48 protein-coding genes and 1 other RNA gene (2 of these 49 only partly in view) are annotated in these 57,671 nt (G+C 64.8%); 18 read left to right on the plus strand and 31 right to left on the minus strand.

Annotated elements, in window-relative coordinates:
* The 13 genes from gmd to ACCQ04_RS17215 all read right to left on the minus strand — a co-directional run.
* Positions 1-231 carry the 5' end (the start) of a GDP-mannose 4,6-dehydratase gene (gene gmd, locus ACCQ04_RS17155; protein WP_012439287.1) on the minus strand. It extends 804 nt beyond the left edge of the window, so only the first 231 of its 1,035 coding nucleotides appear in the window; it begins with the start codon at positions 229-231; its stop codon lies off the left edge, out of view.
* A 77-nt stretch (positions 232-308) separates the two neighbouring features.
* Complete coding sequence (locus ACCQ04_RS17160) at positions 309-944, minus strand: glycosyltransferase (protein ID WP_372358573.1); 636 nt, start codon at positions 942-944, stop codon at positions 309-311.
* On the minus strand, positions 944-2,692 hold the full coding sequence (locus ACCQ04_RS17165) for a glycosyltransferase (RefSeq protein WP_226427580.1): 1,749 nt from the start codon (positions 2,690-2,692) through the stop codon (positions 944-946). The genes ACCQ04_RS17160 and ACCQ04_RS17165 overlap by 1 nt, the downstream gene beginning before the upstream one ends.
* A 20-nt stretch (positions 2,693-2,712) precedes the next feature.
* Positions 2,713-3,774: a glycosyltransferase family 4 protein gene (locus ACCQ04_RS17170; RefSeq protein ID WP_226427472.1), complete on the minus strand. Its 1,062-nt coding sequence runs from the start codon at positions 3,772-3,774 to the stop codon at positions 2,713-2,715.
* Positions 3,775-3,823: 49 nt separating this feature from the next.
* Positions 3,824-6,112 (minus strand): methyltransferase domain-containing protein, encoded by a 2,289-nt coding sequence (locus ACCQ04_RS17175; RefSeq protein ID WP_226427473.1) that lies wholly within the window; start codon positions 6,110-6,112, stop codon positions 3,824-3,826.
* 39 nt (positions 6,113-6,151) lie between these two features.
* Complete coding sequence (locus tag ACCQ04_RS17180) at positions 6,152-7,438, minus strand: ABC transporter ATP-binding protein (RefSeq protein ID WP_226427474.1); 1,287 nt, start codon at positions 7,436-7,438, stop codon at positions 6,152-6,154.
* On the minus strand, positions 7,435-8,220 hold the full coding sequence (locus ACCQ04_RS17185) for an ABC transporter permease (protein ID WP_226427475.1): 786 nt from the start codon (positions 8,218-8,220) through the stop codon (positions 7,435-7,437). The genes ACCQ04_RS17180 and ACCQ04_RS17185 overlap by 4 nt, the downstream gene beginning before the upstream one ends.
* Positions 8,221-8,311: 91 nt before the next feature.
* Positions 8,312-9,691, minus strand: coding sequence for a glycosyltransferase family 4 protein (locus ACCQ04_RS17190; RefSeq protein WP_184458172.1), 1,380 nt, complete (start codon positions 9,689-9,691; stop codon positions 8,312-8,314).
* Entirely contained in the window at positions 9,688-10,887 is a 1,200-nt protein-coding gene (locus ACCQ04_RS17195) for a cystathionine gamma-synthase (RefSeq protein ID WP_184379319.1), read from the minus strand. The genes ACCQ04_RS17190 and ACCQ04_RS17195 overlap by 4 nt, the downstream gene beginning before the upstream one ends.
* 89 nt (positions 10,888-10,976) lie before the next feature.
* Complete coding sequence (locus tag ACCQ04_RS17200) at positions 10,977-12,347, minus strand: pyridoxal-phosphate dependent enzyme (RefSeq protein ID WP_046344410.1); 1,371 nt, start codon at positions 12,345-12,347, stop codon at positions 10,977-10,979.
* Between the two features lie 286 nt (positions 12,348-12,633).
* Positions 12,634-12,852 (minus strand): HP1242/YdcH family protein, encoded by a 219-nt coding sequence (locus tag ACCQ04_RS17205; protein ID WP_002814034.1) that lies wholly within the window; start codon positions 12,850-12,852, stop codon positions 12,634-12,636.
* Positions 12,853-13,197: 345 nt separating this feature from the next.
* Entirely contained in the window at positions 13,198-14,088 is an 891-nt protein-coding gene (locus ACCQ04_RS17210; RefSeq protein ID WP_184379321.1) for a coiled-coil domain-containing protein, read from the minus strand.
* Positions 14,085-14,468, minus strand: a complete 384-nt coding sequence (locus tag ACCQ04_RS17215; protein ID WP_039525328.1) for a DUF4398 domain-containing protein — start codon at positions 14,466-14,468, stop codon at positions 14,085-14,087. The genes ACCQ04_RS17210 and ACCQ04_RS17215 overlap by 4 nt, the downstream gene beginning before the upstream one ends.
* 98 nt (positions 14,469-14,566) lie before the next feature.
* On the opposite strand from ACCQ04_RS17215, the gene ACCQ04_RS17220 reads away from it, so the two are divergent.
* Positions 14,567-15,700, plus strand: a complete 1,134-nt coding sequence (locus tag ACCQ04_RS17220) for a PilT/PilU family type 4a pilus ATPase (RefSeq protein ID WP_016900968.1) — start codon at positions 14,567-14,569, stop codon at positions 15,698-15,700.
* Positions 15,701-15,983: 283 nt separating this feature from the next.
* Here the strand turns inward: ACCQ04_RS17220 and maiA are convergent, their stop codons facing one another.
* Positions 15,984-16,649 carry a maleylacetoacetate isomerase gene (gene maiA / locus ACCQ04_RS17225; protein WP_226427476.1) on the minus strand — a complete coding sequence of 222 codons (666 nt, stop codon included), beginning with the start codon at positions 16,647-16,649 and terminating at the stop codon, positions 15,984-15,986.
* 43 nt (positions 16,650-16,692) lie between these two features.
* Positions 16,693-17,751: a fumarylacetoacetate hydrolase family protein gene (locus ACCQ04_RS17230; protein WP_026064014.1), complete on the minus strand. Its 1,059-nt coding sequence runs from the start codon at positions 17,749-17,751 to the stop codon at positions 16,693-16,695.
* A 308-nt stretch (positions 17,752-18,059) separates the two neighbouring features.
* Here ACCQ04_RS17230 and ACCQ04_RS17235 point away from each other — a divergent pair, with 308 nt between their 5' ends.
* Positions 18,060-19,448 (plus strand): DEAD/DEAH box helicase, encoded by a 1,389-nt coding sequence (locus ACCQ04_RS17235; protein ID WP_046344419.1) that lies wholly within the window; start codon positions 18,060-18,062, stop codon positions 19,446-19,448.
* 155 nt (positions 19,449-19,603) lie between these two features.
* Here the strand turns inward: ACCQ04_RS17235 and ACCQ04_RS17240 are convergent, their stop codons facing one another.
* Complete coding sequence (locus ACCQ04_RS17240; RefSeq protein WP_372358575.1) at positions 19,604-21,889, minus strand: transferrin receptor-like dimerization domain-containing protein; 2,286 nt, start codon at positions 21,887-21,889, stop codon at positions 19,604-19,606.
* Between the two features lie 108 nt (positions 21,890-21,997).
* Positions 21,998-24,625 (minus strand): TonB-dependent receptor, encoded by a 2,628-nt coding sequence (locus ACCQ04_RS17245; RefSeq protein WP_226427478.1) that lies wholly within the window; start codon positions 24,623-24,625, stop codon positions 21,998-22,000.
* A 280-nt stretch (positions 24,626-24,905) separates the two neighbouring features.
* Between ACCQ04_RS17245 and queD the strand changes: the two genes are divergently transcribed.
* Both queD and ACCQ04_RS17255 read left to right on the plus strand, forming a co-directional pair.
* Positions 24,906-25,259, plus strand: coding sequence for a 6-carboxytetrahydropterin synthase QueD (queD, locus tag ACCQ04_RS17250; protein WP_039529685.1), 354 nt, complete (start codon positions 24,906-24,908; stop codon positions 25,257-25,259).
* 192 nt (positions 25,260-25,451) lie between these two features.
* Positions 25,452-25,814 (plus strand): phasin family protein, encoded by a 363-nt coding sequence (locus ACCQ04_RS17255; RefSeq protein ID WP_039518815.1) that lies wholly within the window; start codon positions 25,452-25,454, stop codon positions 25,812-25,814.
* Between the two features lie 252 nt (positions 25,815-26,066).
* Here ACCQ04_RS17255 and bioD read toward each other — a convergent pair whose 3' ends face one another.
* Positions 26,067-26,741: a dethiobiotin synthase gene (gene bioD, locus ACCQ04_RS17260; protein ID WP_226427479.1), complete on the minus strand. Its 675-nt coding sequence runs from the start codon at positions 26,739-26,741 to the stop codon at positions 26,067-26,069.
* A gap of 116 nt (positions 26,742-26,857) precedes the next feature.
* Here bioD and msrC point away from each other — a divergent pair, with 116 nt between their 5' ends.
* Together msrC and ACCQ04_RS17270 are read left to right on the plus strand one after the other, a co-directional pair.
* Positions 26,858-27,340 carry a free L-methionine (R)-S-oxide reductase MsrC gene (msrC, locus tag ACCQ04_RS17265; RefSeq protein WP_104593589.1) on the plus strand — a complete coding sequence of 161 codons (483 nt, stop codon included), beginning with the start codon at positions 26,858-26,860 and terminating at the stop codon, positions 27,338-27,340.
* Positions 27,337-27,729 carry a TfoX/Sxy family protein gene (locus ACCQ04_RS17270; protein WP_226427480.1) on the plus strand — a complete coding sequence of 131 codons (393 nt, stop codon included), beginning with the start codon at positions 27,337-27,339 and terminating at the stop codon, positions 27,727-27,729. The genes msrC and ACCQ04_RS17270 overlap by 4 nt, the downstream gene beginning before the upstream one ends.
* Before the next feature lie 107 nt (positions 27,730-27,836).
* Here the strand turns inward: ACCQ04_RS17270 and ACCQ04_RS17275 are convergent, their stop codons facing one another.
* The 4 genes from ACCQ04_RS17275 to dinB form a co-directional block, all read right to left on the minus strand.
* Entirely contained in the window at positions 27,837-28,748 is a 912-nt protein-coding gene (locus tag ACCQ04_RS17275) for an alpha/beta hydrolase (RefSeq protein WP_226427581.1), read from the minus strand.
* A gap of 95 nt (positions 28,749-28,843) precedes the next feature.
* Positions 28,844-31,060, minus strand: a complete 2,217-nt coding sequence (locus ACCQ04_RS17280; protein WP_506191518.1) for a TonB-dependent siderophore receptor — start codon at positions 31,058-31,060, stop codon at positions 28,844-28,846.
* 434 nt (positions 31,061-31,494) lie between these two features.
* Positions 31,495-32,145 carry a phosphoglycolate phosphatase gene (locus tag ACCQ04_RS17285; protein WP_226427482.1) on the minus strand — a complete coding sequence of 217 codons (651 nt, stop codon included), beginning with the start codon at positions 32,143-32,145 and terminating at the stop codon, positions 31,495-31,497.
* Positions 32,146-32,318: 173 nt separating this feature from the next.
* The gene (dinB, locus tag ACCQ04_RS17290; RefSeq protein WP_226427483.1) at positions 32,319-33,398 is read right to left on the minus strand and encodes a DNA polymerase IV; all 1,080 of its coding nucleotides are present in this window, start codon (positions 33,396-33,398) and stop codon (positions 32,319-32,321) included.
* Positions 33,399-33,739: 341 nt separating this feature from the next.
* On the opposite strand from dinB, the gene fabA reads away from it, so the two are divergent.
* Together fabA and fabB are read left to right on the plus strand one after the other, a co-directional pair.
* Positions 33,740-34,255: a 3-hydroxyacyl-[acyl-carrier-protein] dehydratase FabA gene (gene fabA, locus ACCQ04_RS17295; RefSeq protein ID WP_104595039.1), complete on the plus strand. Its 516-nt coding sequence runs from the start codon at positions 33,740-33,742 to the stop codon at positions 34,253-34,255.
* Complete coding sequence (gene fabB, locus ACCQ04_RS17300) at positions 34,255-35,463, plus strand: beta-ketoacyl-ACP synthase I (RefSeq protein WP_104567951.1); 1,209 nt, start codon at positions 34,255-34,257, stop codon at positions 35,461-35,463. Before fabA ends, fabB begins: the two co-directional genes overlap by 1 nt.
* Positions 35,464-35,681: 218 nt before the next feature.
* Here the strand turns inward: fabB and ACCQ04_RS17305 are convergent, their stop codons facing one another.
* The 3 genes from ACCQ04_RS17305 to ACCQ04_RS17315 form a co-directional block, all read right to left on the minus strand.
* Entirely contained in the window at positions 35,682-36,365 is a 684-nt protein-coding gene (locus ACCQ04_RS17305) for an SH3 domain-containing protein (RefSeq protein ID WP_226427484.1), read from the minus strand.
* A 140-nt stretch (positions 36,366-36,505) separates the two neighbouring features.
* Complete coding sequence (locus ACCQ04_RS17310) at positions 36,506-38,530, minus strand: M3 family metallopeptidase (protein WP_226427485.1); 2,025 nt, start codon at positions 38,528-38,530, stop codon at positions 36,506-36,508.
* A gap of 98 nt (positions 38,531-38,628) precedes the next feature.
* Positions 38,629-39,732, minus strand: coding sequence for a PLP-dependent cysteine synthase family protein (locus tag ACCQ04_RS17315; protein WP_054592364.1), 1,104 nt, complete (start codon positions 39,730-39,732; stop codon positions 38,629-38,631).
* Between the two features lie 133 nt (positions 39,733-39,865).
* Between ACCQ04_RS17315 and ACCQ04_RS17320 the strand changes: the two genes are divergently transcribed.
* The 4 genes from ACCQ04_RS17320 to gloA all read left to right on the plus strand — a co-directional run bounded on the left by ACCQ04_RS17320 (position 39,866) and on the right by gloA (position 44,237).
* Complete coding sequence (locus ACCQ04_RS17320) at positions 39,866-40,267, plus strand: CopL family metal-binding regulatory protein (RefSeq protein WP_226427486.1); 402 nt, start codon at positions 39,866-39,868, stop codon at positions 40,265-40,267.
* An 82-nt stretch (positions 40,268-40,349) separates the two neighbouring features.
* Positions 40,350-42,185, plus strand: coding sequence for a copper resistance system multicopper oxidase (locus tag ACCQ04_RS17325; protein WP_345778031.1), 1,836 nt, complete (start codon positions 40,350-40,352; stop codon positions 42,183-42,185).
* A complete protein-coding gene (locus ACCQ04_RS17330) occupies positions 42,182-43,495 on the plus strand; it encodes a copper resistance protein B (protein ID WP_345778028.1) in 1,314 nt (437 codons plus the stop codon). Before ACCQ04_RS17325 ends, ACCQ04_RS17330 begins: the two co-directional genes overlap by 4 nt.
* A gap of 217 nt (positions 43,496-43,712) precedes the next feature.
* Positions 43,713-44,237: a lactoylglutathione lyase gene (gene gloA / locus ACCQ04_RS17335; RefSeq protein ID WP_024938391.1), complete on the plus strand. Its 525-nt coding sequence runs from the start codon at positions 43,713-43,715 to the stop codon at positions 44,235-44,237.
* 131 nt (positions 44,238-44,368) lie between these two features.
* On the opposite strand, the gene ACCQ04_RS17340 is transcribed toward gloA, so the two are convergent.
* The 4 genes from ACCQ04_RS17340 to glmS form a co-directional block, all read right to left on the minus strand.
* A non-coding RNA gene (locus ACCQ04_RS17340) (sX9 sRNA) lies at positions 44,369-44,445 on the minus strand.
* Between the two features lie 100 nt (positions 44,446-44,545).
* Positions 44,546-45,694 carry a hypothetical protein gene (locus tag ACCQ04_RS17345; protein WP_226427488.1) on the minus strand — a complete coding sequence of 383 codons (1,149 nt, stop codon included), beginning with the start codon at positions 45,692-45,694 and terminating at the stop codon, positions 44,546-44,548.
* Between the two features lie 228 nt (positions 45,695-45,922).
* A complete protein-coding gene (locus tag ACCQ04_RS17350) occupies positions 45,923-46,396 on the minus strand; it encodes a hypothetical protein (protein WP_024938393.1) in 474 nt (157 codons plus the stop codon).
* A gap of 333 nt (positions 46,397-46,729) precedes the next feature.
* Complete coding sequence (gene glmS / locus ACCQ04_RS17355; protein WP_226427489.1) at positions 46,730-48,559, minus strand: glutamine--fructose-6-phosphate transaminase (isomerizing); 1,830 nt, start codon at positions 48,557-48,559, stop codon at positions 46,730-46,732.
* Between the two features lie 204 nt (positions 48,560-48,763).
* Here glmS and ACCQ04_RS17360 point away from each other — a divergent pair, with 204 nt between their 5' ends.
* From ACCQ04_RS17360 to ACCQ04_RS17385, 6 genes are all read left to right on the plus strand, one after another.
* A complete protein-coding gene (locus ACCQ04_RS17360) occupies positions 48,764-50,035 on the plus strand; it encodes an efflux RND transporter periplasmic adaptor subunit (RefSeq protein WP_039814569.1) in 1,272 nt (423 codons plus the stop codon).
* Positions 50,036-50,136: 101 nt separating this feature from the next.
* Complete coding sequence (locus ACCQ04_RS17365; protein ID WP_047127363.1) at positions 50,137-50,856, plus strand: ABC transporter ATP-binding protein; 720 nt, start codon at positions 50,137-50,139, stop codon at positions 50,854-50,856.
* Positions 50,857-50,867: 11 nt separating this feature from the next.
* Complete coding sequence (locus ACCQ04_RS17370; RefSeq protein WP_184379344.1) at positions 50,868-52,160, plus strand: ABC transporter permease; 1,293 nt, start codon at positions 50,868-50,870, stop codon at positions 52,158-52,160.
* Between the two features lie 62 nt (positions 52,161-52,222).
* Complete coding sequence (locus ACCQ04_RS17375; protein WP_226427490.1) at positions 52,223-53,431, plus strand: ABC transporter permease; 1,209 nt, start codon at positions 52,223-52,225, stop codon at positions 53,429-53,431.
* 417 nt (positions 53,432-53,848) lie between these two features.
* The gene (locus tag ACCQ04_RS17380) at positions 53,849-55,192 is read left to right on the plus strand and encodes a sigma-54-dependent transcriptional regulator (RefSeq protein ID WP_053045896.1); all 1,344 of its coding nucleotides are present in this window, start codon (positions 53,849-53,851) and stop codon (positions 55,190-55,192) included.
* Positions 55,193-55,200: 8 nt separating this feature from the next.
* Positions 55,201-56,553: a sensor histidine kinase gene (locus ACCQ04_RS17385; RefSeq protein ID WP_046344461.1), complete on the plus strand. Its 1,353-nt coding sequence runs from the start codon at positions 55,201-55,203 to the stop codon at positions 56,551-56,553.
* Here the strand turns inward: ACCQ04_RS17385 and ACCQ04_RS17390 are convergent.
* Both ACCQ04_RS17390 and glmU read right to left on the minus strand, forming a co-directional pair.
* On the minus strand, positions 56,550-57,521 hold the full coding sequence (locus ACCQ04_RS17390; protein ID WP_226427491.1) for a NosD domain-containing protein: 972 nt from the start codon (positions 57,519-57,521) through the stop codon (positions 56,550-56,552). The two genes, ACCQ04_RS17385 and ACCQ04_RS17390, sit on opposite strands and share 4 nt — an antisense overlap.
* Positions 57,522-57,630: 109 nt before the next feature.
* Positions 57,631-57,671: the final stretch of a bifunctional UDP-N-acetylglucosamine diphosphorylase/glucosamine-1-phosphate N-acetyltransferase GlmU gene (gene glmU / locus ACCQ04_RS17395; protein WP_226427492.1), read on the minus strand. Its footprint extends 1,324 nt past the window's final position; only the last 41 of its 1,365 coding nucleotides appear in the window; the start codon falls outside the window, past its right edge — the gene reads right to left on this strand; the stop codon is at positions 57,631-57,633.

Raw genomic sequence — 57,671 nt, forward strand, 5'->3', positions numbered from 1 at the left:
GGTGGCGCCCGTGCTTTCAAGCATACGGATACTCGAACCAAGGTCGGTCAGGTCGTACTCGATCAGGTGCAAATTAGGGTGATTTGCAATTCCCACCTCTTCGATACGCCAGAAATTGACCGAACTGGTACGGCGGTATGTGCCGAACACACGGTAGCCTTTATCCAACAACAGCTGGGCCAGGTAGGCACCGTCTTGGCCGGAAATGCCGGTAATCAACGCAGTTTTCATCATCCCTCTCTTGGTTACTTATAAATTCCGGAATCAAGCCGAGATTGAACGCGGCTCGTTCCGATGATCATTGAGTCTCAGCGCGTGGCCAAAGGCTTTCCGCCCGCACCACAAACTGTTTCCTTGCCCTGGTCCTGGCACGAAGTCAGGGGGCCATAATCGAGCGAATCCACCTTGAAGTCGCTGTACCACGCCACCGATTCCTGGACGAGGCCGAATCGCAGCGTTTTCCCAATCACCGCCTGGCTGGGCACATCTGCGATCACTTCAGCGGAGCCACCCGCCGGAATGCCCTCGGCAGGAAGCGGAGCGCGCAGGAAGTCCCGGTTCGAGACATTGCCGGAATCATCCACCAGGGAGATGGCAAGATTGACCGGCAGTGTGCCCTTTGAGTTGATGGCGACCTTGCCCGAATTGGTGACAGACACTGCAACCCGTACCAGTTCGCCGTTATTGGCCAGTACCGGCTCCGAGGCAATGGCGTAGCGTGCGCCAACCTGCTCTTGCGTCAACGGAGTCGACATGCCGCCTGCTTCGGTGGTCTGGGCAGCCTGCTGGGGTTCGGCCTTCACTGGCTGTTCTGCCTCGGGAGCCTTTGAGCAGCCGGTGAACGCAATCACCGTCGCCAGGACGGCAACGGAGCCGAAGGAAACAGGAGATTTCTTACTGTTTTTCATGGATAAGGACCTGTGGTGGATGAGCACGCCGCTCATTATTGAGCGGCTTCTACTCGAATGAGAAGTCGGGCCGGTGAAAACCCACGGCTTTTGAACCAGCAGACCGACTCCTGGACTAGATCAATCTCCAGGTAGTAGTCACCAGCGACTGCCGGAGCGCGCACTGTGAGATCGTGAACTGCAGAAGACATCGGCGCGACCGCATCGTGAATAAAATGGCGAGGTTGTTCGGCTACCGCCGTCGGTGTTTCGACATGAACCCAGAAGTGTCCGAGATAAATGCCGAACGGCCGCAATGCGTGACCGAGCGGACTGAACCAAGAGTATTCGCTGTTGTTGGTCAATTCGACACGCAAGGAGATTATGCTGGACGGCTCGGCAACCAGCACCTCCTGCTCAGCAACGACAGCCTGCCCCTGAAAGGCCTCTTCCGGCAACGGCTCACTGTAGGGATAGGGTCCCACTGTTGCCCCCACCACACGCGCATGCGAATCCAGCTCCTGATCCTTCAATGCTGCCAGGGCTGGGTTCGCCCAACGATCCCCGCGCAGGCTGCTCAGCACGTCGATTCGATGCAGCTCCTCGGCAAGCGGAGAATCGATGTCGACCTTCAGGCTTGCGACCGCATCAGCCACACAGTCCTTGAAATCGGAAACAACCCGATGGCGTCTCAACAGCCGCGCATATCCTTCCGCGGCTGCATAAGGATCAAGTGCCAGCCGTCTTGATGCATCGGAACACTCTTCAGCCCAGGCGGCATAGGTTGCAGGGGCGAGCGTCAACTGACGCAGCAACGCTGCCAGAGCGTCCGGGCATTCTGCATCCGGCGCGACTTTTTTTACCGAAGCGGGCAGCTCTGCATACCAACCGTGATCCGATACGATGACGGGGAGACCCGCCTGCATCGCTTTGCATACGACAGCCGAAGCCTCGCCCATCGTTGGCTGGCGCAAGGCAATCATCAGATCCGCACGCTCGAATACCTTACTGAACTGATCGTCGTCGAGATGGCCATGATTGATCAGCTGCACGTTACGCAGGTCTGCAATACTCTCCAGCTGGTCGAGTACGACTGCTTCTACCTGACCAGCGATTTCCAACGTAATCAGCCCATTCAGTTCGGAGTCGATCGCCGACAGCGCCTGCACAATCCAATCGAAGCGACGATTCGTATGCCCACCGCCCAGCAGCGCGATGGTGCGCAGATTGTCACGAATGCGATGCTGAGCGACCGCCGGGTACAACTGCGGCACCACCGTCACGGGGAGCCAGGGAAAATCCTTGACGATTTGATCGGCTGCATATCGTGAGTGCACTACTACCTCAGTGGCCAGTTTGGTGGCCACTTGATGCAGCGGAAAACGCACCACATCTTCCCGATTCCAGACAGGCGATCCGCTACGAAGCGCCAGTTTGGCGGTTCTGACGTCGGTGCTGGATAACCACTTTTCCAGCAGACTGAAATAGTCGCCGTTGAGAAGGCGGCCTTCATCATTCAGAACCCCAGCAGCCATATGATGCAACACAAGATCATGCAGATGCACGATTCCCGGCGCTGCTGCCATCAATGGAAGCATCCATCCATGGAACACTGGATGGTTACCCATCTGGTAAACGATCGCGTCCGCTCCAAGCAGTCTATGGACGGTGTTGTTCATCCCGAGGTGAACAAGATCGGCATGGGCAATCGCATCGACCTGCAGCCCTTGATCTCGCAGCAGGTTTGACAGACCTGCCGTGTATTCTGCAATGCCTGAGCGCTCCGGAGGATGCGGCCCGACCATCGCGATGCGAAACGGCGTACTCAAAGCCGACTCTCCACCAGATTGCTTATCACGCGATCCCAGGTAATGGAGGTACTCATGTGCTGACCAGCCTCAGCCAGTGCACGAAGTTGTGCCGGTTCTTTCGCATAACAATCGAGCAGGCTCTCAGCGATCGCCTCTGGCGTAGGACTTGTAACCCAACCGCTGCCGGTGGATTCGACGATCCTGCCCACTTCACCGCTATCGTCAACTGTAATGACCGGCTTGTAGGCAGCGAAGCTTTCCAACGTCGCAAATCCGTAATCCTCATCCACCGGCGAGTAGAAGACCGCACGACAGTTGGCAATCAGCTCAAGCAGCTTCTCGTCTTCCACGAAGCCCGCAAGCTCGACGCGATCCGTCAGGCCCAGCTCGCGGATCAGCGGTGCCAGAGAGTGGGCATACTCGCTGGCGCCGGTTCCGGCGATGACCACCTTGGCATGGGGGACATGCTTCGCGGCCCGGATCAGCAGATCGGGACGCTTCATCAATTCAAGACGACCGATACACAGCACGTAGTCGCCATAGTCTCCCGAGGTGATGAATGGCGCCAGCTTCGACGGCGGATAGAGAACCTCAGAGCCCAGACCGCTGTACTGCTGCAGACGGTCGGTAACCGTCTGAGAAATGGTATATCGAGGCTCGATCTCCGCCAGCAACTCCCGGTCGGACGCCCGCAGGGCATCACGCACCGCCGAATCTTTCGCGGTCAGGTGGGGCTGATCGAAGCGCGTACGTTCCAGGTCGTAAAGCACTCGATGCTGATGCACGAGCCAAAGCGCCTTATTGGCATGCGAGGCGGCATAGGTCGGATACTTGGTGCAGATGCACAGGTCGATTTTCTGACCATTGCTTTCGTTCAAATTCAACAACCTCCATGCGAGCATGGAAGACAGAATTTCTGTTTCTGGATACCACTTGTAGGGCAACTGCACCAGCTCTGCGACGACCTGGCGCTGCTTGCCCCACAGATTGATTTGCTTGACAAGCTCTTCGTTAAGCAGCTCCGCGCCGCCTCTGACAAACGGCACTTGCGCGCCAAGCACAATAACTCTCTTCACCTACATTCCCCTTCATGATGTCCTTGCCGGTACCTGGCAATCCCTGTCCTTATTTCTTCGACTTCCTGATCCGGCTACCCAACTGATCCAGCGCTGCCAGCTGCTTGTCGATTGCCACATCGGCGGGCGTTGCCACCTCATCCTCCGCAAGCACAGGCTCTGTGCGCTCCAGCCGCTGCGGTGCATGAACCACAAAAGGTCCGCCACGCTTGGTTACCTTCATGGTGACCCATCTCAAAGGTGCTGTCACACGCCATGAGCGGCTCGTATGAAGCTCTCCGATCTGGCCCTCCAGCATATCCACTGCCAACTCAAGTTCACGAATGCGGCTACGTGCGTCCTCGAGGGCCTGCAAGCGATGGGACAGCTCCAGTTGCAGCTCTTTCACCCTGCGTGCGTCCGCTGCGCTGGTGGTCTCCGACCTATTGACGCGCTGAACCAGGGAAACAATTTTCGCCTGAAGTTCGTCGATGGTTGACTGCTGCTGCGTGTTGACGCGCTCCATCTCCGACATGCTGACCTGCATGCCATCGCGCTCCTCGACCAGTCGACTGAGGTCAGCGGCAAGCAGTTCCGACAGTTCACGAACCCGTTGACGCTCTTCCAGTTCGGACTCGAGCATCGAAATCTGCGAGACGAGCCTTGCGTTCTCGGCCTCCCGATCCGCCATGCCATTGTTGAGCTGTTTCTCCCTGTCCTCGGCTTCGGCAGTGCGCTTTTCCAGATCTTTTGCCCACTCCTGAAGTTCGCTACTCACCTTTTCCAGATCGCGGTAGCGGTTATCGGCCGTCTCTGCTTCCAGCTGAAGGGTTGCAAGCTTGTCCTGGGCCTGCTGAGCCCCTACCTGCAGGCGCTCAATCAAGGATGCGCGTGCCGCAAGCTCAACACGGTCATGCTCGTTCTGGGTATAGAGGGCGCCAAGGCGTGTGTTGTAGCTCAGCAACGCCTGTTGCATGTGGCTGTAAAGCGATGTCCACTCAGGCGCATGCAATGCAACCGGTTCAGAACGCGCCAAGCACTCTTGCAACTCTGCAAACGTCCAGCGTGCCTGGTCTCCCCCAAATGCCTGGATGAAAGCATTGCGATAACGAGGAGGAAGCGTCATGAAGTCCAAAGCCGGTTCCCGACCGGGACTGGCCGGAACAATGCGACGTTGCAGGATTTCCTTGACCGTAATCAGGAAGGACAACAATAAGTCGCCCAGCCAGGAGCAATCGGTGGCTTCGGCAGAAATGGCGCCGTAGTCGATCAGAATGGCCTTGCCTTCCTGCGAAATCAGAACATTCCAGCAACGCACGTCATTGTGATAAAGACCCACGCGCTCGAGCATTACCAATTGCTCAAGCAATTCGGAGACTACTTTGTCCGGATCATAGGGCGAGCCGTCGTCGATCAACTCCGAAAGCAGGCGTCCGCCGGCCATTTCCCTGACGAGGAACAAATCCGATGCATCGTCCAAGGCCGCAATCAGCCGTGGTACGGGATACGATGCAGGAGGATTTCTGAGAAACTCGACCTCGTTATTGAATTCCTGCCAATTGATTTCGGCGCGCCCACCGATGCCCATCGTCATCTTCTTGACGAACACCTTGTCGCCGAAATAATAGCGTCTGCTGTACTGATGCGTTCCACGTCCATAGGCATGCGCCTCGCCCGACCAGGAACTGAACCTGCCGACGGCCTCACCCACGTACCAGAACTTGCTGCTGGCGAAGTACAGCGGCCTGGAAATCGAAGACAGATGGGTTGCCTGCCTCGACAACAACCTGGTGAAGGCATAATCGGCCAACAACTCCGCCGGGTCGTGCGGCAGGGAGGGCCCCCAGTACAGCGGCTCCTCACGCAATGCCAGCTCGAAGATCCCGGCGTCCGTGACCTCGGAGAGCTTGCGACATAATCCAGCCACTCGCGCAATTCCCTGGGAATGCACCAGATGATGGAAGACACTCAGCCCCAGGACCAGATCGTACTGGTCTGGATCAAGCCGCGCGATGACGTCTTCCACTGTGCCGTGCTCGAAAGACGCAGCGAACATCCGGTGCTCCTGGGCCAACGCCTGGCACACATCGACATTGAGATCCAGAAAATCCACACCGTGGACCTGATGCCCCTCGGCCGCAAGGCTCAATGAAAAGAATCCCTGGGCGCAGCCGAGATCCAACACCCGCAGTGGGCGGCCAAGTTCTCCCTGGAGCCTTTGTGCACATTCGCGAATCAGCACAAACCTGTCTTCGCAGCCGCGCGAACTTCCCTCCGAAAGCTCGGGATGTCCGAAAATTGGCTGATATTTCTCAGGCAGAGCGGCCACCCGCGCGCCAATATGCATTGTCTCAGTCATGACTAATGTTCTCTGATGTGATGGTAGATCCTGACGCCGTCATGACAACGCTTCTACGATTTCGAAATCGGCCTTGAGGTCCATCATCCCCCAGAATTGCATCCCCCTTGCGACGTTCAGCACGATGGCGTCGTAACGACGATCCAGCGGCGTCAATTCCACAAGCGGGTCACCACTGGAAATGCCGAGCGAGACCAGATAGTTCGCTTCATTGAGGTCGAGAGGCATGCTGAACTTGCAGACGATTACCTGTCCCGCTTTTACCGAAATCCCGGCCCGCCCTTCGCTGGAAAGGAAGGAGTTGGTGCCGTAGAGGAATAGACCCTCGAGGGTTTTAATCAAAAACCCGGGCACCACACTGTCATAATCCTGATCGAAAGCGATCTTGACGTAAAATACCGTCCTGGTACCGCTCTCTACGCGAGCAGGAAATTCCTCCCCGCCGCTGACAACGACATAATCGAGAATTCGCGCACCGCCCTGCCCCCAACGGTGTTCGCCGGCATTGTAGTAAGGGCGCGTATGAAAGATATCCTCATCGCCAGCGTGCATCTGGCCTGGCGCATCATCGGCCTGTGCTTGAAGCGATGCAGGCTTCTTGCCGAACAACTCGTCCAGATAAAGGTTGGAGACCTCACGCGAGGGCCCATCGGCATGAACGCTACCGTCCTTGATCAAAATGGCACGATCGCAGTGTTTGACAACATCTCCGACCGCGTGACTGACGAGGATGAGCGTCATGCCCTCGTCCTTGTAAGACTGGATGCGCTTGAAGCACTTCGCCTGAAAATACGCATCGCCCACCGACAATGCTTCGTCGACGATCAGTACATCGGGCCGGAATGCCGTGGCCACCGCAAACGCGACGCGCACCTGCATACCGCTTGAGTAGGTGCGTACCGGCTCATCGAAGTACTCTCCGATCTCGGCAAACTCCTGTATCTCGGGCAACACCTTGTCGATTTGCTCCAATGTGTAACCCATGAGCCCGGCAGAATGTCTGGCATTCTCCCGGCCACTCAGGTCCGGATTGAAACCCATGCCGAGCTCAAGAATCGCGGCGATACGGCCGTGCCGGATGATGCGTCCCTCGGTAGGTTGCGACGTACCGGTGATCAGCTTGAGCAATGTGCTCTTTCCGGCGCCGTTGCGCCCCATGATCCCGATCGACTCACCCGGAGCGACTGAGAACCCGACATTCCGCAGAACCCAGTGCTCCTCTCGCGGCTTGACCTTCAACCCGAACCAGCTGGCAGCGCGTAGCCACTCGCTGCCCCAGACACGGTAGGACTTCCCAAGCCCCTCAACCATCAACACAGGGCTCATAGGGCATCCACCATTTCGGCACTCGCGCGGCGAAAAACAACCAACGACAGGACACACAGGACGAGGGTGGCCAGCATGAGCGGGACAAGCTCGATCCACGCCGGGGAACGTCCGTAAAGAAGTACTCCCTGATATGCACTGACAAGCGGGAACAGCGGATTGAGCTTGAAGAGTTCCTGGGTCTGCGCGGGAAGGATATCGATGGTGTAAACGATAGGCGTCACCCAGAACATTGCCTGCAGAACGACCGGTACAACCTGCCCGATGTCACGCACGAAGACATTGAAGACGCCGAGCAGCAATCCAATCGAAATCGCGAAAGCCAACGTCAGCAGCATCAGCAGCGGCAGCCAAGCTGCCTGCGGGCCCAAGGTGTGCCCCAGGATAGCGAACACAATGATGATTGCCAGGAACAGCAACAGATTGTTCACCATGACGGTGCCGCCGGCAATGAGTGGGAGACATATCCGCGGGAAGGCCTGCTTCTTCATCAGATTGCCGTTATCCACGAACAATGAAACACATTTGCCAATGCATTCGGCAAACAGGGTCCAGCAAAGCGTTCCGGCCATCAGATACAGTGCGTAAGCAAACTTGTTATTGACGCCTGGCAGCTTCGCGGCCAGCACCTCGGAAAGAATCGTCGCAAAGATCAGCACCTGCATGAGCGGGTGGATGATCATCCACAATGCGCCGAGTTTGCTGCGCAGGAAGCGCAGACGCAGGTCATTCCTGATCGACGACAGGATGAAGTATCGGAAGGCCCATACGGACCGGATCATGTCCAACGTTACTACCTCTGAAAGTGTTCACTACTTTGGTGAAGCGGGCAACCAAATCGCTACATCACAGGATCGACAAAAACAGTCACCGTCAGTGCGTTGACGCGACCACCTTCGCAGCCCTTGCCAGCAGGTGTCCCGCTACGCTTCGGGGAGCAAGCCTTATGCAGATATCGGCCCTGGCTGCTTCGCCCAGCCGCCGCGCCTGTAACGGGTCGTCCGCAAGCCGACGCATCGCAGCTGCGGCAGATGCGATGCTGGGCTCTGCCCAGCGCGCGCCATCCGACTCCGGATATCGCCCCGCAACCGGCACCAGGTCGTAGTCTACGAGGCAGGAGTTGCTGTCCGTCATGAACTCCATGTTGCCCGACCAGCCCGTCGCAATGACCGGCTTGCCAAGTGACATGCACTCGGCAAGCCCCAACCCGAAGCCTTCGGCCCGATGCAGCGACACATACACGTCACAGCATCGCTGCAGCGCCCGCACGTGCATCCTGTCGATCACCTCGTCCCGCAGCAGGATCCGCTTGTCTGCCGCGACCAGGCCCAGGAGTTCTGCCATTTGTTCGGGATACATATGCCCATTGCTTGACTTCACGACCAAACGCACGTCGTCACGGCCGTCCGGAAACGCATGCCTGAATGCATTGACCACGGCCTGGGGATTTTTCCTGGCCACGAAGGAGTGGAAATCAAAAGTGAAAAGAAAGACGAAGGTTTCCGGATCCAGCCCGAAGTCCTGTCTTTGCAAGCCGCTATCAGGCTGGTCAGAAAGCGGCAGCGGAAGTCGCATGATCGGTTTGTCGGTCACGTTGCGGAACGCATCCTCGATGAATCGTGAGGCCACCATGATCTCGTCCACCAGCGCAATGGCACTCAGCCAACTTGGCGGAATCACTTCAAGTTCCCAGAACCAGCACGCAATGACGTAATGCCCGTCCATACGGGCCCGGCCGATCTTCTCTAAGGCGGCTTCGAGGTAGTCGGGGTTAACGAAGACGACGGTGACCTGGTGCGGCATGCGCTGGTCGATGAGACCATCCAGACTCCGGTCGTCCCAGGAGTGTGGAAGCCCCATATCCAGGTCATACAACGACACGGGAACGCGAGCGCTGATCAGCGCACGCGCATACATCCTTGCGCTCTCAGCCAGCCCGAATTCGCCACGGAGATAGCCGGCAATGTTGATCCCCACCGATGGAATCCGGGTGACGGAGAAATCAGCGTCCATCGGCAAGGAAGTGTCGGCGCCTTTCGCGCGCAGCTCCCAGGCGGCGGTGCGCTGAAACCGCGTTTGAACCAAAGAGCGGGCGGACAGCGTGGAAGAAACGCGGTCGCGCCAACTCTGCGGGAAAACGCGATAGATACGCTGCAACCAGGACTGTTGGCGTACCCACGACTGCAGTCGAAGGCCGGCCAGCCCGCTCCGCCAATACGCGAAGATGCCCTGACGTTGCGGCGACGCGGTCATGGAGAACTGGATGCCTCGAGCGCCTGCGCCAGATCCCCCCGCAAATCCCCCACATCCTCAACCCCCACGCTCAAACGCACCAGCGCATCGCTGATGCCAAGCTGCTCGCGGCGGGCCACCGGGATGGAGGCATGCGTCATGACGGCGGGATGGTTGACCAGGCTTTCGACGCCGCCGAGCGATTCGGCCAGGGTGAACAGTTCGGTCTTCTCGCAAAAACGTTTGGCCGCCTCGAAGCCGCCCTTGAGCACGATCGAGACGATGCCGCCGAAGCCGGACATCTGGCGCTGGGCCAGTGCGTGCTGCGGGTGCGAGGCCAGGCCGGGGTAGATCACCTTTTCGATCGCGGGGTGGGTTTCCAGCCATTGCGCCAGCGCCAGCGCGTTCTCGCAATGCGCGCGCATGCGCAGCGGCAGGGTCTTGAGGCCGCGCAGTGCGAGGAAGCTGTCGAACGGCCCTTGCACGCCGCCGATGGAGTTCTGCAGGAAGGCCAGTTGCTCGGCCAGTTCGGCGTTGTCGCCGACCACCGCGATGCCGCCGACCATGTCCGAGTGGCCGTTGAGGTACTTGGTGGCCGAGTGCACCACGATGTCGGCGCCCAGGCCGAGCGGGCGTTGCAGCATCGGCGAGGCGAAGGTGTTGTCGACCACGATCAGCAGCCCGTGCTTGCGCGCGATCGCAGCGATGGCGGCGATATCGACCAGCTTGAGCATCGGGTTGGTCGGGGTTTCGATCCACACCATCTTGGTGTCGGGACGGATCGCGGCTTCGAAGGCGGCCGCATCGGTCAGGTCGACGAAGCTGAAATCCAGGCCGGCGGTGCGGCGACGCACCCGCTCGAACAGGCGGAAAGTGCCGCCATACAGGTCGTCCATCGCCACCACGTGGCTGCCGGCGTCCAGCAGCTCCATCACCGTGGAGGTGGCGGCCATGCCTGAGGCGAACGCGAACGCACGCGTGCCGCCTTCCAGCGACGCGACGCAGCGCTCATAGGCAAAGCGCGTGGGGTTGTGGGTACGCGAATACTCGAAGCCCTGATGCTCGCCCGGGCTGGACTGCGCATAGGTGGACGTCGCGTAGATCGGCGGCATCACCGCCCCGGTGCTGGGGTCCGGCGACTGCCCTCCATGGATCGCCAGCGTGGCGAGCGAGAGTTCGCGCTCGCCATCGTGGCTGGGTGTGGTGCGATTGGACATGGAGGTTCCCGGAAAAAGTGGCGGATTGTAGCAAGCAGGTCTGAATGGCCGGTGCCGCGCGTCCCATCCGGGCGCGCGGCCAGCTGCGATCACTGCACGCGGCGGCGCAGGTAGTTGAGCAGGTCGATGCGGGTGATCAGGCCCAGGAACTGGTTGCCGTCCATGACGATGGCGACCTGGCCGCGGTCGAACACCGGCAGCAGCGCCTCGATCGGCGAGGCGACATCCAGGCGATCGAGCTTGCTGACCATGGCAGTGGAGATCGGGTCGCGGAAGCGTGCCTCGTCGCCGTACACATGCAGCAGCACGTCGCTCTCGTCGACGATGCCGACCAACTCCCCGTCATCGATGACCGGCAGCTGCGAGACGTCGTACAGCTTCATGCGCTGGTAGGCAGTGGTCAGCAGGTCCTTCGGTCCGACCACCACGGTGTCGCGCTTGTTGTACGGGCGCAGGATCAGGTCGCGCAGGTCGCCGTGCTGCGGGCGCTCCAGGAAGCCGTTGTCCAGCATCCAGTAGTCGTTGTACATCTTGGACAGGTACTTGTTGCCGGTATCGCAGACGAACACCAGCACGCGCTTGGGCGTGGTCTGCTCGCGGCAATACTTCAGCGCGGCGGCCAGCAAGGTACCGGTGGACGAGCCGCCGAGGATGCCCTCCTTGGCCAGCAGCTCGCGCGCGGTGTGGAAGCTTTCCGCGTCGGTGATCGAATAGGCCTTCTTGACCCGCGAAAAATCGGAGATGTCCGGCAGGAAGTCCTCGCCGATGCCTTCGACCAGCCAGCTGCCGGACTTCTCGCTGACCGTGCCCTCTTCGATGTACTGGGTCAGGATCGAGCCGACCGGGTCGGCCAGCACTAGCTCGGTGTGCGGCGAGGCGGTGGCGAAGGCGCGCGACAGGCCGGTCATGGTACCGGAGCTGCCGCAGCCGAACACGATCGCATCCAGATCGTTGTCCATCTGCGCCAGGATCTCCGGGCCGGTGCCGAATTCGTGCGCGGCCGGGTTATCCGGGTTGCCGAACTGGTTGATGAAGTAGGCGCCCGGGGTCTCGGTGGCGATCTTGGCGGCCAGGTCCTGGTAGTACTCCGGGTGGCCCTTGGCCACGTCCGACCGGGTCAGCACCACCTGGGCGCCCATGGCCTTGAGGTTGAAGATCTTCTCGCGGCTCATCTTGTCCGGCACCACCAGGATCAACCGGTAGCCCTTCTGCTGGGCGACCAGTGCCAGACCCAGGCCGGTGTTGCCGGCGGTGCCTTCGACCAGGGTCGCGCCCGGGGTGAGGTCGCCACGCTGTTCGGCCGCCTCGATCATCGACAGGCCGATGCGGTCCTTGATCGATCCGCCGGGGTTGGCCGCCTCCAGCTTGAGGAACAGCTCGCAGACGCCGGTGTCCAGGTGCTGTGCCTTGACGATCGGCGTGTTGCCGATCAGTTCGAGTACGGAGGAATGGATCGCCATCGGAATATCGTCACTGCGTCGCGCGGGGCTTGGCCGCCCATTATCCGACGAACGGCTGGGGAATGCTCATTCAGACTGGAACCGATCGCGCCGGCCCGTGAACGGGCGGGCTCAGCCAGCGCTGCGCCGCTACCACCGGCATGAGTGCGCGGCCGCCAGGCGGGCATCGCGCCCTGCCGCCAGGCGCGTGACACGGGTTGCGCAAATAAAGACGCGGACGGTGGCAAGCCGACGAGGAGGCCGCCACCGCCCGCGGCGGTGAACTTGTTCTAGCGGTGGGGAAGGATCAGTGGGTGAGCTGGTCGTACATCCGGGTGAGCTTTTCTTTCGCCTGCAACTTCTCGCGCTTCATCTGGCCCAAGGTCACGTCGTCGATGGGGAGCACCCCGAGTTCGGCATCCATGCATTTCTTGTTCAAGAGCTTGTGGCGTTGGTACAGCTGCTTGAACTCGGGATCGGACTTGACCAATGCGTCGATTTCGGTCTGCGGTTGCCCTTCGAACATGGCGTTACCTCCTTCACTTGAAACACTTAAAACAAGAACGCCCCGGCCGCGGGCGGCACGGGGCGCTGCTTGGGGATGGAAGACTCGCGGATCACAATGGCAAGCGCACTGGCGGAACCAAAAAGCTGTCCACCGAATTGCGTTGATGCGTGCCCTTGCGTCACTGGCCCGGCCCTCCGTACTTCCAGGCAGCGGAGTGCTGCCCGGGAGTACGACCCTACGCCGGTCGCGGAGGGGGTTCAAGGCCAGAACGGCTGCTTTTGCCGTTCCCTGCCTCAATCAGTGACCGCGGTTCAACCGGGCGTCATGCCCGGGTTAAAAGACCTTAACTTCCAACCACTTGCATTACGGCGCGACAACCACCTCGGCAGCGCGCGTCTTGCTGGCGGCGGCCTTGGTGCCATTGACCTGCAGCCGTGCGCTGGCGACACCGGCAGCCACCAAGGCATCGCGTAACGCTTCGGCCCGCTTCTTGGCGGTGGCCGCATCGCTGTCGTAGCCGACGATGCTGACCCGGCCTTTCTTGCCGATGTTCAGATACTCGGCCAGTGCCTTGGCCTGCCCCGCAGCATCGCCGGACAGCGCGGCCTTGCCACCGAAGGCGCCACTACCCAGCGAAAACACTTCGCCGCGGCTGTCGAACTTGGCGGAAGGCAACTTGGCCCCGGCCACCAGCTCGGCTTCTTCATGCGCCAGTTGCACCGCTTTTTGCTGGGCCGCATTGAGCTTGGCGGTCTGCTTGCCGGCCACGCTGGTCAGCGCCAGCTCGGCGTCCTGACGGGCCAGGGTCTCCTGTTCGGCCGCCTGACGCATGCGCTCGGCCTCTTCGGCCTGGATCTGCGCCTGCACGCGCAGACGCTCGGCTTCCTGGCGCGCGCGCGAGGCGTCGCGGCGGCTGGCTTCGATCAGCAGGTCGTTGCGGGTGCCCTCCAATCGATCCAGCTCGCGCCGCGCCAGTGCGGTGCGGGCGGTGAGTTCGGCGATTTCGACCCGACGGTCGGCCAGGAACACCAGCTCGTCGCGGTCGCGCCGCTTGGCCTCGGCCAGCGCCGCCACGCTCTGCTGCGCCTGCAGCCGCTCGAAGCGGGCCAGTTCATTGGTCTGCGGGTCGTTCTGCAGCGCGGCCAGGCGCCGGTTGAGCGCGTCGGCCTGCGGGTCGTCCTTGGCCGCCATTGCCAGCGACGGGACGGTGACCAGACTCAGTACACCCAGATAGAGAAGCGGACGCAGTTTCATCGGCCGGCCTCCCCGGTGTTGAGGCTGTTCTGCAGTTGCGCCACTTCCTTGCGCCGCTGTTCCAGCTGGGCGGTGACCACCGCCTCTTCGCTGCGCGCCTTGGCCAGATCGGCGTCGGCCGCTGCGCGCAAGGCGATCTGTGGCACCTGCTTGCGCTGGCGCTTGTCCAGTTGAGCCTGCTGGGCCTGCATCAGTTCCTGGCGGGCCAGATTGACCAGATCGGGCGCGTACTGGTCGGCATCGGCCTGGGTGGCGCGTTGCACCGCCTGTTCGGCGGCGGTGAGCTCCGGTGCCACCTGGGCGGCAGCAGGAGAGGAAAGAACCATGAAACAGGCGATGCCATACAGGGATCGCCGCAAGTATGCGAAGCTAGCCGTCATTAGGGGAGCCGTAGCGAGAAGTCTCGAGCACGGCCATTGTCGGAAGCCTGCGGCGGACTTGCAACGAGACGCTGCCGTTTGTTGGGGAACCATTGCGCATGGATATCGGCTACTTCCTGAAGCTGATGACCGAAAAGAATGCCTCGGACATGTTCTTGACCACCGGCGCACCGGTGTACATCAAGATCGAAGGCAAGCTCTACCCGCTCGGCAATACGGGGTTGCCGCCGGGAATGGTCAAGAAAATCGCTTATTCATTGATGGACGAAGGCCAGGTACCGCAGTTCGAGCGCGAGCTGGAGCTCAACATGGCCATCGCCCTGTCCGACGCCGGGCGCTTCCGCGTGAACGTGTTCAAGCAGCGCGGCGAGGTGGGCATGGTGATCCGCGCCATCCGCAGCCGGATCCCCAGCATCGAAGAGCTCAACCTGCCGCAGGTGCTCAAGGACGTCATCATGACCCCGCGCGGGCTGGTGCTGGTGGTCGGCTCGACCGGCTCGGGCAAGTCGACCTCGCTGGCCTCGATGATCGACCACCGCAACAGCACCACCACCGGGCACATCCTCACCATCGAGGACCCGATCGAATATCTGCACAAGCACAAGATGTCGATCGTGAACCAGCGCGAGGTGGGCCTGGACACGCACGCCTTCCAGAGCGCGCTGAAAAACGCGATGCGCGAGGCGCCGGACGTGATCCTGATCGGCGAGATCCTGGATGCCGAGACCATGGAGGCGGCGATCGCCTTCGCCGAGACCGGCCACCTGTGTCTGGCGACGCTGCACTCCAACAATGCCGACCAGACCATCGAGCGCATCCTCAATTTCTTCCCCGAGAGCGCGCACAAGAACGTGCTGATGAACCTGGCACTGAACCTGCGCGCCGTGGTGTCGCTGCGCCTGGTCAAGGGCGTGGACGGACGCCGCCGGCCGGCGACCGAAGTGCTGCTCAACACGCCGATGATCCGCGACCTGCTGCGCCGTGGCCAGGTGCACGAGGTCAAGCAGGCGATGGAGGAATCGCTTGAAGAAGGCATGCAGACCTTCGACCAATGCCTGTTCCGCATGGTCAAGTCCGGCGAAATCGAGCAGGAGGAAGCGCTGCGCGCGGCCGACTCGCGCGATGGCCTGGCGCTGAAGTTCCGCCTGTCCGAGGGCGGTTCCGGCGAGCACGACCCGTACGCGGATTACGAAACGGCAGCAGCGCCGAAGATCAGCCACGGCTTTATCTGATCATCGGCAGGTGCGCGCTATTGCCGCGCACCTGCCCGGCGCGGCGGATTGCGCAGGGCCGTTGCCGGCGTACGAGCGGTGCGCACGGTTGGGACAGCGCAGCGGCTAGCTCCGATCAACCCATGAGTGCCGCCGAGCGCGGCCGGTGCCCAGTGCGCGGAGACCGCGCGCCCGCCTGCGCACCACCCGGCCAACCGACAACCGCTCGCTACCGGTACCTGCCCTGCCCGGGCTGCGATTCAACGCGGATGTGCCCCCGCACCAGGCTAAGGCCTGCCGCCGATCAGGCCGGCACCGCGTCGGCCTGCATTTCCGGCCGCGCCGCCGCGAATGCCGGCAATGCCAGGCAGGCCTGTTCGATGCGTTGCAGGATCGGATACGCCGTCAGATCGACGTCGAAACGGCGCGCGTTGTAGAGCTGCGGGATCAGCAGGCAATCGGCCAGGCCCGGCGTGTCGCCGTGGCAGAACGTGCCGGTATGCGGATCACCGGCCAACTGCGCTTCCATCGCCGCAAAACCGCGCTGCATCCAGTGCCGCGTCCATTGCTGGCGCTGCGCAGCATCCAGCTGCCATTCGCGCTCGAAAAACTGGGTGACGCGCAGGTTGTTGAGCGGATGCACGTCGCAGGCGATTACCTGCGCCAGGGCGCGCACGCGGGCGCGCGCGGCCGGCGCTGCGGGCAGCAGCCGCGCGCTGTCCGGGAACGCCTCTTCCAGATACTCCAGGATCGCCAGCGACTGCGGAATCACCACCGCGCCGTGCCGTAACGTGGGCACCAGTTCCTGCGGGTTGAGCTGCGCGTAGGCCGGTGCATGCTGCTCGCCGCCGTCGCGCACCAGATGCACCGGATGCGCGAGGTAGGCCAGCGCCTTCAGGTGCAGGCCGATACGCACGCGATACGCGGCGCTGGAGCGCCAGTACGAGAACAGTTCCAGTGGCGCGCTCATGCCCGGCCTCGCAGGCAGTGTTGTGCAGACGCCCTTGCCGATCTCATGGCAGCGGCTGACGTTCGACCCGCTGTTCGATCGCACCGAAGATGCTGGCGCCATCGGCAGCGAACATCTCGATCCGCACCACGTCGCCAAAGGACAGGAACGGCGTGCTCGGGGTGCCGTCGCGCAGGGTTTCCACCACGCGCTGCTCGGCAAAGCACGAGGCGCCCAGCGTGGTGTCCTGATTGGCGATGGTGCCGGAGCCGACGATGGTGCCGGCCGAGAGCGGCCGCGTCCTGGCGGCGTGGGCGATCAGCTGGGCGAAGTCGAACTGCATGTCGTTGCCGGCTTCCGGCGCGCCGAACCAGGCACCATTGACGTGGGTGACCAGCGGCAGGTGCACCTTGTTGTCGCGCCAGGCCTCGTCCAGTTCATCCACGGTGACGAACACCGGCGACAGCGCCGAGCGCGGTTTGGATTGCACGAAGCCGAAGCCCTTGGCGAGCTCGGCCGGGATCAGATTGCGCAGCGACACGTCGTTGACCAGGCCGACCAACTGGATATGCGCGGCGGCCTGCTCGGGCGAGGCGCCCATCGGCACATCGTCGGTGATCACCACCAGTTCGGCCTCCAGATCGATGCCGTGGTCTTCGCTGATCACCTTGATCGCATCACGCGGGCCGTAGAACCCGGCGCTGGTGGCCTGGTACATCAGCGGGTCGGTGTAGAAGCTTTCCGGCACCTCGGCATTGCGCGCACGGCGCACGCGCTCCACGTGCGGCAGGTAGGCGCTGCCGTCGACGAACTCGTAGGCGCGCGGCAACGGTGCGGCCAGCGCCTGCAGATCCAGATCGAACACGCCATCGGCGCTGCCCTCGTTGAGCGAGGCCGACAAGGCATTCAGGCGCGGCGCGACATTGCTCCAGTCTTCCAGCGCGCGCTGCAGCGTGGGCGCAATGCCGGTGGCGCGGACCGCGGTGCGCAGGTCGCGCGCGACCACGATCAGGCTGCCATCGCGGCCGCCCTCCTTCAGGGAACCTAGCTTCATGACCGTCCTGTGCTGTGGCTGATCGGTCGATTGTACGGCCTGTCGCAACAGTGGTTGCAACTGAAACAACTGACCCGTAGCCCAACCGATGAACTCGCCTTTTGTGCAGCGCGCCAAACGCGCGTACACTGGCGCGGTCTGCATGCGGCCGTCCGTTTCCCTTAGGGACAGCCGGCGAGGCCAGGATCGATCGATCCGCTCGCCCGCCCCACCCGACGCCTTTCGTGGTGCCGACAAACCCATCGCTTCTTGATTGGGTTGTTCCACCATCTCGCAGCGCGGTTCACGGGAACGCTCCGAGCCTCACTTTTTTGCATCTGCAATGCGTTTGCGCTCCGGGCCTGGCCTGGCGGCGACGCTTTACTTGGAGCTTCCTGATGTCTTTTGAATCCCTGGGCCTGGCGCCCTTCCTGCTGCGCGCGTTGGCCGAGCAGGGTTACGAAACCCCCACTGCGATCCAGCAGCAGGCCATCCCGCTGGTGTTGGCAGGGCATGACCTGCTGGCCGGCGCACAGACCGGTACCGGCAAGACCGCCGCGTTCGGCCTGCCGCTGCTGCAGCACCTGGGCACCTCGCCGCAGCCGGTCAACGGCCCGCGCAAGCCGCGCGCGCTGATCCTGACCCCCACCCGCGAGCTGGCCACCCAGGTGCACGACAGCCTGCGCGGCTACAGCAAGTACCTGCGCATCCCGAGCGCGGTGATCTACGGCGGCGTGGGCATGGGCAACCAGCTCGATACCCTGCGTCGCGGCGTGGACCTGCTGATCGCCTGCCCGGGCCGGCTGATCGACCATATCGAGCGCCGCAGCGTGGACCTGTCCGGCATCGAAGTGCTGATCCTGGACGAAGCCGATCGCATGCTCGACATGGGCTTCCTGCCGTCTATCAAGCGCATCCTGACCAAGCTGCCGCGCCAGGACCGTCAGACCCTGCTGTTCTCGGCAACGTTCGAAGAGAACATCAAGCAGCTGGCGCTGGAGTTCATGCGCAACCCGATGCAGATCCAGGTCACCCCGAGCAACACCGTGGCCGAGAGCATCACCCACCGCGTGCACCCGGTCGATGGCGCGCGCAAACGCGACCTGCTGCTGCACCTGCTGGCGCAGGACAGCCGCGAGCAGACCCTGGTGTTCGCCCGCACCAAGCACGGCAGCGACAAGCTGGCGCTGTTCCTGGAAAAGTCCGGCATCAAGACCGCGGCGATCCATGGCAACAAGAGCCAGGGCCAGCGCATGCGCGCGCTGAGCGACTTCAAGGCCGGCCGCGTGACCGTGCTGGTGGCCACCGATATTGCCGCGCGCGGCATCGACATCGACCAGTTGCCCAAGGTCATCAACTACGACCTGCCGATGGTGGCCGAGGATTACGTGCACCGCATCGGCCGCACCGGCCGTAACGGTTCCACCGGCGAGGCGATCTCGCTGGTGGCGCAGGACGAAGCCAAGCTGCTGCGCCAGATCGTGCGCATGCTGGGCCGCGACGTGGAAATCCGCGACGTGCCGGGTTACGAGCCGCAGACCCCGATCCGTTGGGGCAACAGCGCGCCGGGCCGTGCCGAGCAGCCGGGCGGCGATCGCGCCCCGCGCAAGAGCCACGCCCGTCGTCCGCATGGCGATGCACCGCGTCAGGCGCATGCGCATGCCGGCCCGAAGAAGCCGGGCGGCCAGCGCAGCAGCGGTCCGCGTCAGGCCGGTGTTGCCGCCGGTGCCGGTGCAGGCCGTCGCGATGGTGGCCGTGGCGGTCAGCGTCCGAGCGGCTCGCGCTGACGCCGGAGCGCCGGTACGACCGGCGCCCAGGTCTGCGTTGAACTGAAAGAAAAAGCCGCCCTTCGGGGCGGCTTTTTTGTGCGCGTCGTGCAGCCGATGCGCACTGGGTGCGAACCGGACTGCGGGTAAACCTCCGACGCAATCCGTCACGCCCCCTAGCCTTCGATCAACGCGGTATTGCGATCGATCGCCTCGCGATACCGATCCAGCACCGCGGCGGTCTGCACGATGTAGGCGCTCAGATCCTCCCAGCGCCGGTCTTCCAGCGCTTCGCGGATGCCGGGCAAGGTCTTGACCTCGTATCCGGTGGCCAGGCCGGGCGCGTAGATCAGGTTCCGGTACCACGGCCGCCCCGGCAGACCGCCTTCGGCCAGCAGGGTCTGGTCGATGCGCTGCAGCGAGGCATTGAGCGTGCCGCGCACACGTGCATCCAACCCGCCGCCGCGCGATGCCAGTGCATCGTCATAGCGTCTGGCGCTGGTTTGTAGGCGGGTAATGGCCTGATCCAGTGCGGCAAAGTCGATCTGCGGCACTGCGGCTTTCGGCTCGGGGGCGCGTTGCGACCGGTTCGGGTTATCGATGGCGGCATAGGCACCGGCCTGCAACAACTCGGCCTGGGTGCGGGCGGCAGTGCGGTCGCTGTCGGCCTGCTGCTTGAGCTCCTGCGCGTAGCCGGCCACCGCATCGGCGAAGTCGCCGAAGCGTTGCGGCAACACCGGCGCGTTGGCGACGCGCAGCACCGTGCGGCCGACCGTCTGCGACAGCAGCGGCAGATAGCTGAAATCCGGGTCGATATAGCGCGCGAAATAATCGTAGGAGTCGTACAGCGAGTCATAGACACCGCTGCCGCCGCCCTGCCCGCCATAGCCCAGATCCAGCGTGGTCAGCCCCAGATGCTGCAGGAACGGGCTGTAGTCGCTGCCCGAGCCCAGCGCCTTCAGCGGCACGTCGCCGCCGGCCGCGAGCTGCTTGGCAATGTCTTTTTGCGCCGGCTTGGCGGTGGGCGCCAGCGCATCGATGCGGGCACGGGCACGTTGCCGTTCGAGCACGCTCACGCCGCTGTCGGGGTCGCGTAGATCCGCCGCCACGCCGTTGACCAGGCGTTGCAGCGCGTGGCTGCCGCCGGCATTGAGAAAGCCGCGCCCGTTGCCGTCGGTGTTGACGTACAGCACCGCCTTGCGGCGCAGTTCGTCGGCGTGCTGTTCGGCCCATTCGGTGGAGCCGAGCAGGCCGGCCTCCTCGCCGTCCCAACTGGCGTAGACGAGCGTGCGCTTGGGGCGCTGCCCCTGCCTGGCCAGCTCGCCGATCGCCTTGGCTTCGGCCAGCAAGGCGGTGGTACCCGAGAGCGGATCGGCCGCACCGAACACCCAGCCGTCGCGGTGATTGCCGCGCACCACCCACTGGTCCGGATACTCGCTGCCACGCAGGGTGGCGATGACGTTGTAGATGGTCTTGCTGCCCCACTCCGCGTCCACCTTGAGATGCACGCGCGCGGTGTCGTCGCCGCCGATGCGGTAGGTGATCGGCAGCGCGCCACGCCAGTCCTCCGGTGCCACCGGCCCGCCCAGCGCGGCCAGCAAGGGCTGCGCATCGCCCCAACTGATCGGCAGGGTCGGGATCTTCAACACGCTGCCGGCCTGGTCGATCTTCAGGCGTTTGGCGCCCTTGCTGGCGCCGACGCCCGGGGTCAGCGGATCGCCGGGATAGATCGCGAAATTGGCGACCGAGCCGCGTTGCACGCTCCACTGGTTGCGCGCCGGGCCATCCGGATACGCCCGATCCTGGAAATAACCGTCGTCGCGCGGGTCGGAATAGATGATCGCGCCGATCGCGCCATGCTCCTGCGCCAGCCGCGGCTTGAGCCCACGCCAGCCCTTGCCGTAGCGGGCGATGACGATCTTGCCGCGCACATCCACGCCGTTGCGTGCCAGCGCTTCGTAGTCTTCGGCGATGCCGTAATTGACGTAGACCAGATCGCCGGTGACATCGCCGTTGCCGCCGTAGATCACATACGGCGGCAGCACGTTTTCGGTCTGGGTGGAGGTGCTGTCGCCCGGCAGCGGCGGCTCTTTCAGACGCGCGACATACGGCTTGGGGCCGAGCAATTCCAGCTGCGAGCTCCTGGGCGAGGGCCACAGCACCTCGAAGGTTTCGATGCGCGCATCCCAACCGTAGCCGCGCAAGCGCGTTTGCAGATCGCGCGCGTTCTCCAGGTTATGCGGCGAACCAACGTGATTGGGCGCCGACGACCATTGCTTCAACCAGCCGCGATAATCGGCGTCCTTCAGGCCGCTATCGAAACGCGCTTCCAGCGCGCGCTGCGCCTGTGCGGCAGCGGCGTCATAACCCGGCAGCGCAACGGGTTGGGCCGCAGGTTGGGCAGCGAGGGAAGGTGCGACAAAGGCCAGGGCGAGCAGCCAGGCATGCGGCGAAGACGTCATCGGAGTTCCTTGGAAAGTGTCCGGGGGCGAATGGCGATTGGGTTGAGACAGCACGCTGGAGCACGCACGCACCATCGCACGGGCGTGCATGGGCCGTGCGTATTCCGGTCAGAATCGATAGTCCAGGCCCACGGTGAAGTAACGCCCGCGCAGGTCGTATTGGGTGAAGTCGTAAGGCGCACGAATGCCCGGGAACGAGGCGTCGACCGGCGGCTGCTTGTCGGCCAGGTTCTCGATCTTGGCGTACAGGGTCAGCTTGTCGATGCCGGTGTAACCCAGGTACAGGTCGAACTGGTTGTAGTCGCCCACGCGCGACTGCACGGCAGTGGCCGCGGCGCTGGCCTTCTGGTCGTAGCCGCCGGTGTAGTACCAGGTCAGTGCGGCGCTGACGGTGCCCAGGTTCCAGTCCAGCGTGGTGGTGGCCTTGTTGCGTGGCAGCGACGGGCCGAGATTGCTGCCGGCGTAATCCTGCAACGGGCCACCGACCACGGTGGGGCGGCGGTAATCGCGCACATGGGTATAGGCGGTATTGAGGCCGAAGTTGCCGGCTGCCTCGGTGCGCCAGCGCTGACGCAGTTCGACATCGACTCCCGAGGTCGTCAGCTCGCTGAGGTTCTGGTAGCGGTTGTACACCGCCACCAGGGTGCCGCGCTCGTTGCGGATCACGTCGGCCGGGTCGTTGTTCTGCACGATGGTGGCGTTGTTGCCGGTGCCGACCAGATTCTCCAGTTCGATCTTGTACCAGTCCACGCTCAGGCTGGTGTCGGCCCACGGCGACAGCACCACGCCCAGGTTGTAGCTGCGCGTGCGCTCGGGTTCGAGCGCGGTGTTGCCGACGGTGAAGAAGGTCGGGTTCTGGCGCGAGCCCGGCACGTCCGGATCGAATGGGTCGACCACCGAGCCGTAGGAGATGTTGGTGCTGGCCGCATTCTCCGACAACGACGGTGCGCGAAAGCCGCGCGAGGCGGCCGCGCGCACCAGCACGGCGTCCAGCGGCTGCCAGCGCAGGCTAGCCTTGGGCGAAAACGCCTCGCCGAAATCGCTGTAGTGATCGCCGCGCCCGGCCAGTTGCAGTTCCAGCGATCGCAGCAGCGGCAGGTTGACCTCGGCATACAGCGCCGACACCCTGCGCTCGCCATCCACCGCGGCAATCGCGGGGCGGATCTGCAGGCCCTGGTCGATCTGCCAGGGATTGCGCGAGACCAGTTCCTCCTGCCGCCACTCGGCACCGGCGGCGAACCCGACGCTGCCGGCCGGCAGCTCGAACAGGTTGCCGGACACCTTGGCATCGACGCCGCGCAGCGTCGATTGCGCCGGGCGCAGCGTGCTGAGGTTGATGCCGTCGATCACCGACTGCGGCGTGGCGGACGGGTCGAGCAGGTTGTAACTGCCGTCAGCCAGCGCCTGCGCCAGCGTGAAGCGGTTGGCGAAGCCACCGGACACGGTTTCGTGCTCGGTGCTGCGTGCGGCGAACGCAGCCGCCTCCCAATCCCAGCGTTCGGTCTTGCCGCGCACGCCGCCGAGAAAGCGGTAGGACTGCGAGCGATTGGTTTTGACCGTCTGGCCCAGGTCGAAAAAGGTGTATTCGATCGGCACCGCAGTGCCGTACGGGTTGTACGGGCTGGAGGCCGGCAACAGGTTGGACACCGGCTCAGCCAGCCCGCTGCTGGCGTTCAAGGCGAAGCGGCCGCCTTCCAGGGTGAAATACGGGCTGGAGCCGAAGATCGACACGCCCTTGACCTCGCTGTAGAGCGCCTCGCCGAACGCTTCGACATTGTCGCTGAGCCGGAAGGTGGCGTTGGTGTAGGCCTGATAGCGCTTGGTCGAGGGAATCAGCGTGGTGAACGGGGCCTGGTTGAAGCCGCAGGTGTCGCCGGCCAGGCCGTCGATCGGCGCGCTGGCGGTCAGCACGGTGCCGCTGGGGCAGTTGCCTTGCGCATCCAGCATCGGCACCGAGCGGCCGCCGACCAGGTAGCGCGCGCCCTTGGCCGACCAGCCGTTCCAGCGCCCGCCGGGCAGGTCGGTGTAGATGCCCGAGCGAGTCAGCGCGCGCTGATCCTGATCCAGCCGGTCGCGGTTGTAGGCGTCGAAACTGAAAAGGATGTTGTAGCCGTCGCGGTCCAGGTCGCCGATGCCGCCGATGAACTTGGCGCGCTGGGTATCCATGCCGCCCTGATCGGAGGTGCCGCCGCTCAGGCCCAGCTCGGCGCCCTGGAAATCCTGGCGGGTGATGATGTTGACCACCCCGGCCACCGCGTCGGAGCCGTACACGGCAGAGGCGCCATCCTTGAGCACTTCGATGCGCTCCACTGCCACAAGCGGCAATGCATTGAGGTTGACGAAGGTGTCGCCCAGGCCATTGGCGGGAAAGCCGTAGTTGGCCAGGCGGCGTCCGTTGAGCAGCACCAGGGTGTTCTTCTGCGACAGCCCGCGCAGGCCGATGCCCGCCGAGCCGGACGCCCAGCCGTTGTTGGTGGTTTCGTTGGTGGCGTTGCCGGTGTTGGCCGAGATCGAGCGCAGCGCGTCGGCCACGGTGACCTTGCCGGACTGTTCCAGCTGCTGGCGGTCGATCACCTGCACCGGGTTCGGGCCTTCGCTGTCGGTGCGCTTGATATTGGAGCCGGTGACGCTGACGCTGACGGTGGCCAGGGTCTTGCCCGTGTCGGGTGTCGCGTCGTCGGCATGGGCAGGGGGAATCAGCGCCGACAGAACGGCAGCAGACAGCAGATAAGGCATCGGGCGCTTCACGCACGGCATCCATGAATGGGGGTTTTGCAGTGGGCCATGCGCAATCGATTAACAAAAATTACAGATCTGCATAGAGATATGACGCGCGGTGACACGTCGCTGGCCGGACGCAGGAAGACGCGCGTCGGACTTTGTGTGGGCGAACGGGTGCGGCGCTCCGGCGCAACGCGACCACCCCGTGTTGCGGGTGCCACGCCAGGGCGCAGAGACGCTGTGTCGCCGCGATCGGGTCAGCCCGGCAGGCACCGGCGCACTTACAATGGCGTGCATGGATATCTTCAAAGTCTTTACGCTCGAAGCCGCGCACCGGCTTCCCAATGTGCCGCCCGGCCACAAGTGCGCCCGCCTGCACGGGCATTCGTTCCGGGTCGAGCTGCATGTCAGCGGCGAACCCGGCGCCGAGACCGGCTGGATCATGGATTTCGGCGACATCAAGGCCGCCTTCCAACCGATCTACGACCGCCTGGACCACCACTATCTCAATGACATCGAGGGGCTGGAAAACCCGACCAGCGAGCGGCTGGCGATCTGGATCTGGAACCAGCTCAAGCCGGCGCTGCCGCAGCTGAGCGAGATCGTGGTGCATGAAACCTGCACCTCCGGCTGCCGCTATCGCGGCTGATCGCGCAGCGCAGTCGTGTGACGCAAGGCCGCCTCCAGGGCGGCCTCGCCGTTTCTACGGCACGGGTAATGAATTGATTTAAAAAGGCTTTTGAGACGGTTTCGGAAATTTTCAGCAAACGTGTTGCATCGCAGCAATATCCGCGTATGCTGCAACGCAACAACGGTCACAGCCTTCCCCAAGGGGTTCGCAATGTCGGCGCAGTTCGAAAACGGCTTCAACAGCTTTGCATCTGCAGCGGCACGCGCCAACCAGTTGGCGATGGAACACGCGGAAAACGCGTTTGGCCTGCAGCTGAAGACGCTCGAACGCAACGTCAGTGCGACCACCAGCTTCTTCGGTGAGTTTGCCCAGGCCCGCGACCTTGGCGCCTACCAGACGCTCTGGCCGAAGGGGCTGCAACTGGCCCGCGACAACCTGGAACGGCTGGCCTCGGTGAATCAGGAAGTGGTTGGACTGGGATTGAAGGCATCCGATGCGCTCGGCCAACTGGCCAAGCAGCAGTTCGAGGCCAACAGCGAGCAGGCCGCCAAAGGCAAGACCCGGCGCACGTAAGCGCCGACAAAAAATTCAGCGTCTTTGCATGGGTCCCTCCCCCCATGCAATCCGGCCCGACAGATCCCTCCCTCTGTCGGGCTTTTTTATTGTCTGCGCATTGCGCGTGCTACCAATTTGACCAGGTGTTATCGCGGCGCGGGTGCACTGGAAACGCAGGGACGCAAGGCGAGTCCCCGGCGGCGCGCAAAGCTGGGACGACATCTGGCGATCCGCGTCGCAGTGACGCGGCCGCCAAACCGCCAACGTCACTCAGACCGGCACGTGCAGCCCCAGCGACTGCGCCGCGGCATCGGCGCCCGGCCGCCAGCCGATCCGGCCCCAGCACGGCATCGCCAGGCGCCGGCGCAACATGCCGATGTTCTCCTCGATGCGCTCCATCTGCGGGTCGACCTCATTGGCGATCCAGCCGATGCAGTCCAGCCCGTCGGCAGCGATCGCCGCAGCGCTCAGGCGCGCGTGATTGATGCAGCCCAGCCGGATGCCGACCACCAGCACCACGGGCAGTTTGAGCGCACGCACCAGATCGGCCTGGTCCAGATCGGCGCTCAATGGCGCAGCCCAGCCGCCGACACCTTCCACCACTACCACCTCGGCCTGCGCACGCAATTGCGCGAAGGCCTGGGCAATCGGCTCCAGCGACAGGGTCACGCCGACATCGGCGGCGGCCAGTTCCGGCGCCAGCGGTGCCGGCAAGGCATAGGGATTGAGGGTGGCGTAGTCGGGTTGCGGGGCGCTGGCGGCCTGCAGCGCCAGCGCATCTTCGTTGCGCCAGCCCTGCGGTGTGTGCTCGCAACCGCTGGCCACTGGCTTCATGCCGACCGCCGTGTGGCCCTGCCTGCGCAGTGCGTGCAGCAGCGCGGTGCTGGCCATGGTCTTGCCGATGCCGGTGTCGGTGCCGGTGACATACAACGCCGGAAGCTGCATGCGTGTGCTCCTGCGGCCGCGCCGCGGTTGCCGTGGGGCGCGCAGCATAGCGTGCGGATCCGAACGCGCGGCTGAGTCGCAATGCCGCTGCGGATGCCCGCTGCTAAACTTCGGCCATGTTCGCAACCTCTTCGCTGACCGGCAGCAAGCCGGAACAATACGCCCAGCTCACCGCCCAGGCCCAGGCCCTGGTGCATGGCGAGCCGGACCGGATCGCCAATGCCGCCAACCTGGCCGCACTGATCTTCAATGCGTTGCCGTCGCTCAACTGGGCCGGCTTCTATTTCTACGATGGCCGCGAGCTGGTGGTGGGGCCGTTCCAGGGCTTGCCGGCCTGCGTGCGCATTCCGCTGGACAAGGGCGTGTGCGGCGCGGCTGCCAGTACCCGGCAGAGTCAGCGCATTGCCGACGTGGATGCCTTCCCCGGGCACATCGCCTGCGATTCGGCCTCGCGCTCGGAGCTGGTGATTCCGCTGGTCAGGGGCGATGCGCTGATCGGCGTGCTGGATCTGGACAGCCCGGAGCTGGATCGCTTCGACGCCGACGATCAGCGCGGCCTGGAAGCCATTGCCCAGATCTTTGTCGGCGCGCTGACGTGACCACCGAACGGCTGCGCAACATCGGCCCCAAAAGTGCGGCGTGGCTGCGCCAGGTCGGCCTGCGCACGCAGCAGGATCTGCAGGCGGTGGGCGCGGTGGGCGCATTCGTCAAAGTGCGCCGCGCCGGCTTCAAGCCCAGCCTCAACCTGCTGTATTCGCTGGAAGGCGCGTTGACCGACTGCCATTGGCAGGACGTGCCGGAAGCGCGCCGGCATGCCTTGCTGGCCGAATACGAGGCAGCCAGTGCGCTGCTGCCGGTGCGCGGGCGCGCGGTCGGTGGGCCGGTGGAAACCGTGCACTACGCACGCGCCGACAACGACGATACGCACGGTGAGGTAGGCGAAGCAGACGACGAGACTGCGGACCAGAGCGACACGCGCGACGATTGAGTGCCTGCGCCGAGGTGTCACCGCTGCATGCGTGCGGCATCAACACTGCGATCCGCAGCAGCGTGCTTGTCGAGCGGGTTCTCCTCAAACGCCTGCTTGATGGGACGTCATCGACGCGTCGCTGCATCCCGCAACGTTGGCGCAAGCGATGCGCCCAACGTCTGGCCATGGCTGAGGCCTGGTAGCGATTGATAGTCGGCGGTGAGCCCGGGTAACGACGACAACAGCGCGACGAGGCGTCGGGCGGCCTGTGGATCCGCGCGCGGCCGCCCCGGGCGATCCGGTTTTGCCTTGTTCGCCGATGGTGCGCCCTCGCCTGCCATCAGCGTCAGCCGGCGCCTGGATGGCTGCGTGCCTGCCGAACCCTCCCGTGCATGGTCGACCACACGCTGCGCCTGCTGCACGACAAACCCATCGCCCCACCACAGCGACGGGTCGACCGCGACGTAGTGCTGGAACAGCTGCGGCTGCGTCAGCAACACCTGCAGCACGAACAATCCGCCATACGAATGGCCCCACAGCGTCTGCCGCTGACGGTCCACCGCCACGCGCGCTTCCACCTGCGGGCGGATGGCTGTTGCGATCAGCTGCGCGAACGCCGCCGCACCGCCGGTTCTGCGCTGCGGGTCGAGCGGATCGGTTTCCACCCGCCCGTCGCTGTAGCGCGCAGGCGTGTAGTCCAGGCTGCGCCCCACCGCATCGATGCGCAATGCGCTGTCGTCGGCGATGAACACCAGCACCGGCGCATCGCCGTGGGTGGTCAGACTGTCGAGCAGGCGCTCATCCAGCTCCATCAGCGCGGCATTGCCATCCAGCAGATACACCACCGGATACCCCGCAGCCGGTGGCGCAGCTTTGGGGGTGGCGATGCGCACGCGGTAATGGCGCTGGCCATCGGCCGAATCCAGGCGCAACGCGCTGAACACATACGAGGCACTGGGACGATCGGCGACGGTGCTGCCGATCGTGCGGCTCAGGTCCGGCTGTGCGAACGCCGGCACAGCGCCGGCGATCCACATCAGCGCAGCGGCACACGCAAGCCGCCAACGATGCTGTCGGGTCATTGCACTCTCCTGTTGCGGCGCGCACGTTCCCGCGCGGCGCCGCGTCGCTGTCAGAAACCGAAACTCAGGCTCGCCCAGTACGCGCGACCGGGTTCGTTGTAGGTGGCTGCACCCGCCGCGCCGCCGGTGTTGTTGGTGCCTTCGCGGAACAGACGGGTGTCGAACAGATTGTCCACACCGACGCCCACGCTGACCTTGCGGGTGATCCGGTAACGCGCACTGACGCCCCACAGGTCATAGGTGTCACGCGAGTCGGGCGCGATGGCGCCGCCGCTGGTGCTCGATTGCGTGGCCGACTCCTGTTTGCCGTAGAAGGTCCCGGTGAGCAGCAGCGACAAGGCCTGGGTCGGCTGCCAATCCAGCGTGGTGTTGACGGTGTATTCCGGGATCACCGACAGCGGTTGATCGGTCACGGTGTTCTTGTTCTCGATCATGTAGGTGACATTGGTGTTCCACTTCAGCTCGCGGCCCTGCTCGCCCAGCAGCGGCAACGTGAGATTACCTTCCACGCCCTGCACGATCGCTTCCGATGCGTTGGTCCACTGGAACACCTGCCCGCGCCGGTCGACGGTGATACCGACCGGCGTCATGCCGGCGACGATCTTGTTGTCGTAGGCGTTGTGGAAGTACGTCAGCGAGGCATGGTGACCGGTTTGCGGTGCCCACTCGATGCCGATCTCCTTGTTGATGCTGGTCTCCGGATCGAGGTTGTCGTTGCCCTGGATATAGCAGCCCGAACCAAGATTGGGGAACAGCACCGGGCAGCCATTGCCGCGTGTGTAATACAGATAATTGGCGTTGGACTGATACAGGTTGGGCGCCTTGAAGGCGCGCGCGATGCCGCCCTTGAGCAACCAGTCTTCGCTGAGTTTGTACTGCACGTTGAGGCTGGGGCTGAGGTTGTTGCCGAACTGGCTGTGGTGATCCAGCCGCACACCTGGCGTCAGCGTCAGCCGCTCGCTGGCGTAGATGTTGTCTTCCAGATACACCGCGTTGAGCGTGGCCTCGCTGCGTGGGCTGCGCGTGCCATTGGCAAGACCGGGAAAGCCGCCGCCGGCGCTCACCGTCTGCGACATCGAATACGCATCGCTGAGGCGACTCTGGCGGCGCTCGAAGCCCAGCGTCAGTACCTGCTCGGCCCAGGCCTGCAGCGGCATGTTGAACTCGCCGTCGATGTTGAGATTGTCGAGCGTGGCGGTGGAATTGAGCAGGCTGGCGGCAATGGAGCCTTCGGGGCCGCCGGCCAGGCCTTCGTTGAGGCGGGTATTGTCGGTGCCTTCATAGGCGGCGGTGAGGCGCGAGGTACCGAGCGCCCAGGTGCCGCGATGGGTCAGCGAGGCGGTGCGGCGGATCATGGTGTTGGTTTCGCTGCCGAACAGTGCGCCCAGATCGGCACCGGCCAGGCCATCGGCGCTGACCGCACGATCACCGGCGTACAGATTGCCCTGGCGGCTGAAGCCGGCATCGAGTTCGATCACCTGGCCTTCCATCGGATCCCAGCGCAGCAGGCCGTTGATGTCCTTGTTGCGCACGCCCTCGCGCCCGGCCGGCGGCACCGCGGCGGCACTGCTGGCAAAGCGGCGATTGAGCTCCAGTGAATCCGGATCGGTCTTGTTGAGGTTTCCATACAGGCGGAACGAGAACGTGTCGCTCAGCGGCCCGCTGAGCTGGAAGCCGGCACGCTGGCCACCGCCTTCGGCACTGTGCTGTGGCACCAGGCCGAATACCGTCATCGAGCCGGTCAGGTCGCCGGTCGGCTTCTTGGTGATGATGTTGACCACACCGCCGGAGGCACCGGAGCCGTAACGTGCCGCGGCCGGGCCGCGCAGCACTTCGATACGCTCCACCGCTTCGGCCGGCACCCAGTTGGTGTCGCCGCGCGTATTACGCTCGCCGCTGCGGCCCATGCGCACCGCATCGCGCGATCCCACCGGCTTGCCATCGACCAGGATTAGCGTGTTTTCCGGGCCCATGCCGCGCAGATCGATCTGGCGGTTGTTGCCGTACTGGCCGGAGGCGCTGTTGCCGGTGAGGTTGACGCCCGGCATGGTGCGCAGCAACTGCGACAGATCGTTGACCGGTGGGCGCCGTTCGATGTCCTCGGCGGTGATCACCGATGACCCCAAGGCCTGGCGTGCGATCTGCGCGGCGGTGACGTGCACGGTGTCCAGCGACTGCGGCTCGGCTGCAACCTCTTCGGCCGATGCGCTGCAGATGCAGCTGCCGCAACCGAGAGCAATGGCCAGCACCAGCTGACGGTGGGACAACACGGGACAACGTGCAGGCGCAGACATCCATGACCGGCGTGATGCGGACATTCTCAAACCTCTCGACAGGAGATGGACCTCTGGCGACGGCTTGAGGTGACACGATGGGGGTGATGCATGCAGCGCCGCGCCCGACGCGCGTGCGCGGCGCTGACGCAGTCAAACTTGTCCGCGCATTCTACACAGATGCGATTCATTCTCAAATCGGAACGCTGCGCTGGCATGGTCGCACGCAGGCATTGCCGCTTCCGGCAGCGCTGACGTCACCAATGACGCACACCGGTGGAGAACCGTACGCGTTAGCTGGCCGACGATGCGGCCAGCGTGCGAAAGGCCTTCATTCAAGGCGACAAACGCAGCCAGCCGATGGTGGTATTGGTTGCCGCGCCGCGGTGTGGACGATGCCTGCATCCGCGCTGGCAACACTGCGCGCCTTACTTCAACGCCAGCAATTGCCGCATGTCATCGATGATGGCCACGGCACCGGCGCTCTGCACATCGAAGCCGCGCAGATAGCCGTAACGCACCATTGCCAGCGGCATTGCCGCGGCGTTTGCAGCCGCCGCGTCGGTGGCCGAATCGCCGACCATCAGGCATTGCTGCGGTGTGTGCCCGAACTGTTTGGCTAGGTGCAGCAGCGGCGCCGCATCGGGTTTGCGCTGCGGCAGCGAATCGCCACCGAGCACGCTGCTGAAATGCGCAGCGATGCCCAGGTGCTCCAGCAGAGGCGCGATGAAGCGCGCGGGCTTGTTGGTGCACAGCGCCAGCGTGGCGCCGGCCTCGCGCAGGCCGGCCAATGCCTCGGCAACACCAGGATACAGCTGCGGGTTGTGCAGCAGGCTGGCCTGGTAGTGGCGCATCATCAGCGGCATCTCGGTATCGGCATCGTGGGTGCCGCCGGCTTCGCGCAAGGCGGTGGCGAGCAGCACGTGCACGCCTTCGCCGATCCAGCTGCGGATCGTCGCCTCGCTGAACTGCTGCAGCCCGAGTTCCTGCAAGGTGGCATTGAGCGCTTCGGCGATATTGGGTGCACTGTCCACCAGCGTGCCATCCAGGTCGAAGATCACCAGCGGATACGGAAACATGCGCACAGTCTCGTTGGGGGAGCGGCCTGCAGTGTACGAGCTGCGGGATTCAGGGCGCGTCACCGTGGCGCGATGCGAACGGCCGATGCATGCGTGGCTGCATGCATGGGTGCAGTCATCGCTGCATGCACCACACGCCGCGGCCGCGGTGCAGCAGCCATGCCGCCACGCACTCACTGCGCCGGCGGCATGTCGCCGAACAACTCGCCCTGCACCGCGCCCTCTTCCGCGTCGCTGAAACCGCTCAATCCCACCCCGACCAGGCGATAGCGCGTGTCGTCGGGCAACTCCACGCGCCGGGTCAGCGCCAGCGCGATCTCCGCCAATGCCTCCAGCGAAGCCGGTGGCTGATCTGGCGTGTACGAGCGGGTCAGGATGCGGAAGTTGGAGGTCTTCAACTTGAGGACCACGGTGCGCCCGATGCGCTCGGTGCGGCGCGTAGCCAGCCAGGTCTTTTCGGCCAGACGCAGGATGTGCGGATCCAGTGCCTCCAGCGCGATGTCCTCGCTGAAGGTATCTTCCGAGGACACCGATTGCACCTCCTGATCCGGCTCGACCGGGCGCTCGTCGATGCCGCGTGCGCGGCGGTACAGGCTCTGCCCGAAGCTGCCGAAATGCGCTTGCAGCTCTTCCAGGGGACGCAGCCGCAGATCGCTGACGGTGACGATCCCCAACGCCGCCAACTTGCCATCCATCACCTTGCCCACGCCGGGAATGCGGTTGACCGGCAGCGGCAGCAGGAACGCATCGACGCGACTGGGCGCGATGACGAACTGCCCGTCGGGCTTGCGCCAGTCCGAGGCGATCTTGGCCAGGAACTTGTTCGGTGCGATGCCGGCCGATGCGGTGAGCTGGGTTTCCTCGCGGATCTGGCTGCGGATCAGTTGCGCGATTTCGGTGGCCAGCTGCACGCCGGTCTTGGCTTGCGTGACATCCAGATAGGCTTCATCCAGGGACAGCGGCTCGACCAGATCGGTGTGGCGATGAAAGATCTCGCGTACCTGCCGCGACACCGCCTTGTAGCGCGCAAAATCCGGCGGCACGAATACTGCATCCGGACACAGGCGCTCGGCACGCAGCGCCGGCATGGCCGAACGGATGCCATAGGTGCGCGCTTCGTACGAGGCCGCGCACACCACCGAGCGCGCACCGCGCCAGGCCACCACCACCGGCTTGCCGCGCAGCGATGGATCGTCACGTTGCTCCACGGACGCGTAGAACGCATCCATGTCCACGTGCACGATCTTGCGCATCAAGCTGGCATCTCTCCGAAAACGTCGGGCCATGATAAATCAGCCGCGTCTCACGTCTTGCGCCGCGCCATCGCGCAAGCCCGGGCGCGAACGGACGCGAGCGCTGGCGGGACGCTCTGCTGCGTCTGTCCGGGTGCCGATCCACGCCGAACAGGCATGCCTGACCGCGTTCCGCTGAATGCCGTGATCCGCGTTGGACCCTGTCTGCCACACATGCTTGCCGCACTGCGCAACCGGCTGAAAACAGCACGCATGCGTACGGATAAAACGTTTGATTGAACCGCGCGCCCTCATGCACCCTTGCCGGCCTCGCCTTTCGCTTCTTGCAGGAAACGTTCGTCATGACTCGTCAAAGTGCGTACTCGCGCGACCAATTGCTGGCCAGCGCGCGCGGGGAATTGTTCGGACCCGACAGTGCCCGCCTGCCCAACGACCCGATGCTGATGTTCGACCGCATCACCGAGATCAACGACAGCAGCGGCGCGCATGGCAAGGGCCTGATCCGCGCAGAACTCGACGTGCGCCCGGACCTGTGGTTCTTCGGCTGCCACTTCATCGACGACCCGGTGATGCCCGGCTGCCTGGGCCTGGACGCGATGTGGCAGCTGACCGGCTTCTTCCTCACCTGGATCGGCGCAGCAGGCCGCGGCCGCGCGCTGGGCTGCGGCGAGGTCAAGTTCACCGGCCAGGTGTTGCCGAGCGCGAAATTGGTCAGTTACGAAATCGATATCAGCCGCGTGATCAACCGCAAGCTGGTGATGGCCCAGTCCGATGCACGCATGCTGGTGGACGGGCGCGAAATCTACACGGCCAACGATCTGCGCGTGGGCATGTTCACTTCAACGGAGAATTTCTGATGCGTCGCGTCGTCGTCACCGGAATGGGCATCACTTCCTGCCTGGGCAATGATCTGGACACCGTCTCCAGCGCCTTGCGCGAGAGCCGCTCGGGCATCACCGCATTGCCCGATCACGCCGAGGCCGGCCTGCGCAGCCAGGTCGGCGGTGCGGTGGCGCTGGATCTGGACAGCCTGATCGACCGCAAGCTCAAACGCTTCATGGGCGATGCCTCGGCCTACGCCTACCTGGCGATGCGCGATGCGATCGCCGATGCCGGACTGGATGCCGAGCAGGTCAGCGACCTGCGCACTGGCCTGATTGCCGGCTCCGGTGGCGGATCCAGCCAGTGGCAGGTGGAAACCGCCGATCTGCTGCGCAACCGTGGCGTGCGCAAGGTCGGCCCGTACATGGTGCCGCGCACGATGTGTTCGTCGGTCTCCGCTTCGTTGGCGACCGCGTTCAAGATCCGTGGCCTGAGCTATTCGCTGTCGGCCGCGTGTGCGACCTCGGCGCATTGCATCGGCGCGGCCGCGGACCTGATCCGGCACGGCGCGCAGGATGTGATGTTCGCCGGTGGCGGCGAAGAACTGCACTGGACCATGAGCGTGATGTTCGATGCGATGGGCGCGCTGTCCACCGGCTTCAACGATCGCCCCGCCGTGGCCTCGCGGCCCTACGATGCGCAGCGCGACGGCTTTGTCATCGGCAGCGGCGGCGGCATGCTGGTGCTGGAAGACTATGACCACGCCATCGCGCGTGGCGCACGCATCCATGCCGAACTGCTCGGCTATGGCGTGACCTCCGATGGCGCCGACATGGTGGCGCCCAGCGGCGAAGGTGCGGTGCGCTGCATGCACATGGCCATGCAGGGCCTGACGCAGCCGATCGACTACCTCAACACGCACGGCACCTCCACGCCGCTGGGCGATGTGACCGAGCTGGGCGCGGTACGCGAGGTGTTCGGCGACAACGTCCCGCCGCTGTCCTCGACCAAGGCGCTGTCCGGCCATTCCTTGGGCGCGGCCAGCGTGCACGAGGCGATCTACAGCCTGCTGATGCTGCGCGACGGCTTCATGGCCGGCTCGGCGCATATCGACGAACTCGACCCGCGCGCCGAAGGCTTCCCGATCCTGCGACAGACCCAGGACGCCACGTTGAACACGGTGATGTCCAACAGCTTCGGCTTCGGCGGCACCAACGCGGCGCTGGTGTTCGGGCGGGTGTAATGGCTGGTGCCACCGCCGCGATCACGCTGCGGTGGCACCGGTTGCGCCGACGACACAAGCGCGCCGATGACACAGTGACGGCCATGGCCTTGCATGCAATCGGGCAAGGCTGTGGGCCAGGCGCGGCAAACTGCAGTTTGCGCGGTTCGTACCGCCACCCGGCGCCCGCCACACGGACCTGCCAAGTGCACGCCAGACCTCGTTCGACGCGCAGCCAGCTAGCGATCTTGCTGGTCGCGACTTTTTCGCTCCCGAACCGATTGATCGTAATCGCTGCGTGCGTTTGAGATGCAGCTTTGCACGGCGCTGTCCTGGCCACCCGAGCGCTCGCAGCCTTTTATCTTGTCGTCCCGCCTGTCGGCGTCGTACCGATCCTGCACGGCGCGATCAATCTCAGCCCGCTCGCGTTGGGTGCGCTCGGTCTCTGTCCGTGTTTGGGCCTTGGCGCGTCTTGCCATGGACTGCACTCCGTCCGCCGGCACGCCCTCACCAGGTGCCAGGAGCTCCAGTGGCAGCGCCTCCCCAGGCGTGTGATCACGCCAGAACGCACGTTCGCTCTCGACCGTCCACTCGCGGCCGCGATAGTGCGTGTCCCAGTAGGCGTCCAGCGAGAACTTCACTTTCGGCACCACGCGAGTCAGGGCACCGTGATTGAGCACGATTGACGTCGCACGAACCCAACCGCGTGCCTCCGGTGAACGCACGTCGCACCAGGTGCCGCTATCGAGACAACCATAGACCTGAAGCGCAGTGCCGGGCTGAACTTCGCCCACACGTCGATACTCTTCAGCGGGCCCGGCGCGCAGGCCAACCAGACCGTTGGCGTGGCCGGCGTGCTGCGCCCAAACCGGCAGGGCCACGGCCATCAGCCATAGCAGACTCCATGACACACGTCGCTGCATTGCGCTCTCCTTGTGCCCTATTCCACTGCACACTGCGCCTCACCAAGAGGCGTCACGTCGCGCTTATAAGACAGCTCACCTCAATGCAATGCGAACGCCTTAGCGGCCGGTAGCAGGTGACGACTGTGCAACGGGCGCCATCAGCCCGCCATGCCGTTGTGCCGCAGCAATGCGTCGATGCTCGGCGCGCGCCCCCGGAAGGCGCGAAAGTTGTCGGCCGCGCTGCGGCTGCCGCCACGCGACAACACTTCATGACGAAAACGTGCGCCGGTGTCAGCGACCTGATCGGGCGCTTCTTCGAAGGCGGCGTAGGCATCGGCGCTGAGCACTTCGGCCCACTTGTAACTGTAGTAACCGGCTGCGTAACCGCCGGCGAAGATATGGCTGAACTGGTGCGGGAAGCGATTCCATGCCGGCGGGCGGTTGACCGCCACCTCGTCGCGCACGCGCTCGATCAGCTGCAGCACGTTGTCCTGGGTCGGGTCGAAGCTGCTGTGCAGCTGCATGTCGAACAACGCAAATTCCAGCTGGCGCACGGTGAACATGCCGCTCTGGAAATTGCGTGCGGCCAGCAGCCGGTCGAACAGGTTGCGCGGCAGCGGCTCGCCGGTCTGCACGTGCGCGGTCATCGCCTGCACGCGCTCCCATTCCCAGCAGAAGTTCTCCATGAACTGGCTCGGCAGTTCCACCGCGTCCCATTCCACGCCGTTGATACCGGCCACGCCCAACTCGCCGATGCGGGTCAGCAACTGATGCAGGCCGTGGCCCATTTCATGGAATAGCGTGGTGACCTCGCCATGCCGGAACGTGGCCGGCGTATCGCCACTGCCACGGCCGAAGTTGCACACCAGATACACCAGCGGCGTCTGCACGCCGTTGGCAGTGTCGCGGCGGTTGCGGCAATCGTCCATCCACGCGCCGCCACGCTTGCCTTCGCGCGCGTACAGGTCCAGATAGAACTGGCCGACCAGCTCGCCCTGCGCATCTTCCAGACGATAGAAGCGCACATCCGCATGCCAGACCGGCGCGCGGTCGGGCTTGACGGTCAGGCCGTACAGGCTGTGGATCACATCGAACAGACCGGCCAGCACCTTGGGCTCGGTGAAGTACTGCTTCACCTCCTGCTCGGAGAAGCTGTAGCGCGCCTGCTTGAGTTTTTCGGAGGCGTAGGCCAGATCCCAGGCCTGCAGTTCGTCCAGGCCAAGTTCGTCGCGGGCGAAGGCTTCGAGCTCGGCACGGTCGCGTTGCGCATACGGCCTGGCGCGCACTGCCAGATCGCGCAGGAAGCCCATCACTTCATCCGGGCTTTGCGCCATCTTGGTGGCGACCGAATACTCCGCGTAACTGGCAAAGCCGAGCAGCTGCGCCAGTTCGGCGCGCAGGGCCAGGATACGATCGATATTGGCGCTGTTGTCCAGCGCGGCATCGCCGAACTCGGAGGCGCGCTCGGCGTTGGCGCGATACAGCCGCGCGCGCAACTCGCGATTGTCCGCATCGGTCTGCACCGGCAGATAGCACGGCATCTGCAAGGTCAGCTTCCAGCCCGGCACGCCGTCCTTCTCCGCGGCCGCGCGTGCAGCAGCGACCACCTCGGCCGGCAAACCAGACAGCTCGGTTGCGTCCTCGCTCACGTACGACCAAGTATCGGTGGCATCGAGCACGTTCTGCGAAAACTTGGCGGCCAGTGCGGACAGTTCTTCCTGGACCTGCGCAAACCGCGCCTTGGACGCGTCATCGAGCTCGGCACCGCCGAGGCGGAAATCGCGCAGCGCGTTCTCCAGCACCTTGCGCCGCGCGGCGTCGTAGTGCGCCGCTTCCGGCGCTTCGGCCAGCGCCTTGTACTGCGCATACAGCGCCAGGTTCTGCGCCAGCGCACTGCCGAAGCGGCTGAGCTTGGGCAGATTGCTGTTGTAGGCCTCGCGCAGCTCCGGCGTGTTGACCACCGCCTGCAGATGGCCGACCTGGCCCCAGGCACGCCACAGCCGCTCGGTGGCATCGTCCAGCGGCACCACGAAGCTGTCCCAGCTGACCGGGCTGACCTGCTCGGCCGCTTTCACCGCGGCCTCGGCCTCGGCGAGCAGTTGATCGATTGCCGGGCCCACGTGTTCGGGGCGGATCGCATCGAAGGACGGCAGTCCGGACAGGTCGAGCAGCGGGTTGGTCATGAGGCGCTCCGGCGGTGGACTGGATCAGGAATCAGGGCGAGGGGTGGCAGACGCTGCCAGAGGCAACGGTTCTGCCAGCAGTTGATCGGATATGGCGGTCATTCCAGCGCCGCACAAGGCAGCGCAGGCAAGTCGCCGCCGTTGACGGCGATGGCAATGGCCGCATCGCTGTCGGTGACGTCGATGTCGCGCGCCACGTACCAGGCCGGGTCGTAATAGCTGTGCGCATAGCGCTCGCCGGCATCGCACAGGATGGTGACGATGGAGCCGCTGCGGCCGACCTGGCGCATGCGCTGGGCGGCCTGCAGCACGCCGACGAAGTTGGTGCCGGTGGAGCCACCGACGCGGCGGCCGAGCGTGGCGCTGACATGGCGCATGGCGGCCAGGCTCAGGGCGTCGGGCACCTTGATCATCACGTCCACGCAGCTGGCGATGAAGCTGGACTCCACCCGCGGGCGGCCGATGCCTTCGATGCGCGAGCCGCCGGTGATGGCCAGCTCCTTGGGGCACTGCCCGTCCACCGCGCGGCAATAGCCGTCGAAGAACACCGACACTTCCGGGTCGGCGCAGAGGATGCGGGTGGCGTGGCGCCGGTAGCGCACATAGCGGCCGAGCGTGGCGCTGGTGCCGCCGGTCCCGGGGCTGCAGACGATCCAGTCGGGAATCGGATGCGGCTCCTCGGCCAACTGCTTGAAGATCGATTCGGCGATGTTGTTGTTGGCGCGCCAGTCGGTGGCGCGCTCGGCGTAGGTGAACTGGTCCATGAAGTGGCCGCCGGTCTCGCGCGCGAGCTGGTGCGAGGCACTGTCCAGATCGCAGGCACGCTCGACCAGGTGGCAGCGGCCGCCCTGGAATTGAATCGCGGCGATCTTTTCCGGCGAGGTCGAAGCCGGCATCACCGCGATGAAGGGCACCCCTAGCAGCCGCGCGAAATAGGCCTCGGAGATGGCGGTCGAGCCACTGGAGGCCTCGATCACCGGCCGCCCGGCCCGCAGCCAGCCGTTGGTCAGCGCGTACAGGAACAGCGAGCGCGCCAGCCGGTGCTTGAGGCTACCGGTCGGGTGGCTGGACTCGTCCTTGAAATACAGGTCGATGCCCGGAAAACCCGGCAGGTCCATCGGAATCAGATGGGTGTCGGCCGAACGGTTGAAATCGGCCTCGATCTTCTGGATGGCGGCGGCCACCCACTGGCGCTGCGACATGGCAGGACTGTGCGGCGAAGGAAGCGCCAATTCTACCGCTGCCGGGCGCGCGGCCACGGCGGGCGGGTCATCGGGCGGACAGCTGGAAGCCGGTGCTATGCTCGTCGCACCTGACTGCCCGCCCTGACTGCCCGTGCTGCGTTGCCTGCTCCGCCTGCTGCTGTGCCTGTGCCTGGTTGCCAATACGGCCACCGGCGCGTGGGCGTCGGTGGGCATGGCGATGCCGGAGATGGCGTCGGCCGGGACGGTTGCGACCGCGTCGATGGCGCACGCGCCCATGTCGGCCGCGATGCCGTGCCATGCCGACATGCCGCCGCCCGCTGCGGCGCATCCCCCCGATAAAACCCAGCACGCGCACGCAACCGACTGCTGCAAGCTGGGCAGCTGCGACTGCCTGCAGCACTGCAGCCTCGCCTTGCTGACCCTGCCTGCGGTGCCCGCCGGCCGGCCTGGCCGCGCCACCCTGCCTGCCACCCTGGCCGAAGGGCGCGGCAGTCCAGCGCCCGAGCAACCGGTTCGACCTCCCATCGCCTGAGCGCTGACGGCCTTGGCCGTCATCGGGCCCGCGCGCTTGCTGCGCGGGGTTTCTAAGCGATGCGATGCGTCCGCCTTCATCGGTGGGCCGCAGCGGAGATGTCATGTCTTTCGATCCCAATTGTTTCGATCCACCCTCCAACGGCGGCCTGAGCCGACGCCGCTTCGTTCAGGGCATGGCCCTGGGCGGTGTTGCCGCCACCACCGGCCTGTGGCGCAGCGATGCGCGTGCGTCCAACCCGGTGAGCACGCCGGTCCTGCGCGGCAGCAGCCAGACGCTGCAGATCGGCCGCATGCCGGTCAACCTCACCGGGCGCCGCCGCCCCGCCATCACCGTCAACCAGAGCCTGCCGGCCCCCACGCTGCGCTGGCGCGAAGGCGACACGGTCAGCGTGCGCGTGCGCAACGCGCTGGCCGACCAACCCACCTCGGTGCACTGGCACGGCCTGTTGCTGCCGGCCAACATGGACGGCGTGCCGGGGATGAGTTTCGACGGCATCGCGCCGGGCCAGGAGTACCACTACCGCTTCGCGCTGCGCCAGTCCGGCACCTACTGGTATCACAGCCATTCGATGTTTCAGGAACAGGCCGGCCTGTACGGGGCGATCGTCATCGACCCGCTGACACCGCCGCCGTATCGGCACGATCGCGAGCATGTGGTGCTGCTCTCGGACTGGACCGACCTGGACCCCGCCGCGCTGTTCCGGCGGCTCAAGCAGATGCCCAGCCACGACAATTACGCGCAGCGCACGGTGGGCGATTTCCTGCGCGATGCGCGCGACGACGGCCTGCGCGCAACGCTGGCCGACCGCGGCATGTGGGGGCGCATGCGCATGACCCCGACCGACCTGTCCGACGTCAACGCCAACACCTACACCTACCTGCTCAACGGCGTCGCCCCGGCCGGCAACTGGACCGGCCTGTTCAGGCCAGGGGAGAAGGTACTGCTGCGTTTCATCAACGGCTCGTCGATGACCTACTTCGACATCCGTATCCCCGGCCTGCGCATGACCGTGGTGGCCGCCGACGGCCAGTACGTGCATCCGGTCAGCGTGGACGAGCTGCGCATTGCGGCAGCCGAGACCTTCGACGTGCTTGTCGAGCCCATCGGCCAGGACGCGTTTACCGTGTTCGCGCAGGACATGGGCCGCACCGGATTCGCCTGCGGCACGCTGGCGGTGCGGCATGGGCTGCAGGCACCGATTCCCGCGCTGGACCCACGCGCGATCCTCACCATGCAGGACATGGGGCACGGCGATGGCATGGCGCATGCAGGTCACGCCATGCACGGCGCCGACACGCCGCACAGCGACCCGCATGCGGCACACGCGATGGCAATGCCGATGCCAGCCGCACAGATGCACGGGCATGCAAGCGGCGATGCGCAGCGCAAGACACCGCACCACCCTGCCAGCGAAGACGGCAACCCGCTGATCGACATGCGCAGCAATGCCACTTCACCGCGCCTGGACGATCCCGGGGTTGGCCTGCGCGACAACGGCCGCCGGGTGCTGCGCTACGCCGACCTGCACAGCCTGTTCGAGGATCCGGATGGACGCGAGCCCGGGCGCGAGATCGAACTGCATCTGACCGGGCATATGGAAAAATTTGCCTGGTCGTTCGACGGCGTCGCCTTCGCCTCGGCAGAGCCCTTGCGGTTGCAGTACGGCGAGCGGCTGCGCATCGTGCTGGTCAACGACACCATGATGCAGCACCCCATCCACCTGCACGGCATGTGGAGCGATCTGGAAGACGCCGATGGTAATTTCCAGGTGCGCAAGCACACCATCGACATGCCGCCCGGCACACGCCGCAGCTATCGCGTCCGCGCCGATGCGCTGGGCCGCTGGGCCTACCACTGCCATCTGCTGTACCACATGGAAGCGGGCATGATGCGCGAAGTGCGGGTGGAGGCATGAGTACGCTACGGACGCAATACAGGACGCTGCTCGCGCTGTTGTTGAGCGCATCGGCCACTGCACAGGAGCATCAGCATGCGGCGATGGAGTCATCCGCGCATGCCGACGGCGCACATGCAATGCAGATGGCCGACCAGGCAACGGCGGCCCAGCCGCAGACATCCATCGCAACGGAGGCATCGCCGCCATCCGCGCAGCAGAGCGCAGAGGCGATGCAGATGGAGCATGCGCAGATGCAGCACGCGCAGCACTCCAGCACTGCATCGGCATCGGCATCGGCAAACGCTGCTGAAAGCACGCCTGCGCAACGCCCGGCACAGGCCGACGCTTCCGCAGCGCCGACATCGATGCACCACGCAGGCATGCAGCACGCCGATGTCCAGCACGCCGCACACCAGACCTCTGCAAATCCACAACTGGACCACGCCCGGCAATCACAGGCAGACAGCGACCACGATGCAATGGAGCACGCATCGATGGATCATGCGTCGATGCAGCACGGGCAACAGCATGGGGCGATGGATCACTCCGACATGGAGCACGCGCCGCATGCCGAAGCGGTGACGCAAATGCCGGCATCGCCCACCACCGGCGCACTGCCACGTACGCCGATCCCCGAGCCCACTGCCGAGGAGATCGCGGCGGCATTCGCCCCCTTGCAGCACCATGCGATGCACGCGCCAGGCATCAATCACTACGTGTTGCTCGATCGACTGGAAGCCTTCGACACCACGCGCGGCAGTGGCCAGGACTGGGAAGCGCGCGCCTGGATCGGCGGCGATATCGACCGGCTCTGGTTGCGCAGCGAAGGCGAGCGGCAGGACGGGCGCACGCAGGCCGCATCGGTGGAGGCGTTCTATGGCCACGCCATCTCGCCGTGGTGGGACCTGCTGGTCGGCGCACGTCAGGACATCGGAGCGGGTGAGCATCGCCGTTGGGCCGCCTTCGGCGTGCAGGGCCTGGCGCCCTACAAGTTCGAGACTGAAGGCACGCTCTATGTCGGCAGCGGCAGCCGCGCGGCATTACGCCTGGAAGGCGAGTACGAGGTGCTGCTCACCAACCGGCTGATCCTGCAACCACGCGTGGAAGCCGATATCGCCCTCACCGACGATGACCGGCGCGGCGTCGGCAGCGGGCTGGAGCAGGTCGAGGTGGGCCTGCGGCTACGCTACGAAATCACCCGCCGCTTCGCGCCCTACATCGGCTGGGTGCACAGCCGCAGTTTCGGCGACACCGCCCGCCGCGCCGCGATCGACGATGAGCCTGCACGCGACAGCCGGTTTGTTGCCGGCCTGCGCATCTGGTTCTGAGGACAACCGCTGTGCGCATGGGCCTGACCGTTCGGACTCGGTGTAGGCCCATGCCACGACCTTGAACAAGGCAGGTCGCGCTGTCGCGCACGATCGACCACAGAGCGACGCCAGACCGCCGACGCACACGGTGCAGACATGCCGACAACCATTGCCCCGCTAACATCCACCTCCAATGCAGCCTGACCTGCCCCCGCATTCCATCGAGGAGACCGCAATGCCTTTGACCGACCTGCAACACGTCCCCGGCGCCAGCGCCGCACCTGCCGACACTGCCGGTTTCGTGTTCAACCACACCATGCTGCGCGTCAAGGATGCGCAGCGTTCGCTGGATTTCTACACGCGCGTGCTGGGCTTCCGCCTGCTGGACGCACGTGATTTTCCGGATGCGCAGTTCAGCCTGTACTTCCTGGCCCTGCTGCCCGACGACACCGCCATCCCCGACGACGATGCAGCGCGTCGGCTGTGGATGGCCGGCATCCCCGGCGTGCTCGAACTCACCCACAACCACGGCACCGAAACCCAGGACGGCCCGGTCTACCACGACGGCAACAGCGACCCGCGCGGCTTCGGCCACATCTGCATCTCGGTGCCCGACATCCACGCCGCTTGCGCACGTTTCGACAGCCTCAACGTGCCGTACCAGAAACGCCTGGAAGACGGCCGCATGAAGCACCTGGCCTTCATCAAGGACCCGGACGGCTACTGGGTGGAGATCATTTCCAATACGCCGCTGGCGTAACCCATAACAAAATGCCCGGGGTTCCCGGGCATTCTTGTTTCAGGCACATGCACTGTCGGTATTTCGCTTTCGAGCAGGGTATGTCGGCAGAGAACGCCCACCCGGTTGGATGCGCGCAGCGCACTTCCAGCGGCTAACGCAACCTAGCGCGCGGTCATCAGGTGGGTGCGGACGGCGCGCTCAGAGCCGGAACGTACGAGTGGCACATACCGATTCCGAGCACCGGCCGCGCCCGCCTGACGGCGGCGCAATAGTTTTGGTAGCTCTTATCTAGATGCAGGCGCCATCCTGCGGCATGACGCGTTGCCTCAGTTGGAGGTGGCAACTGCTTCTCTATCCGGGAACCACTGCGGTAACTGCTCGGCAAATTTTGCGGCGCATTCCTCGCTGTAGGCCTGTGCGGCCTGCTTGACCAGCGCGTAGTCGTTTGCCTCCCACTCCTCGAGCGATGCGGTGCGCGGTGTGGGCGCGCAGTCCAGATTGATCGGACTCGCCTTGCGCTTCAACAGTCCGGAGCGTTCACCGCCGATCGTTACCGCGTAGCGCAACTCGTAGGGCGACTTGGTATCGGCCAGGCTCTGGTAGACGAGCAGCCAGTCGGACATCAGGACCTGCAGCGGGAACGGTTCTGCCGGCAGTGCTGCCGGATGACCGGTGAAGTAGCTCTTCAGGCGCGCATTGACCGCATCGCGCTGCAGTTGATAGCCGGGATTGCCCACGCCCTCCATCTTTTCGCCTTTCAGCTGCCCCTTGCCGAAGGCCGACACTGCGGCGCCACGTGTGAACAGGCTGGTGGCGATCTGCAGGCCCACCACTGCCCCGGTGTGCCCGCGCCGCACCACGCGCAACGTTTCGTCGCCGTTGGGCAGGCCGTTGGACCCCACGCGCATGCTGGCATGCAACGGCAGCTGCAACGCCCAATCCGCCGATGGTGCAATGGCTGCGTCGGTATCGCCCTGCGTCTGTGCGGAGGGCTGTTGCTGTGTCTCGGCGACCGACAGCGTGCCGGCAACTGCAGCCGCGGCATAGGTCGTTGCCGTCGAAAAATCGCCGTTGGCAAATGCGGGCACCACTGCAACCGCCTCGGCACCACGGGTGGCGGTACAGAACGCGCTGGAGGAACGCATCTGCACTTCATGAAATGCGATGCCGTTGACTTGATGCACGGCCGCATCCTGGCCGTACTGCGCGACCAGCCTGGCAACGAGGGCGTCCTGCTCGACAGGCTGCTGGCCGCAGACCTTGGCCGCAGCGATGCGCGACCAGGCGAACTGCAGCGCCGGATCCCACCCCATCGCGTCTTCGCCAACGAAGCCATGGTCGTAGTGATAGGCATAGATGGCCGGGTCGATGTCCTGCAAGGTCATGCCGCCCACGCCGGCATAACCGGGCGGCACATCGCTGGCCATTGTGGCGCCGCTCAGCGCCGAGATCGCCACTGCAATTAATGCTTTCATGGATTCCTTCCCCTGGAGAGCGTCGCATTGCGTGTCCCCCACGCAATGCGACATGGCACTGTCAGATCGCGCGGACAGCGATCAACGGCACAGTGCTTTGGTCCATCAGACAACGGTCCGCAGTCGGCTAGAACGCTCAGTTGCGAACTTAGTGTGAGCGCATCATGCGCAATTGGCAGTCGGGGCGGTCCCCACAGCTGTAGGGACGGCCCCGGAAGTGACGCTTATCTACGCATGCAGCAGCCCGCCGTGACTGCGCTGCCACTCGCGCGGCGGGCGCAGCGCCGCAAGCGTGCGGACCAACTCGCGATAGGTGGCGGCCAACTGCGCGAACAGACCCGCATCGCTGTAACGCGTGTCGGCTACTTCGAAATACGCGCCGCGGCCCAACGCGATGAAGTAGTCGACGCTGAGCCGCCGGCGCTGCGCAATCCCGGGAAACAGGCCTGCAATCAGCAGGCATTGATCTCCGATGTCGCGCAATGCATCGGCCCGCAGACTGCCGATCTGGTCGTGCGCGTGCAACCAGGCCAGGGCCTGCGTGCGCGAAAACAGCTGCGCATCGCGCTGCAGGCGCAGCAACACGAAAACCAGATAATGCTCGCGCGATTCGTCCAGCGGCTGTGCAATCCGCTGCCCCGCCTCACGTACCAACGCCTGCCACAATTCCGCCGGCGCGCCCTGTTTGAAAGACTCGTGCATACGTCCTCCTGCGTGATGGGACCCTCGCAGGAAGCGTATGCATAACCTGGGCCATCGCGTTGGCAGCCGGAGCAGCAGTCTGCCAAGCTTGGGTTGCTGCGGCACCGGCAGCGACCCGGGCACGTTGCGAAACACGCCTCCACGCGGCCACTGTGCGATACCGACGCGGGGCCCCAGCAACGCCACCGATGTCCGCAGGCTGCAGGCAATCGCGACAAAGAAACAGGGCGGGCAGTCGTTGGGCATGCGCACCGAGCAGCGCATGCAGGGAGATGCCGCACCCGGCGGCGGCGGCGCTGATCGCGGCGAGCGCAGCCCCCTCGATCGGCCGCGCTACTCCACCGTCACCGACTTGGCCAGGTTACGCGGCTTGTCCACATCGGTGCCGCGCGCCAGTGCGGTGTGGTAGGCCAGCAACTGCACCGGGATGGTGTGGATCACCGGCGACAGCACGCCGGCGTGGCGCGGGGTGCGGATCACGTGCACGCCTTCGGACTCGCTGAAGTGGCTGTCCTGGTCGGCGAACACGAACAGCTCGCCGCCACGGGCGCGCACTTCCTGCATGTTGGATTTGACCTTTTCCAGCAGGCGATCGTTCGGCGCAATCACCACCACCGGCATCGCCGCGTCCACCAGGGCCAGCGGGCCGTGCTTCAACTCGCCGGCCGGATACGCCTCGGCGTGGATATAGGAGATTTCCTTGAGCTTGAGCGCGCCTTCCAGCGCAATCGGGTAATGCAGGCCGCGGCCGAGAAACAATGCGTTTTCCTTGGCCGAAAAACGCTCGGCCCAGGCCATGATCTGCGGCTCCAGATTCAGCGCGTGCTGCACGCTGCCCGGCAGGAAGCGCAGCTGCTCCAGATACTCCGCTTCCTCGGCCTCGCTGATGCGCCCCTGCAACTTGCCCAGCACCATGGTCAGCTGGAACAACACCGCCAGCTGGGTGGTGAACGCCTTGGTCGAGGCCACGCCGATCTCGGCGCCGGCACGCGTGTAGCAGACCAGTTCGCTGGCGCGCGGAATCGCGCTTTCGGGCACGTTGCAGATCGACAAGGTGTGCAGGTGCCCCAGCGATTTGGCGTATTTCAGCGCCTCCATCGTGTCCAGCGTTTCGCCGGACTGGGAGATGGTGACGATCAGGTGCCTGGGATTGGCATGGGCGGCGCGGTAGCGGTATTCGCTGGCGATCTCCACGCTGCACGGCAGCCCGGCGATGGCTTCGATCCAGTAGCGCGCAGTCATGCCGGCGTAGTAGCTGGTGCCGCAGGCCAGGATCTGCACGCCGTCGATGTCACGCAACACCGCTTCGGCATTGGCGCCGAACAATGACGCGGGGAAGCCCTTGGCATCGATCGCCGCCTCGATGGTGTCGGCCAACGCACGCGGCTGCTCGTGGATCTCCTTCTGCATGAAATGGCGGAACGGGCCCAGTTCCAGCGATGCCAGTGAGACGTCCGACAGGTGCAGCGGGCGCTCGACCGGCGCGTCGTCGCCATCGAAGATGCGCACGCCATCGCGGCGCAGGTCGGCGGTGTCGCCCTCTTCCAGGAAGATCACCTGGCGGGTGGCCTGCACGATGGCCGAGACATCGGAGGCGACGAAGTTCTCGCCCTCGCCCACGCCGATCAGCAGCGGGCAGCCCATGCGCGCGCAGACGAAGCGCTCCGGTTCGGCCTGGCTCATCACCGCCAGCGCGTAGGCACCGGTGAGCTCCTTGACGGTGCGCTGCAGCGCGGTCAACAGGTCGCCTGCGCTGCCCAGATGGTGATGGATCAGGTGCGCGATCACTTCGGTATCGGTCTGCGACTCGAAGGTGTAGCCCAGCGCGCGCAGCTTCTCCCGCTGCTGTTCGTGGTTTTCGATGATGCCGTTGTGCACCAGTGCCACGCCGTCACTGATGTGCGGGTGCGCATTGGCCTCGGTGACGCCGCCATGGGTGGCCCAGCGGGTGTGGCCGATGCCCAGCGTCGCGCCGAACCGCTCGGCCTGCGCCGCCTGCGCCATCTCCGCCACGCGCCCGGTGCGGCGCACGCGGCGTACCTGCGCGCCATCGAGCACGGCGATGCCGGAGGAATCGTAGCCGCGGTACTCAAGGCGCTTGAGTCCTTCGATCAGGACCGGGACCACATCGCGCCCGGCGATCGCTCCGACAATGCCGCACATAGGACAACCCTTGAGGACGAAGCCGGGCATTTTAGCGTGTCCGCTCTTGTCCGCTGCATGACCGTGCCCGGACAGCGTGTCCGCGCCGGTGTCCGCGGACACTGCGGACACTGGCCGCAAACATCTAAAAGCGAATGCATTCAATGACTTGGAGGTTGGCACACGTCCTGCTTTATCGCAGTGACGCCACCGAGCCAGCCGACCATGATTCGCGATACCTCCGCCCAGGACCAGGTTCTCCGTACACCCGCCCAGAGCGCGCCCTGGCGCCGCTGGCTATGGCCCGGCATCGCGGTGGTCGCGGTATTGGCCGGCATCGGCTGGGCGGTCACCGCGTGGAGCGCCGGCAGCCGCTCGTTCGATGCCAGCCGGGTGCGGATCGCCACGGTCAGCCAGGGCGACCTGGTGCGCGACATCGCCGCCGACGGCCGCGTCATTGCCGCCAACAGCCCCGTGCTGTACGCCATCTCGGCCGGCACGGTGACGCTGAGCGTGGTGGCCGGCGACGTGGTCAAGCAGGGCCAGGAGCTGGCCCGCATCGACAGCCCGGAGCTGCGCAGCAAGCTGGCGCAGGAGCAGGCCACCCTGGCCGGGCTGGAAGCCGAATCCAGCCGCGCCGCCCTGGACGCCACCCTGGCCCGCGCCACGGCCAGCAAGCTCACCGACCAGGCCAAGATCGACAAGCAGGCCGCCGCGCGCGACCTGGAGCGCTACCAGCGCGGCTACGATGGCGGCGCGGTGCCGCAGGTGGAGCTGGCCAAGGCGCAGGACACCTTGAAGAAGACCGACATCGACCTGCAGCACGCCCAGCGGGATGCGTCGCTGAAGAGCCAGGGCGCGGACCTGGATTCGCGCAACAAGCGCCTGCTCGCCGACCGCCAGCGCGCGGTGGTGGCCGAGGTGCAGCGCCAGGTCGATGCGCTCACACTGCTGTCGCCGTTCGATGGCCAGGTCGGCCAGGTGCAGGCGGTGCAGCACACCCAGGTCGCGGCGAACGCGCCGATCCTGGGTGTGGTGGACCTGTCCAAGTTCGAAGTGGAGATCAAGGTGCCGGAAAGTTTTGCGCGCGATCTGGCGATCGGCATGCCGGCGCAGCTCACCAGCGGCAGCGGCGAACCGTTCCCGGGCGCGATCTCGGCGGTGTCGCCGGAAGTGGTCAATGGCGAAGTCACCGCACGCATCCGCTTTGCCGACAAGCAGCCGCCGGGCCTGCGCCAGAGCCAGCGCATGAGCGCACGCGTGGTGATGGACACGCGCCGCAACGTGCTCAAGGTCGAGCGCGGCCCGTTCGTCGAACAATCCGGCGGCAGCTACGCCTATGTGATGGATGGCAACACCGCGGTGCGCCGTCCGGTGCGCATGGGTGTCAGCAGCCTGGGCGAGGTGCAGGTGCTGTCCGGGCTGCAGGTCGGCGACCGCGTGGTGGTCTCCGGTGCAGACAACTTCGGGGATGCACCGCGCGTCACCGTTCACTAAAGGCGGCCAGCACCTGCTGCGCAGCCGTCAGGCTGCTCGCCACGGTTTGTCAGCCACTCTCAATCTCTTTCGCACACACCTCATTCGTAAAGGAATCGGCAATGCTCAAGATGCAATCGGTCTCCAAGGTCTTCCGCACCGAACAGGTGGAAACGCACGCGCTGCGCTCGCTGGACCTGCATGTGCGCGAAGGCGAATTCGTTGCGGTCACCGGCCCCTCCGGCTCGGGCAAGACCACCTTCCTCAACCTGGCCGGGCTGCTGGAGACCTTCACCAGCGGGCAGTACCTGCTCGACGGCGAAGACGTCAGCCACCTGTCCGACGACGCGCGTTCGCGCTTGCGCAACCGCAAGATCGGTTTCATTTTCCAGGGCTTCAATCTGATTCCCGATCTCAACCTGTTCGACAACGTCGATGTGCCGCTGCGCTATCGCGGCATGGCCGCGGCCGAGCGCAAGCAGCGCATCGAAGAAGCCTTGACCAAGGTCGGCCTGGGCTCGCGCTTGAAGCACTACCCCACCGAGCTGTCCGGTGGCCAGCAGCAGCGTGCCGCCATCGCGCGTGCGCTGGCCGGCAGCCCGCGCCTGTTGCTGGCCGACGAACCCACCGGCAACCTGGACTCGCAGATGGCACGCGGGGTGATGGAACTGCTGGAAGAGATCAACAGCCAGGGCACCACCATCGTCATGGTCACCCACGACCCGGAACTGGCCGCACGCGCGCAGCGCAACGTGCATATCGTCGACGGCCAGGCCACCGACCTGGAACGCAACCCCGCCCTGATGCGCGCGCGCGACAGCGCCGCCACCCTGGCCGAGTAAGAGGCACGTCCATGTTCGGCTACTACTTCAATCTTGCCTTACGCAGCTTCCGCCGCAACAAGGTGCTCACCGCGCTGATGGTGCTGGCCATCGCGCTCGGCATCGGCGCCAGCATGACCACCCTGACGGTGTTCTACATCCTGTCTGGCGATCCGTTGCCGGGGAAAAGCGGCACGCTGTTTCATCCGCAGCTCGATGCGCGTTCGTTGGGCTACCAAGAAGACGATGCACTGGATCAGTTGACCCGCTTCGATGCCGAGGCGCTGCTACGGGAAAAGCGTGGAGACCGTCAGGTCATGATGACCGCAGGCACCGTTCCGCTGGAACCGGACAACACCACGTTGCGGCCAATGATGCTGGACGCGCGTTACACGTCCGTTGATTTCTTCCCCATGTTCAATGTGCCCTTCCTTTATGGCGGCCCTTGGACGGTGAATGATGATGGCAGCCGTGCACGGGTGGTGGTGATCTCCGAAGCACTGAACAAGAAGCTCTTCCATGGTGAGGACAGCGTCGGCCGCACGGTGAACGTCAATCGCAACATCATGCGGGTTGTGGGTGTTGTTCGCGAATGGCGGTTGACCCCAGCGTTCTACAATCTGGGTGGCCAGGCCTACGACAAGTCCGAGCAGGTCTTCCTGCCGTTCAGTACCGCAATGGAACTGAAACTCTCAAACAGTGGACAGCGTTCGTGCTGGGGCGAAAGCAGTTCGCCGGAAGATATCAACGCAGCCTGTTCCTGGGTCCAGTACTGGGTGCAACTGGATACTCCGCAGAAGGTCACTGCGTACCGTCAGTACCTGGAGAACTATTCGGATCAGCAGCGACGGGCCGGGCGCTTCGAGCAACCCACGAACGTCCAGCTGCGCAGCGTGATGGAGTGGCTGGACTTCAAGAAGGTCGTTCCCAGCGATGTGCGCCTGCAGACCTGGCTGGCGTTCGGGTTCCTGCTGGTGTGCCTGGTCAATACCGTCGGCCTGTTGCTGGCCAAGTTCATGCGCCGCAGTGGAGAGATCGGCGTGCGCCGGGCACTGGGCGCAACCAAGCGCAGCATCTTCGCGCAGTCCCTGGTCGAGGCAGGAACCATCGGTCTGGTCGGCGGCATCCTGGGGCTCGGTCTTGCCGCGTTGGGGCTGTGGGGGGTGCGTCAACAACCCGCTCAATATGCCGACCTGGCAAGGCTGGACCCGGCAATGTTGCTGGCCACGTTTGCCCTCGCGCTGGTGGCCAGCATCGTGGCCGGGCTGCTGCCCGCATGGCGCGCATGCACCGTGCCACCGGCCATCCAACTCAAAGCGCAGTGAGCTGACCTCCGAACCGCGCGCCCTCTCGCAGCGTTTCGCCAGCCCCTCTCAAGGAATTGCCCATGGAAATCCGTCCCATTCTGTCCACCCTGCGGCGCCACAAAACGGCGGCTGCCCTGATCGTGCTCGAGGTGGCACTCAGTTGCGCCATCATCTCCAATGCCTTGTTCCTGATCGGCGATCGCCTGGAGCGCACACAACGCCCCAGCGGTCTGGCAGAGAACGAACTGGTGACGCTCAGCATCAGCGGTATCGGGCGCGATGAAGACGCACGCGCACTCACTGAGACAGACCTGGCTGCACTGCGCAGCATTCCCGGCGTCAAATATGCCTCCAGCGTCAGCCAGATTCCTTATGGCGACAATATGTGGGTCAGCGGCCTGAAACTGACGGCTGACCAGAAGAACTCCACGATCAACGTCAACGACTACACCGGGGACAGTCAGACCCTGGATACGATGGGCCTGACGCTGGTACAGGGGCGCCGTTTCACGGAAGGCGAATTCACCTGGTCCGATGACAAGACGGCCAACGTCCCAAGTGCCATCCTGACCAGAAGTGCAGCCGACAAGCTGTTCCCCGGCCAGTCAGCCCTGGGGAAATCGATCTATCGCGGCGACACGCCCATGAAGATCGTCGGCATCGTGGAGCATCTGGCGCGCGTCAACGACTATGGCGGCGCAGCTGTTTACGACGATTCGATGCTGACCCCGATCAATATGACCTACAAGGACGGCGGCCGCTATCTGCTACGCACCGATCCGGCGCGTCGTGACGAGGTGCTGCGTCAGGCAGTGGCAGCGCTGGAAAAGAACAGCGCAAGCCGCATCATCGAAAAACCGAAGGTGTTCGAGCAGATGCGGCGCAATTTCTATCGACAGGATCGCTCCATGGCCTGGCTGCTGATCACCATGAGCATCGCGCTGCTGATCGTCACCGCGCTGGGCATCGTCGGCCTGGCCAGCTTCTGGGTGCAGCAGCGCACCAAGCAGATCGGCATCCGCCGTGCACTGGGTGCCACACGTGGCCAGATCCTGCGTTACTTCCAGATCGAGAATTTTCTGCTGGCCTCAGTCGGCATCGTGCTCGGCATGTTGCTGGCGTACTCGATCAATGTCTGGCTGATGGCCCGCTACGAATTGCCGCGCCTGCCGGTGCTGTATCTGCCCATCGGCGCACTATTGCTCTGGGCGCTGGGTCAGATCGCCGTGTACTGGCCCGCGCGGCGCGCCGCGATGGTGCCGCCGGCGGTGGCCACGCGTAGCGCGTGATGCGCACGCTGCGCGTTAGCGGTCGCTGTCGACCCGCTGACACGCGGCACACGGCACATAGCCATGTTGCGCAGATCCTGCGCGATGGCAGCATCGCTACAAGCGACTTTGCCGTCGGCCGCCTGGGCAATGCCGATTCCGTCACCACCGCCCTGTCTACCAAGGCGCCTGTGTCGCAGGCGCCTGCCCCGTGCTGATATCCAGCGTTGCGCCGGGACCTTCGCTTGAGCTCGGCATCGACGCACGCCCGCTGCCAGCCTCGTCGCACCGATCAGACCATCACTGCATTGCCGGAATCAGCTCCGTCTGGCAAAGGCCTGTCAGCCGCACGCCCTCCCTATTGCTCGCACAGTTCCGCCACGCGCCGAATCCTGTTCTGATAGCCCTTCCCTCCCGCGCCTTTCTCCGAGCACCGCGATGCCGCAGATCCTGATCATCGACGACAACACCGCTGTGGCCACCGCGCTGGAGGTGCTGTTCTCGCTGCACGATATCGAGGCACGGCATGCGCACTCGCCGCAGGCAGGGTTGGCGCTGCTGGACGAGCAGGGATTCGATCTGGTGATCCAGGACATGAACTTCACCGCCGACACCACCTCCGGCGAGGAAGGCGAAGCGCTGTTCACCCAGATCCGTCAGCGCCACCCGGACTTGCCGGTGATCCTGCTCACCGCCTGGACCCATCTGGGCAGCGCGGTGGGCCTGGTCAAGGCCGGTGCGGCCGACTACATCGCCAAGCCCTGGGACGACACCAAGCTGCTGACCACGGTCAACAACCTGCTGGAGCTGTCCGAAGCGCGCCGCGAGCTGGAACGTCGGCGCGAGCGCGAGCGGCGTGGTCGCGAGCAGCTGACCCAACGTTACGACCTGCGCGGCGCGGTGTTCGCCGACCCCGCCAGCGAACGCGCGATCGCGCTCGCCTGCCAGGTCGCACGCTCGGATCTGCCGGTGCTGATCACCGGCCCCAACGGCAGCGGCAAGGAGAAGATCGCCGAGATCATCCAGGCCAACTCGCCAGCCAAACACGGCCCCTTCATTGCGCTCAATTGCGGCGCATTGCCGGGCGAATTGATCGAAGCCGAGCTGTTCGGCGCCGAAGCCGGCGCGTATACCGGCGCCAACAAGGCGCGCGAAGGCAAGTTCGAAGCCGCCGATGGCGGCACGCTGTTTCTGGACGAAATCGGCAACCTGCCGCTGGCCGGGCAGATGAAGCTGCTGCGCGTGCTGGAAACCGGCCGCTACGAGCGCCTGGGCTCCAACCGTGAACGCCACGCCAAGGTGCGGGTGATCAGCGCCACCAATGCCGACCTGCAGGCCATGATCCGCGATGGCAGCTTCCGCGAAGACCTGTATTACCGCCTCAATACGGTGGAAATCGCGCTGCCCGCCCTGGCCGAACGCCCCGGCGATATCGGGCCGTTGGCCGAGCACTTCCTGGCTGGCGAAAAACCCTTGTCCACGCAGGCGCGTGATGCCTTGCAGCGGCACGCCTGGCCCGGCAACGTGCGCGAGCTGCGCAATGTGCTGCAACGCGCGTCGCTGCTTGCGCAAGGCGTGCGCATCGAAGCCGGCGATCTGAATCTGCCGCGCGCAGCCGTGTCGCGCCCGGCCGCGCCGGCAACCGGCGAGCCGGATCGCGCCCGTATCGAGCAGGCACTGGCGCGCGCGCAGGGCGTCATCGCCCAGGCCGCTGCCGAGCTGGGGCTGAGCCGGCAGGCGCTGTACCGGCGCATGGACCGCTACGGCATCACTTCGGAATGATTCCCGACATGTGGCAACGTTCCTTCACGTTCTCGCTGTTCCTGCGGCTGTTGCCGGTGCTGGCGCTGGCCGCCGCGCTGCCCTGGTTCATGGCGTACTGGATGGACCGTGGCTGGCAAGTGGCCGCGGTGTCGGTGGTCGTGCTGCTGTCGGCGATGTGGTTCAGCCTCAGCCGCGCCACTGCGCCAATGCGCTCGCTGTTCCGTGCCCTGGCCGGCACCACCAGCAGCTACCGCGATGGCGAATACAACTTCGGCGTGTACTGGCGCGGCAACGACGAGCTGGCGCAGCTGGTGCAGGCGCACGCGGAACTGGGCGAGGTGCTGCGCGCGCAACGGCGCAACCTGGTGCAGCGCGAACTGATGCTCGACACCATGCTGCAGAACACACCGGTGGCGATGCTGCTGGTGGTGGCCGGTGGCGATGGCGTGCGCCGCATCGGCTTTTCCAACAACGCCGCACGCAAGCTGCTGCACGATGGCCGCAAGCTCGAAGGCCAGCACCTGGACGACGTGCTGGCGCGCATGCCGGGCGAACTGCGCGATGCGCTGGCCCGCGGCGGCGATTGCCTGTTTGCGGTCCGCGAGGACGGCGATGACGAAGACGACGAGCAGATCTATCACCTGTCACGCCGCAGTTTCCATCTCAACGGACGCGGTCACGAGCTGCTGCTGATCCGCACCCTCACCACCGAACTGCGGCGCCAGGAAGTGCAGACCTGGAAGAAGGTCATCCGGGTGATCAGCCATGAATTGAACAACTCGCTCGCGCCGATCGCCTCGCTGGCGCATTCCGGTGCCGAGTTGCTGCGCCGCGAACGCACCGACCGGCTCGGCACGGTGTTCGAGACCATCGAAGAACGCGCACGTCATCTGGAAGGCTTCATCCGCGGCTACGCCCGCTTTGCCAAGTTGCCGCAGCCACAGTTGCAGACCATCGAATGGGCACCGTTCCTGGAGCGTTTGCGGCAGCAGATTCCGTTTCAGCTGCAGGGCGCACTGAACGATGTCTCCAGCCGCATCGATGCCGCGCAGATCGAGCAGGCGCTGCTCAACCTGCTCAAGAACGCGCACGAAGCCTGCAGCGAAGCACAGCCGCCCAACAGCGATGTCGCCGTGCGCGTCACGCGCGTGCCGCAATGGCTGCGGATCGAAGTGCTGGACCGCGGCAACGGCATGAACGAGGCCGTGCTGCATAACGCACTGATGCCGTTCTACTCGACCAAGCGCAATGGCACCGGGCTCGGGCTTGCGCTCACCCGCGAGATCGCCGAAGCGCACGGCGGGCGCATCTCGCTGCATAACCGCGAACACGGCGGGTTGTGCGTCACCTTGCTGCTGCCGGCCGCGGCAGCCGGCTAGTTGCCGCGCATCGTTCCGCGCTCTTGGATCCGCGGTTGTCTCAACGCACCGCAGGCATCGTCGGCACCGCTGGTGCGGGTGGCGGCGATGGCGCCGTAATAGCCGGCTCCCACGGTGTTGTCGACGAACTGCCCGCCTTGCGACGGACATTCGCCATCGGGCTTGATCCAGTCCGAGAACGCCGCGTACTTGCCGGCCCGGACGAAACGGTTGGCCGCCACGTAGGTGTTGTCGGAGGCATCGCGGGTACGCACGGCATCGCCGTTGACGTCGGTGAAGGTATTGCCTTCGATACGGTTGCCGGACGAGTGGCGCGCCAGGTAGATCGCGTGCACGAAACCCGAGGTCCGGGTGTCGTTTTCGATCGACACGAAGCGATTGCGTTCGATGCGGTTGTCGCGCGAGTTCTGCAGGCGGATCGCCGCGAACGAATAGGCGGCCTCACTGCTGCTGCCATGGACACCGCCGATCCGCTCGAAGGTCATGTTGCGGATGATGGTGCCGCTGTTGCCGTCCGCGCTGCGCTTGCTGCTGCCCAGGTCCATCGCCATCCAGTAATTGCTGACCTTCAACCCGGTGAAGGTCAGCCGGGTGGCTGCATCGCCGCCGCCCTTCAGCGTGAACCAGGTCGCGCCACCGCGCCCGTCGAACCACGGTGGCGTGGCAGCGTCGGGCGCGGCGATGAAGCGAATGGGCGCCCCGTTGGTGAACGTCCATTGCACCGACTGCCGCAGATACGTGCCTGCAGCGATCACCACGTCCACCGCACCGCTGGGCCGCTGCTCCAATAACCGCTGCTGGGCGGCCGCCAGACTCCGCAACGCGGTCGTTGCGCTGGTGCCTGCCGCCGCATCGTTGCCGTCCGGTGCCAGATACAGCCGGTAGGTCTGCGCATGGGCCGCAGCTGGCAGCACTGCCGCCAATAGCAGCAGCCATGTCACCAGCAACGCGCAACGTGGCGTTCGCATCGTCTATCTCCTGAGCCATCGTGACGGGCATAGCCTATGCATGGCATCGCTTTACAGCAGCTGTGTGCGCTGCAGCGACATGCAGCCAGACCGCAGGCCTGCAGGCAGGCTACTTCTTGGTCGGGCGTTGCCAGCCTTCGACCACGGTCT

It is taken from the genome of Xanthomonas sp. NCPPB 2866 (assembly GCF_041475745.2).
In the GTDB taxonomy this organism is placed as follows: domain Bacteria; phylum Pseudomonadota; class Gammaproteobacteria; order Xanthomonadales; family Xanthomonadaceae; genus Xanthomonas; species Xanthomonas arboricola.

Coding starts and splice junctions, on each gene's coding strand:
- ACCQ04_RS17360 (WP_039814569.1), top strand. CDS start 48,764: ATGATTCGCGATACCTCCGCCCAGGACCAGGTTCTCCGTACACCCGCC.
- ACCQ04_RS17255 (WP_039518815.1), top strand. CDS start 25,452: ATGTCGGCGCAGTTCGAAAACGGCTTCAACAGCTTTGCATCTGCAGCG.
- msrC (WP_104593589.1), top strand. CDS start 26,858: ATGTTCGCAACCTCTTCGCTGACCGGCAGCAAGCCGGAACAATACGCC.
- ACCQ04_RS17235 (WP_046344419.1), top strand. CDS start 18,060: ATGTCTTTTGAATCCCTGGGCCTGGCGCCCTTCCTGCTGCGCGCGTTG.
- ACCQ04_RS17380 (WP_053045896.1), top strand. CDS start 53,849: ATGCCGCAGATCCTGATCATCGACGACAACACCGCTGTGGCCACCGCG.
- dinB (WP_226427483.1), bottom strand. CDS start 33,398: ATGCGCAAGATCGTGCACGTGGACATGGATGCGTTCTACGCGTCCGTG.
- ACCQ04_RS17385 (WP_046344461.1), top strand. CDS start 55,201: ATGTGGCAACGTTCCTTCACGTTCTCGCTGTTCCTGCGGCTGTTGCCG.
- ACCQ04_RS17375 (WP_226427490.1), top strand. CDS start 52,223: ATGGAAATCCGTCCCATTCTGTCCACCCTGCGGCGCCACAAAACGGCG.
- ACCQ04_RS17210 (WP_184379321.1), bottom strand. CDS start 14,088: ATGAAACTGCGTCCGCTTCTCTATCTGGGTGTACTGAGTCTGGTCACC.
- ACCQ04_RS17185 (WP_226427475.1), bottom strand. CDS start 8,220: ATGATCCGGTCCGTATGGGCCTTCCGATACTTCATCCTGTCGTCGATC.
- ACCQ04_RS17330 (WP_345778028.1), top strand. CDS start 42,182: ATGAGTACGCTACGGACGCAATACAGGACGCTGCTCGCGCTGTTGTTG.
- ACCQ04_RS17175 (WP_226427473.1), bottom strand. CDS start 6,112: ATGACTGAGACAATGCATATTGGCGCGCGGGTGGCCGCTCTGCCTGAG.
- ACCQ04_RS17165 (WP_226427580.1), bottom strand. CDS start 2,692: ATGGTCGGGCCGCATCCTCCGGAGCGCTCAGGCATTGCAGAATACACG.
- queD (WP_039529685.1), top strand. CDS start 24,906: ATGGATATCTTCAAAGTCTTTACGCTCGAAGCCGCGCACCGGCTTCCC.
- ACCQ04_RS17370 (WP_184379344.1), top strand. CDS start 50,868: ATGTTCGGCTACTACTTCAATCTTGCCTTACGCAGCTTCCGCCGCAAC.
- ACCQ04_RS17315 (WP_054592364.1), bottom strand. CDS start 39,732: ATGTCGCAGCGCCAGTGGGTGGCCGCCGCCATCCAGAAGATCGAGGCC.
- ACCQ04_RS17200 (WP_046344410.1), bottom strand. CDS start 12,347: ATGGCGATCCATTCCTCCGTACTCGAACTGATCGGCAACACGCCGATC.
- bioD (WP_226427479.1), bottom strand. CDS start 26,741: ATGCAGCTTCCGGCGTTGTATGTCACCGGCACCGACACCGGCATCGGC.
- ACCQ04_RS17345 (WP_226427488.1), bottom strand. CDS start 45,694: ATGAAAGCATTAATTGCAGTGGCGATCTCGGCGCTGAGCGGCGCCACA.
- fabA (WP_104595039.1), top strand. CDS start 33,740: ATGACTCGTCAAAGTGCGTACTCGCGCGACCAATTGCTGGCCAGCGCG.
- ACCQ04_RS17160 (WP_372358573.1), bottom strand. CDS start 944: ATGAGCGGCGTGCTCATCCACCACAGGTCCTTATCCATGAAAAACAGT.
- ACCQ04_RS17190 (WP_184458172.1), bottom strand. CDS start 9,691: ATGACCGCGTCGCCGCAACGTCAGGGCATCTTCGCGTATTGGCGGAGC.
- ACCQ04_RS17310 (WP_226427485.1), bottom strand. CDS start 38,530: ATGACCAACCCGCTGCTCGACCTGTCCGGACTGCCGTCCTTCGATGCG.
- ACCQ04_RS17205 (WP_002814034.1), bottom strand. CDS start 12,852: ATGTTCGAAGGGCAACCGCAGACCGAAATCGACGCATTGGTCAAGTCC.
- ACCQ04_RS17390 (WP_226427491.1), bottom strand. CDS start 57,521: ATGCGAACGCCACGTTGCGCGTTGCTGGTGACATGGCTGCTGCTATTG.
- ACCQ04_RS17220 (WP_016900968.1), top strand. CDS start 14,567: ATGGATATCGGCTACTTCCTGAAGCTGATGACCGAAAAGAATGCCTCG.
- ACCQ04_RS17305 (WP_226427484.1), bottom strand. CDS start 36,365: ATGCAGCGACGTGTGTCATGGAGTCTGCTATGGCTGATGGCCGTGGCC.
- ACCQ04_RS17275 (WP_226427581.1), bottom strand. CDS start 28,748: ATGTGGATCGCCGGCGCTGTGCCGGCGTTCGCACAGCCGGACCTGAGC.
- glmS (WP_226427489.1), bottom strand. CDS start 48,559: ATGTGCGGCATTGTCGGAGCGATCGCCGGGCGCGATGTGGTCCCGGTC.
- fabB (WP_104567951.1), top strand. CDS start 34,255: ATGCGTCGCGTCGTCGTCACCGGAATGGGCATCACTTCCTGCCTGGGC.
- gloA (WP_024938391.1), top strand. CDS start 43,713: ATGCCTTTGACCGACCTGCAACACGTCCCCGGCGCCAGCGCCGCACCT.
- ACCQ04_RS17245 (WP_226427478.1), bottom strand. CDS start 24,625: ATGCCTTATCTGCTGTCTGCTGCCGTTCTGTCGGCGCTGATTCCCCCT.
- ACCQ04_RS17195 (WP_184379319.1), bottom strand. CDS start 10,887: ATGTCCAATCGCACCACACCCAGCCACGATGGCGAGCGCGAACTCTCG.
- ACCQ04_RS17180 (WP_226427474.1), bottom strand. CDS start 7,438: ATGAGCCCTGTGTTGATGGTTGAGGGGCTTGGGAAGTCCTACCGTGTC.
- ACCQ04_RS17285 (WP_226427482.1), bottom strand. CDS start 32,145: ATGTTTCCGTATCCGCTGGTGATCTTCGACCTGGATGGCACGCTGGTG.
- maiA (WP_226427476.1), bottom strand. CDS start 16,649: ATGAGCGCGCCACTGGAACTGTTCTCGTACTGGCGCTCCAGCGCCGCG.
- ACCQ04_RS17240 (WP_372358575.1), bottom strand. CDS start 21,889: ATGACGTCTTCGCCGCATGCCTGGCTGCTCGCCCTGGCCTTTGTCGCA.
- ACCQ04_RS17350 (WP_024938393.1), bottom strand. CDS start 46,396: ATGCACGAGTCTTTCAAACAGGGCGCGCCGGCGGAATTGTGGCAGGCG.
- ACCQ04_RS17365 (WP_047127363.1), top strand. CDS start 50,137: ATGCTCAAGATGCAATCGGTCTCCAAGGTCTTCCGCACCGAACAGGTG.
- ACCQ04_RS17215 (WP_039525328.1), bottom strand. CDS start 14,468: ATGACGGCTAGCTTCGCATACTTGCGGCGATCCCTGTATGGCATCGCC.